General features: G+C 65.5%; 51 protein-coding genes and 1 tRNA gene (1 of these 52 only partly in view). 19 read left to right on the top strand and 33 right to left on the bottom strand.

The genetic code is table 11. The features are described 5' to 3' along the window. Positions 1-8 precede the first annotated feature (8 nt). The 4 genes from G394_RS0112240 to G394_RS0112225 all read right to left on the bottom strand — a co-directional run bounded on the left by G394_RS0112240 (position 9) and on the right by G394_RS0112225 (position 4,173). Positions 9-227, bottom strand: coding sequence for a CpXC domain-containing protein (locus tag G394_RS0112240; RefSeq protein ID WP_028577896.1), 219 nt, complete (start codon positions 225-227; stop codon positions 9-11). Between the two features lie 104 nt (positions 228-331). Further along, positions 332-1,795 carry a cardiolipin synthase gene (gene cls, locus G394_RS0112235; protein ID WP_245578329.1) on the bottom strand — a complete coding sequence of 488 codons (1,464 nt, stop codon included), beginning with the start codon at positions 1,793-1,795 and terminating at the stop codon, positions 332-334. A gap of 6 nt (positions 1,796-1,801) precedes the next feature. Then, the gene (locus tag G394_RS0112230) at positions 1,802-3,343 is read right to left on the bottom strand and encodes a PAS domain-containing protein (protein WP_028577894.1); all 1,542 of its coding nucleotides are present in this window, start codon (positions 3,341-3,343) and stop codon (positions 1,802-1,804) included. A 317-nt stretch (positions 3,344-3,660) separates the two neighbouring features. Then, positions 3,661-4,173, bottom strand: a complete 513-nt coding sequence (locus G394_RS0112225) for a lipocalin family protein (RefSeq protein ID WP_028577893.1) — start codon at positions 4,171-4,173, stop codon at positions 3,661-3,663. 260 nt (positions 4,174-4,433) lie between these two features. Between G394_RS0112225 and G394_RS0112220 the strand changes: the two genes are divergently transcribed. The 4 genes from G394_RS0112220 to G394_RS0112205 are packed head-to-tail and all read left to right on the top strand — an operon-like array spanning position 4,434 to position 10,327. Then, positions 4,434-5,558, top strand: coding sequence for an efflux RND transporter periplasmic adaptor subunit (locus tag G394_RS0112220; protein ID WP_028577892.1), 1,125 nt, complete (start codon positions 4,434-4,436; stop codon positions 5,556-5,558). A 43-nt stretch (positions 5,559-5,601) separates the two neighbouring features. Continuing rightward, the gene (locus G394_RS0112215; protein ID WP_028577891.1) at positions 5,602-8,718 is read left to right on the top strand and encodes an efflux RND transporter permease subunit; all 3,117 of its coding nucleotides are present in this window, start codon (positions 5,602-5,604) and stop codon (positions 8,716-8,718) included. Further along, on the top strand, positions 8,715-9,332 hold the full coding sequence (locus G394_RS19080; protein WP_051307162.1) for a methyltransferase family protein: 618 nt from the start codon (positions 8,715-8,717) through the stop codon (positions 9,330-9,332). Before G394_RS0112215 ends, G394_RS19080 begins: the two co-directional genes overlap by 4 nt. Continuing rightward, the gene (locus G394_RS0112205) at positions 9,329-10,327 is read left to right on the top strand and encodes a glycosyltransferase (RefSeq protein WP_028577890.1); all 999 of its coding nucleotides are present in this window, start codon (positions 9,329-9,331) and stop codon (positions 10,325-10,327) included. Before G394_RS19080 ends, G394_RS0112205 begins: the two co-directional genes overlap by 4 nt. On the opposite strand, the gene G394_RS0112200 is transcribed toward G394_RS0112205, so the two are convergent. From G394_RS0112200 to G394_RS0112175, 6 genes are all read right to left on the bottom strand, one after another. After that, positions 10,309-11,286: a 4Fe-4S binding protein gene (locus tag G394_RS0112200; RefSeq protein ID WP_028577889.1), complete on the bottom strand. Its 978-nt coding sequence runs from the start codon at positions 11,284-11,286 to the stop codon at positions 10,309-10,311. The genes G394_RS0112205 and G394_RS0112200 overlap by 19 nt on opposite strands. 46 nt (positions 11,287-11,332) lie before the next feature. Then, entirely contained in the window at positions 11,333-12,433 is a 1,101-nt protein-coding gene (locus G394_RS19075; protein ID WP_051307161.1) for a 4Fe-4S dicluster domain-containing protein, read from the bottom strand. Between the two features lie 3 nt (positions 12,434-12,436). Further along, entirely contained in the window at positions 12,437-13,030 is a 594-nt protein-coding gene (locus G394_RS0112190; protein WP_028577888.1) for a MarC family protein, read from the bottom strand. 121 nt (positions 13,031-13,151) lie between these two features. Then, the gene (locus tag G394_RS0112185) at positions 13,152-14,039 is read right to left on the bottom strand and encodes a DMT family transporter (protein ID WP_028577887.1); all 888 of its coding nucleotides are present in this window, start codon (positions 14,037-14,039) and stop codon (positions 13,152-13,154) included. 115 nt (positions 14,040-14,154) lie between these two features. Next, positions 14,155-14,676: a periplasmic heavy metal sensor gene (locus tag G394_RS19070; protein WP_051307160.1), complete on the bottom strand. Its 522-nt coding sequence runs from the start codon at positions 14,674-14,676 to the stop codon at positions 14,155-14,157. Between the two features lie 90 nt (positions 14,677-14,766). Beyond that, positions 14,767-15,000 (bottom strand): SHOCT domain-containing protein, encoded by a 234-nt coding sequence (locus G394_RS0112175; RefSeq protein ID WP_028577886.1) that lies wholly within the window; start codon positions 14,998-15,000, stop codon positions 14,767-14,769. Positions 15,001-15,278: 278 nt separating this feature from the next. On the opposite strand from G394_RS0112175, the gene G394_RS19065 reads away from it, so the two are divergent. The 3 genes from G394_RS19065 (at position 15,279) to hcp (ending at position 20,164) form a co-directional block, all read left to right on the top strand. Continuing rightward, positions 15,279-16,964: an ATP-binding protein gene (locus G394_RS19065; protein ID WP_169725560.1), complete on the top strand. Its 1,686-nt coding sequence runs from the start codon at positions 15,279-15,281 to the stop codon at positions 16,962-16,964. Continuing rightward, complete coding sequence (locus G394_RS0112165) at positions 16,961-18,316, top strand: sigma-54-dependent transcriptional regulator (protein ID WP_028577885.1); 1,356 nt, start codon at positions 16,961-16,963, stop codon at positions 18,314-18,316. Before G394_RS19065 ends, G394_RS0112165 begins: the two co-directional genes overlap by 4 nt. Before the next feature lie 150 nt (positions 18,317-18,466). Continuing rightward, positions 18,467-20,164, top strand: a complete 1,698-nt coding sequence (hcp, locus tag G394_RS0112160; protein ID WP_028577884.1) for a hydroxylamine reductase — start codon at positions 18,467-18,469, stop codon at positions 20,162-20,164. A 75-nt stretch (positions 20,165-20,239) separates the two neighbouring features. Here hcp and G394_RS0112155 read toward each other — a convergent pair whose 3' ends face one another. Further along, complete coding sequence (locus tag G394_RS0112155) at positions 20,240-21,376, bottom strand: MFS transporter (protein WP_084435606.1); 1,137 nt, start codon at positions 21,374-21,376, stop codon at positions 20,240-20,242. A gap of 234 nt (positions 21,377-21,610) precedes the next feature. Here G394_RS0112155 and G394_RS0112150 point away from each other — a divergent pair, with 234 nt between their 5' ends. Continuing rightward, on the top strand, positions 21,611-21,976 hold the full coding sequence (locus G394_RS0112150) for a GrlR family regulatory protein (RefSeq protein WP_169725559.1): 366 nt from the start codon (positions 21,611-21,613) through the stop codon (positions 21,974-21,976). On the opposite strand, the gene G394_RS0112145 is transcribed toward G394_RS0112150, so the two are convergent. The 5 genes from G394_RS0112145 to G394_RS0112125 all read right to left on the bottom strand — a co-directional run bounded on the left by G394_RS0112145 (position 21,969) and on the right by G394_RS0112125 (position 27,904). After that, positions 21,969-23,237, bottom strand: a complete 1,269-nt coding sequence (locus G394_RS0112145) for an amidohydrolase family protein (protein WP_028577881.1) — start codon at positions 23,235-23,237, stop codon at positions 21,969-21,971. The two genes, G394_RS0112150 and G394_RS0112145, sit on opposite strands and share 8 nt — an antisense overlap. Positions 23,238-23,362: 125 nt before the next feature. Continuing rightward, a complete protein-coding gene (locus G394_RS0112140; protein WP_028577880.1) occupies positions 23,363-24,304 on the bottom strand; it encodes an ABC transporter permease in 942 nt (313 codons plus the stop codon). Between the two features lies 1 nt (position 24,305). Further along, a complete protein-coding gene (locus tag G394_RS0112135) occupies positions 24,306-25,355 on the bottom strand; it encodes an ABC transporter permease (RefSeq protein WP_028577879.1) in 1,050 nt (349 codons plus the stop codon). Further along, a complete protein-coding gene (locus tag G394_RS0112130; protein WP_028577878.1) occupies positions 25,352-26,881 on the bottom strand; it encodes an ABC transporter ATP-binding protein in 1,530 nt (509 codons plus the stop codon). Before G394_RS0112130 ends, G394_RS0112135 begins: the two co-directional genes overlap by 4 nt. A 39-nt stretch (positions 26,882-26,920) precedes the next feature. Further along, complete coding sequence (locus G394_RS0112125; protein ID WP_156902602.1) at positions 26,921-27,904, bottom strand: BMP family protein; 984 nt, start codon at positions 27,902-27,904, stop codon at positions 26,921-26,923. A gap of 437 nt (positions 27,905-28,341) precedes the next feature. Here G394_RS0112125 and G394_RS19060 point away from each other — a divergent pair, with 437 nt between their 5' ends. From G394_RS19060 to eutC, 3 genes are read left to right on the top strand one after another with little or no spacing between them, the layout of a single operon-like run. Then, a complete protein-coding gene (locus G394_RS19060; RefSeq protein WP_084435603.1) occupies positions 28,342-29,484 on the top strand; it encodes a glycoside hydrolase family 3 protein in 1,143 nt (380 codons plus the stop codon). Beyond that, entirely contained in the window at positions 29,481-30,848 is a 1,368-nt protein-coding gene (locus G394_RS0112115) for an ethanolamine ammonia-lyase subunit EutB (protein ID WP_028577876.1), read from the top strand. The genes G394_RS19060 and G394_RS0112115 overlap by 4 nt, the downstream gene beginning before the upstream one ends. Next, positions 30,845-31,660 carry an ethanolamine ammonia-lyase subunit EutC gene (gene eutC / locus G394_RS0112110; protein WP_028577875.1) on the top strand — a complete coding sequence of 272 codons (816 nt, stop codon included), beginning with the start codon at positions 30,845-30,847 and terminating at the stop codon, positions 31,658-31,660. Before G394_RS0112115 ends, eutC begins: the two co-directional genes overlap by 4 nt. A 15-nt stretch (positions 31,661-31,675) precedes the next feature. Here the strand turns inward: eutC and G394_RS0112105 are convergent, their stop codons facing one another. Genes G394_RS0112105 through G394_RS0112070 form a run of 8 tightly spaced genes read right to left on the bottom strand, consistent with a single transcriptional unit; the run spans position 31,676 to position 38,576 of the window. Next, positions 31,676-31,975, bottom strand: a complete 300-nt coding sequence (locus tag G394_RS0112105) for a HigA family addiction module antitoxin (RefSeq protein ID WP_028577874.1) — start codon at positions 31,973-31,975, stop codon at positions 31,676-31,678. Between the two features lie 11 nt (positions 31,976-31,986). Next, positions 31,987-32,265 carry a type II toxin-antitoxin system RelE/ParE family toxin gene (locus G394_RS20810; RefSeq protein WP_084435601.1) on the bottom strand — a complete coding sequence of 93 codons (279 nt, stop codon included), beginning with the start codon at positions 32,263-32,265 and terminating at the stop codon, positions 31,987-31,989. A 58-nt stretch (positions 32,266-32,323) separates the two neighbouring features. Then, entirely contained in the window at positions 32,324-33,148 is an 825-nt protein-coding gene (locus G394_RS19055) for a M55 family metallopeptidase (RefSeq protein ID WP_051307157.1), read from the bottom strand. A 9-nt stretch (positions 33,149-33,157) separates the two neighbouring features. Continuing rightward, positions 33,158-34,132, bottom strand: coding sequence for an ABC transporter ATP-binding protein (locus tag G394_RS19050; RefSeq protein ID WP_043775742.1), 975 nt, complete (start codon positions 34,130-34,132; stop codon positions 33,158-33,160). After that, a complete protein-coding gene (locus tag G394_RS0112085; protein WP_028577873.1) occupies positions 34,129-35,112 on the bottom strand; it encodes an ABC transporter ATP-binding protein in 984 nt (327 codons plus the stop codon). Before G394_RS0112085 ends, G394_RS19050 begins: the two co-directional genes overlap by 4 nt. Further along, positions 35,109-35,966, bottom strand: coding sequence for an ABC transporter permease (locus G394_RS0112080; protein WP_028577872.1), 858 nt, complete (start codon positions 35,964-35,966; stop codon positions 35,109-35,111). The genes G394_RS0112085 and G394_RS0112080 overlap by 4 nt, the downstream gene beginning before the upstream one ends. A gap of 9 nt (positions 35,967-35,975) precedes the next feature. After that, a complete protein-coding gene (locus tag G394_RS0112075) occupies positions 35,976-36,986 on the bottom strand; it encodes an ABC transporter permease (RefSeq protein ID WP_028577871.1) in 1,011 nt (336 codons plus the stop codon). 48 nt (positions 36,987-37,034) lie between these two features. Further along, positions 37,035-38,576 (bottom strand): ABC transporter substrate-binding protein, encoded by a 1,542-nt coding sequence (locus G394_RS0112070; protein WP_028577870.1) that lies wholly within the window; start codon positions 38,574-38,576, stop codon positions 37,035-37,037. Positions 38,577-38,793: 217 nt separating this feature from the next. On the opposite strand from G394_RS0112070, the gene G394_RS0112065 reads away from it, so the two are divergent. Next, on the top strand, positions 38,794-39,216 hold the full coding sequence (locus tag G394_RS0112065) for an HIT family protein (protein WP_028577869.1): 423 nt from the start codon (positions 38,794-38,796) through the stop codon (positions 39,214-39,216). Between the two features lie 13 nt (positions 39,217-39,229). On the opposite strand, the gene G394_RS0112060 is transcribed toward G394_RS0112065, so the two are convergent. The 6 genes from G394_RS0112060 to G394_RS0112035 all read right to left on the bottom strand — a co-directional run bounded on the left by G394_RS0112060 (position 39,230) and on the right by G394_RS0112035 (position 45,583). After that, on the bottom strand, positions 39,230-40,183 hold the full coding sequence (locus G394_RS0112060) for a hypothetical protein (RefSeq protein WP_028577868.1): 954 nt from the start codon (positions 40,181-40,183) through the stop codon (positions 39,230-39,232). Positions 40,184-40,260: 77 nt separating this feature from the next. Then, positions 40,261-40,584 (bottom strand): MGMT family protein, encoded by a 324-nt coding sequence (locus G394_RS0112055; RefSeq protein WP_028577867.1) that lies wholly within the window; start codon positions 40,582-40,584, stop codon positions 40,261-40,263. A gap of 197 nt (positions 40,585-40,781) precedes the next feature. Further along, entirely contained in the window at positions 40,782-41,528 is a 747-nt protein-coding gene (locus tag G394_RS0112050; RefSeq protein WP_051307156.1) for a sulfite exporter TauE/SafE family protein, read from the bottom strand. 91 nt (positions 41,529-41,619) lie between these two features. After that, a complete protein-coding gene (locus G394_RS0112045) occupies positions 41,620-42,453 on the bottom strand; it encodes an amidohydrolase family protein (RefSeq protein WP_028577865.1) in 834 nt (277 codons plus the stop codon). Positions 42,454-42,542: 89 nt separating this feature from the next. Beyond that, on the bottom strand, positions 42,543-44,417 hold the full coding sequence (locus G394_RS0112040) for a TRAP transporter large permease (RefSeq protein WP_028577864.1): 1,875 nt from the start codon (positions 44,415-44,417) through the stop codon (positions 42,543-42,545). A gap of 155 nt (positions 44,418-44,572) precedes the next feature. Then, on the bottom strand, positions 44,573-45,583 hold the full coding sequence (locus tag G394_RS0112035; protein ID WP_028577863.1) for a TRAP transporter substrate-binding protein: 1,011 nt from the start codon (positions 45,581-45,583) through the stop codon (positions 44,573-44,575). 662 nt (positions 45,584-46,245) lie between these two features. Here G394_RS0112035 and hpsG point away from each other — a divergent pair. The 3 genes from hpsG (at position 46,246) to G394_RS0112020 (ending at position 51,275) form a co-directional block, all read left to right on the top strand. Then, positions 46,246-48,738 carry a (2S)-3-sulfopropanediol dehydratase gene (gene hpsG, locus G394_RS0112030; RefSeq protein WP_028577862.1) on the top strand — a complete coding sequence of 831 codons (2,493 nt, stop codon included), beginning with the start codon at positions 46,246-46,248 and terminating at the stop codon, positions 48,736-48,738. Positions 48,739-48,829: 91 nt separating this feature from the next. Continuing rightward, the gene (gene hpsH, locus G394_RS0112025) at positions 48,830-49,774 is read left to right on the top strand and encodes a (2S)-3-sulfopropanediol dehydratase activating enzyme (RefSeq protein ID WP_028577861.1); all 945 of its coding nucleotides are present in this window, start codon (positions 48,830-48,832) and stop codon (positions 49,772-49,774) included. Positions 49,775-49,886: 112 nt separating this feature from the next. Then, positions 49,887-51,275, top strand: coding sequence for a sigma-54 interaction domain-containing protein (locus G394_RS0112020; protein WP_028577860.1), 1,389 nt, complete (start codon positions 49,887-49,889; stop codon positions 51,273-51,275). Between the two features lie 22 nt (positions 51,276-51,297). Here the strand turns inward: G394_RS0112020 and G394_RS0112015 are convergent, their stop codons facing one another. After that, the gene (locus G394_RS0112015; RefSeq protein ID WP_028577859.1) at positions 51,298-52,449 is read right to left on the bottom strand and encodes an iron-containing alcohol dehydrogenase; all 1,152 of its coding nucleotides are present in this window, start codon (positions 52,447-52,449) and stop codon (positions 51,298-51,300) included. 109 nt (positions 52,450-52,558) lie between these two features. On the opposite strand from G394_RS0112015, the gene G394_RS0112010 reads away from it, so the two are divergent. Then, positions 52,559-53,392: a deoxyribonuclease IV gene (locus tag G394_RS0112010; RefSeq protein WP_028577858.1), complete on the top strand. Its 834-nt coding sequence runs from the start codon at positions 52,559-52,561 to the stop codon at positions 53,390-53,392. Between the two features lie 173 nt (positions 53,393-53,565). Then, positions 53,566-53,961, top strand: a complete 396-nt coding sequence (locus G394_RS0112005; RefSeq protein WP_028577857.1) for a response regulator — start codon at positions 53,566-53,568, stop codon at positions 53,959-53,961. Between the two features lie 9 nt (positions 53,962-53,970). On the opposite strand, the gene G394_RS0112000 is transcribed toward G394_RS0112005, so the two are convergent. Further along, positions 53,971-55,026 (bottom strand): ATP-binding response regulator, encoded by a 1,056-nt coding sequence (locus G394_RS0112000; RefSeq protein ID WP_028577856.1) that lies wholly within the window; start codon positions 55,024-55,026, stop codon positions 53,971-53,973. A 212-nt stretch (positions 55,027-55,238) separates the two neighbouring features. Then, positions 55,239-55,314 (bottom strand) — tRNA-Ala (locus G394_RS0111995). A 220-nt stretch (positions 55,315-55,534) separates the two neighbouring features. On the opposite strand from G394_RS0111995, the gene G394_RS0111990 reads away from it, so the two are divergent. After that, positions 55,535-56,146, top strand: a complete 612-nt coding sequence (locus G394_RS0111990) for a YceI family protein (protein ID WP_084435597.1) — start codon at positions 55,535-55,537, stop codon at positions 56,144-56,146. A 54-nt stretch (positions 56,147-56,200) separates the two neighbouring features. After that, a protein-coding gene (locus G394_RS0111985) for an ATP-binding cassette domain-containing protein (protein ID WP_028577854.1) crosses the window boundary here: on the top strand, positions 56,201-56,821 show its 5' end (the start). It continues 882 nt past the right edge of the window; the window shows 621 of its 1,503 coding nt (coding positions 1-621); the start codon lies at positions 56,201-56,203; the stop codon falls past the right edge of the window.

Here is a 56,821-nt window from a genome sequence, read left to right as displayed (position 1 = left end):
TTCAGGTTCTAGACGTCGGCGGGCAGGGGGATTTCGCTGCAGTAGTCGTCCCAGTCGGCGCAGGCCAGTCCCATGGGCATTTCAAAGCTCGCCTGGCAGTGGGGGCAGAGCACGCGGATGGTCGCGTCGTTGCCGAAGGCTTCGCGCATGGCGTCCTCGGTGTGAATCGCTTCGGTGCGGTGCCCGCAGCTGGGGCAGGTCGCGGAAACGGTGAATTCCTTGCTCACGGCGGTCCTCCTTGTGATCATGGGCTGATATGGGGTGTCTTTCTGCATACGGTGTCGGGGCTGGCCCGTCAAAGTCAAATCGATTGCGGGCGCGAGGTCTCCGGTCAGAGGTAGGGCGAGAAGAGCCAGAAAAAGGCGTCGCGCAGGCGCGCGGGCAGCGGCCGACCTTGGAGCTCCTGCCGAGTCACGGGGCGGCTTGCGGCCATGACCGCATCGAAGTGCCGGGTCAGGCGCTCGGTCAGATGCCGGTCCAGGACTTCGAGGGTCAGTTCGAAATTGAGGCGCAGACTGCGATTGTCCATGTTGGCCGAGCCGAGGTGCACGTAGCAGTCGTCCACGAGCATGAGCTTCGTGTGGCAGAAGGGGGCCGGCTGAAAGGACACCTTGATGCCCGAGCGCAGCAGTTCCTCCAGGATGTGGTTCGTGGCCCAGTGCACGAAGGGCAGGTTGTTGCGGGCCGGCAGGATGACCTCGACGTTCACGCCCCTGAGCCTGGCCGATTGCAGGGAGCTCAGGAACGTGCCGGGCGGCAGGAAGTAGGGGGTCATGATCTTGATCGAGAATTCGGCCGCCGAAACGATGCCCGTGATCAGGGTCTTGAGATTGTCCTCATGCAGGTTCGGCCCGTCGATCACGGTCCGGCAGAGGCAGTCGCCAGCGGGTTCCGTGGCCAGCACGGGCGGGTGGATGCGCTCCCGGGTGGTGAAAAGCCAGTCGTCGACGAACGTGTCCTGCAACTGCGAAACGACGGGGCCGCGGACGATGAAGTGCACGTCCGTCACCGGCCAGAGGGGCTTGGACCCCAGCACGTGTTTTTGGCTTATGTTCATGCCGCCCGTGAAGGCCAGAATGCCGTCGACCACCAGGATTTTGCGGTGGTTGCGCATGTTCATGTGCAGGTTCGGCGGGATGAGGGCCGGGGGGATGAACAGGGCCGTGGCGACCCCTTTCTGGCGCAGCAGGCGTGAAGCCAGGGGCCAGGAGTATTTTTCGCCCACACCGTCGATGAGGACGCGCACCTCGACCCCGCGGGCCGCGGCCCGCGCCAGGGCGTCGATGAAGGCGCGGCCGGTGGCGTCCGTGTCGAGGATATAGGTCGTGAGGTAGACGCTTTGTTCGGATGTTTCGATGGCCTGGAGCATGAGCGGATACGCCTCGTCGCCGTTGACGAGGGGCTCCACGCAGTTGCCGCCCGTCAGTTCCGTCTCCAGAACGTTGCGGCCCACACGCTCCAGACGCTGAAACGACCGGAACAGGACGGTCGGGTTGACCACGGCGCAGCTTAGGGCTGACGGGGAGTGCCTTTCGCCCGCAAGGGCGTCGATCTCGCGACGCATGCGCGAGGCGCTGCGGCGCACGCGGTTCACCCCGAAGAGGATGTACAGAATGGGCCCGGCCAAGGGGAAGGTCAGACAGACCCCGACCCAGCCCAGGGCCGAGCGGGAGTCGCTCTTGTTCAGCAGGGCGTGGCCGGCGGCGCCCAGGGCAAGGACGGCCAGCAGGGCGAGCCCGATCCAGTTCAGCACGGCCATGTGCTCACCACACTCGTCCAGGGTTCGGCCCGCCATCAGGCATCAGGAGCCCCCTCCTGCGTCCGGTTTGGTCTCCGGCGGCGTGGCGCATTCCAAGGGGTCTCCCAGGCAGGAGTTGAAGATGTCGAGGATGGCCCTGTCCAGGTATGCCTCCTCCCGGTAGGTCAGAAAGGCGGAGTTGAAGGCCTTGGTCACGGCCGTGATCTTGGTGTAGGCCTGCTCCAGCCCCTGGCAGTAGGCGCGCAGGGCCGCACAGGCGCCCTCCCACGTCTGGGCGGTGCCCTCGGACAGGGTGTCGCGCGCGACGGTCTCCAGGGACTCGATTTCCTCCAGGATGCCTTCCTTGGCGTTGACGATATGCATGAGGTGGGTGTTCAGATAGTGGCACATGCCCCCGGCGGCGTTGCGCAGCACCCGGTTGCGCTGGTCCTCCATGGCCTGGGTGATGTTGTGCACGATGCCCTCGTAGGACACCAGGTATCCGGAATCGTCGGTCTTGGCCCGGGCCGTGATGGCCACTTCGACGGCGCGGCCGTCCTTGAGGCGGAAGCGGACATGCCGGTCCGCGACGAAGCCCTGTTCGTTGATCTGGGCCAGGAGGCCGGCCCGCTCGGACAGGTCCTCGTAGAAGTCCTTGAGGTTCGCGGCCAGGGCCTCCTCACGGCAGGCGAAACCGAGCATCTGGACGCCGGCGTCGTTGATGTCGAGGAAATTCCCTTCGGGCGTCACGGAATAGGCCATGTCCTTGGTGCCTTGGAAGAAATCCCGGTATTTTTCCTCGCTGCGTTTCAGGGCGTCCAGGGCCTCTTTCTGGTCGGTGATGTCGCGGATGACGTGGTCGATGCGCCGCACCGAGCGGGCCGTGCAGTAGACCAGGTGGGCCTCGTCGTGGACCCACTTGATGCGGCCGTTGGTGCTGATGATGCGGTACTGCATCTCGCCGAACTCGTCGTCCTCCATGGAGTTGTAGAAGTTGCGGACCTGCGCCCTGTCTTCGGGGTGCACGAAGTGCATGAGTTGCGTGGCCCCGGCGTTGAAGGCGCGGCGGGGGATTCCGTAGAGCGCTTCGGCCGCGGGGTTGATGGCCAGGATGGAATGGTCCGTAGGCGAAAGGGAGACCACCACGTCGTTCATGGCGTGCAGGATGCTTTCCAGGCGGTCCTTGACGCGCTGCAGTTCGATGCGGGTCCTGCGGCGCTCGGTGATGTCGGTGATGGCTGCCAGGATGGCCGGTGCGCCGCCGCAGTCGATGACCGTCAGCTTCATTTCCACGGTGGCGTCCTCTCCAGGCCGGGAGATGGAGAACTCGATGCGGTTCGGGAGCTCCGGGGTGTAGAGCTTGTCCACGCAATGGCGGGCCACCCGGTCCCGGTCCTCGGGTATGACCAGGTCTGCCAGGGGCTTGCCCATGAGGCCCGTGAAGTCCGTGCCAATGATTTCGCAGAAGGCGCCGTTGGTGAAGACGATGTTGCCTTCACGCAGGATGAGCACGCCGTCGTTGATGTGCCGGACGATGCCCTGGTAGTCGATGCTTTCCCGGCAGACGTTCAGCAGGTTGGCGTCTTCGAAGCAAGATCCGTTCATGTTCCGCGCTCCTGATTCCCGGCAGGCCGGCCGTGCGGGCGGCCTGTCATTGCGGAAACGATATGCGTTTTGCCCCTTGGAGGGCCAGAGATTTTTGCAGTGCGCCGGAATTTCGCGGTCGTGGCGGCGTTGGGGCGCGTGGAACGCGTGCATGAATGGCGAGGATGGCGAACGAAAATCAAACGAAGAGATGCGGCCTGCGAAACGGTGCCGGCGCGTCTTTCGGAAAGGCGGCCGTTCCGTTGCGTCCTGCCCGGACATGCCGTCTGCGCGGGCGCGGTTTCACCTCCGGGAGCGGTCGCGGCCCTGCGCCGCGATCATTCGTGTTCGACGAAGATGAGCCCTTCCGTCTTGAAGCCGCGCTCAGCGGCCTTGGCCACGAGTTCCTTCCTCAGGGTCTCGTCCATGAACGGCTCGCGCGCCAGAATCCAGAGGTAGGATGTGTCCGGCCCGCTGACCACGGCATAGGCGTAGTTTGCGTAGTCGAGTTCGAAGACCACATAGGAGCCGTAAAATGGGCCGAAAAAGGAGACCTTGAGGAATCCCGTCTGCGGGTCGTCTACGAAATAGGCCCGGCCCTCGGCCTGTTTCCATTTTTCGTCCCTGGCGGAATAACCGCGGTTGACGACGCGCACGCCGCCGTCTTCGCGCAGGCTGTACTGCGCCGTGACATGGCTCAGGCCGCGTTCGAAGGGGTGGTCCAGCCTGGCGATTTCGTACCAGGTGCCGAGATAGCGCTCCAGGCGGAAGTCGCTGACGGGGCGCACGTTCTCGGGCAGGGTGACGCAGCCGCCGACCAGCAGGGCGAGCAAAGCGACGAGTTTTTTCATGCGTGCCTCCGGAAGATGGTTGCGGCCGACGCCGGGACCGTCGATCTTAGGTCGAGCGTTCCCTCACGTGCGGGAAATGTCAATGCCGGTTGCATTTCGGGTGCAGGTTCCGATGCACGTGCCGCCGCGGGCCTGCGTATTTGCAGGGAGTTTTTTCTGTTGCGACCTGCCAAGGGTTCTTTACGAGCGAACAGGTTTGCATGTAGGAGCGTGCATTGGCCGCCATGGGCGGATTGCATAAACCCAAGCATCGGATTGCCATGATCAGAAAAATTCTCCTCGCCCTTCTCCTTGTCGCAGCCGTGGCCGGCGGGCTTGCCGGCATCAAGGCCCTGCAGATCAAAAAAATGATCGACCAGGGCAAGTCCATGGTCATGCCTCCCGCAGTGGTCTCGGCCGTCAACGCCACGTCGGCTTCGTGGGAGACGGTGCTGACCGCCGTCGGGTCGGTCACGGCAGTGCAGGGTGTGACCCTGACCGCCGAGATTCCGGGCAAGGTCGTGCGCATTCTCTTCGACTCGGGCGACCGCGTGTCTGCCGGGGACGCCCTGGTGCAGCTGGACGTGTCGCAGGAGGCTGCGCAGCTGCGCGCCCTCGAGGCCAGCGAGAACCTGGCCCGCGTCAACCTGAAGCGCATGGAATCCCTGTTGGCCCAACGCACCACGGCCAAGGCCGAGTACGACACCGCCCTGGCTACGCACCGGCAGCTCCTGGCCGAGATGGACGCCCTGCGGGCCGTCATCGCCAAGAAGACCATTCGCGCCCCCTTTGCCGGGACCCTGGGCATCCGCCAGGTCAACCTCGGTCAGATCCTGGGCGACAGCGACGTCATCGCCAGCCTGCAGCACCTCGACACCGTGCACGTCGAGTTCGTGCTGCCTCAGCAGCAGGTCGCGCAGGTGCACCCCGGCGTCACGGTCCGCGTGACCTCCGACGCCGTGCCCGGCAAAACCCTGGAAGGGCGGCTCACGGCCATCGAGCCCCTGGCCGACAGCTCCACGCGCACGGTGCGCATGCAGGCGGTGCTGGGCAATCCCGGCCAGGCCTTGCGGCCGGGCATGTTCGTCAATGTCGGAGTGGCCCTGCCCGATGAGCGCGTCGTGACCACCGTTCCCGTCACCGCCGTGCTTTCTGCGGCCTACGGGGCCTCGGTCTTCCTGGTCGAGGCGGCCGAGGGCAACGGCAGCGAAGGCCTGAAACTGCGCCAGCAGTTCGTGACCCTCGGCGAGCGGCGCGGCGATTTCGTGGCCGTGACCAAGGGGATCGAGCCCGGCCAGACCGTGGTCAGCACGGGCGTCTTCAAGTACCGCAACGGGCAGCCCGTGGTCGTGGACAACACCCTGGCCCCGGAATTCAAGACCGCGCCGACCCCGGAAAACTCCTGATGCCGGCCGCTTCGAACGCACAACGCTTTCACGGGCTCAACCCATGAAATTCACCGACATATTCATCCGCCGCCCCGTCCTGGCCCTGGTCGTCAACCTGCTGATCGTCATCGCCGGGCTGCAGGCCGTATTTACCCTCACGGTCCGTCAGTATCCGCGCAGCGACAACGCCATGGTCACCGTGACCACGACCTACGTCGGCGCCAGCGCGGAGCTGGTGCGCGGGTTCATCACCACGCCCCTGGAACGGGCCATCGCCGCGGCCGACGGAATCGACTACATCCAGTCCCAGAGCACCCAGAACCTCTCGACCATCAACGTCCGGCTGAAGCTCAACTACGACCCCATCAAGGCCCTGTCCGAGATCAGCGCCAAGGTCGACCAGGTCCGCGGCGACCTGCCGCCCGACGCCGAAGTGCCCATCCTGAACGTGGAATCGGCCGACAGCCAGTTCGCCTCGGCCTACCTGAGCTTCTCCTCCACCGACCTGGAGCAGAACCAGATCACGGACTACCTCATGCGCGTGGTCCAGCCGCGCCTGTCGACCCTGAACGGCGTGCAGCGCGCCGACATTCTGGGCGCGCGGACCTTCGCCATGCGCATCTGGCTCAAGCCCGACCGCATGGCCGCCCTGAACGTCAGCCCCGCCGCCGTTCGCCAGGCCCTGGCAGCCAACAACTACCTCTCGGCCCTGGGTCAGACCAAGGGCGAGCTGGTGCAGATCAACCTCACGGCCGATACGGACCTGCGCTCGGCCGACGAGTTCAGGCAGCTGGCCATCCGCTCGGAGAACGGGGCCGTCATCCGGCTGGGCGACATCGCCGACGTGGCTCTGGGCGCCGAGGACTACGGCTCGGAGGTGCGCTTCACGGGCAAGACGGCGGTCTTCATCGGCGTCTGGCCCCTGCCCAACGCCAACTCCATCGACGTCATCCGGCTCGTGCGCGCCGAGATGGAGTCCATTCAGGAGTCCCTGCCCTCGGGCATGGAGGGGCGGGTGGCCTACGACGCCACGGAGTACATCAACAGCGCCATCCACGAGGTCCTGAAGACCCTGGGCGACACGCTCATCATCGTCGTCATCATCATCTTTCTCTTCATGGGTTCCTTCAGGGCCGTGGCCATCCCGGTCATCGCCATTCCCCTGTCGCTCATCGGCGCGGTTTTCCTGATGCAGGCCTTCGGGTTCACCGTGAATCTGCTGACGCTTTTGGCCGTGGTCCTGTCCGTGGGGCTCGTGGTCGACGACGCCATCGTCGTGGTCGAAAACGTGGAGCGGCACCTGTCCCAGGGCGAGTCGCCTCTGAACGCGGCCATCCTCGGCGCCCGCGAGCTGATCGGCCCGCTTATCGCCATGACCATCACCCTGGCCGCGGTCTACGCGCCCATCGGCCTGCAGGGCGGTCTGACGGGCTCCCTGTTCCGCGAGTTCGCCTTCACCCTGGCCGGGGCCGTGACCATCTCCGGCATCGTGGCCCTGACCCTGTCGCCTGTCATGTCCGCCAAGCTCCTCAGGCCGGGCATGGAGGAGCACGGGCTGGCCGGGCGCATTGCCCGCGATTTCGGCAAGCTGCGTCGCTTCTACGGGCGACTCCTGGATGGCACTCTCAACGCCCGGCCGGCGGTGTACGTGATCTGGATCGTCATCAGCGTCCTGTCCGTGCCCATGTTCACCATGTCCGCCACGGAGCTGTCCCCGACCGAGGACCAGGGCGTCATCTTCGGCATTCTCGATGCCTCGGCCGATTCCACCCTGGACCAGACGAGCGCCTACGCCGCGGCTGCAAACCGGGTCTTCCTGAGCACGCCCGAGGCGAAGTTCACCTTCCAAGTCACGTTCCCGTCCAGCGGCTTCAGTGGTCTGGTCGTCGCCCCCTGGGAACAGCGCGACCGCACCGCGGCTGAGATCCTGCCCGAGGTGCAGGCCGGCCTGGCCGCCATCCCGGGCATCCAGATGTTCCCGGTCACCCCGCCGGCCCTGCCCGGCGGCGGCGACTTCCCGGTGGAGTTTGTCCTGGCCTCGACGGCGCCGCAGGAGGAGATTCTCGACTTCGCCCGGCAGCTTCAGATGAAGGCCATGCAGAGCGGCATGTTCGCCTTCCCGCCGCTCATCGACGTCAAGATCGACCAGCCCCAAGCCGAACTGGTCGTGGACCGCGACAAGGTCGCGGCCATGGGCCTGAACCTGGCTTCCGTGGGCGGCGACATCGGTGCCATGCTGGGCGGCAACTTCGTCAACCGCTTCAACATCGACGGCCGCAGCTACAAGGTCATCCCCCAGGTGCAGCGCATCGACCGGCTGACCCCAGACCAGTTGGGCAACATCCATGTGACCGGCCCGAACGGCGAACTCGTGCCCCTGTCCGCCGTGGCGACCATCAAGGAATCCACCGTGGCCCGCTCCCTGAACCGCTTCCAGCAGCTCAACGCGGTCAAGATCAGCGGCGTGGCCGTGCGGCCCCTGGACGAGGCCCTGCGTTTTCTGGAGGACGAGGCCGCCGGCATCCTTCCCCAGGGCTACGTCATCGACTACACCGGCGACTCCCGCCAGCTGCGGACCGAGGGCAACAAGTTCCTGACGGCCTTCGGCCTGGCCGTGGTGCTGATCTTCCTGGTCCTGGCGGCGCAGTTCAACAGCTTCCGCGATCCCTTCGTCATTCTGGCCGGATCCGTGCCCCTGGCCGTGTTCGGGGCGCTGATCTTCACCTTCCTGAAGATGCCTGACCCGAACGTGGCCTTCTGGACCGCCGGCTGGACCACGACCATGAACATCTATTCGCAGGTCGGCCTGGTGACTCTGGTGGGGCTGGTTTCCAAGAACGGCATCCTCATCGTCGAGTTCGCCAACCAGTTGCAGAAGCTCGGGCGTTCCAAGCGCGAGGCAGTGCACGAGGCGGCCATGACCCGCCTGCGGCCCATTCTCATGACCACCGGCGCGACCATAGCCGGCCACTTCCCCCTGACCCTGGTCACGGGCGCGGGGGCCGCGGCGCGCAACTCCATCGGCCTGGTCTTGGTCGGCGGCATCGCCATAGGCACGCTGTTCACCCTGTTCATCATCCCGTCCATCTACATGCTCGTGGCCCGCGACCATTCCCACGACCGCGAGAATGACGAGATCGGCCGTGACGTCAAGGGCGGGGAATCCCTGGTGGGGTGAAGCTCGCGCTGCTGGCCCTGGGCTGGGCATGCTGGGGGGCGCTGCACAGCCTGCTCATAAGCCCGGGCTGGATGCGCCTCGTCTCGGCCCGTCTCCCCCGGCTGTGCCCCTGGTACCGGCTGGCCTACAACGGCCTGGCCGTGCTGACCCTCCTGCCTCTTCTCCTCTTCAAGAATTCCCTGGCCGGGGAGCCGCTTCTCGCCTGGAACGGCCCCCTGGCGGTGGTCCGCTTCGGCCTGCTCGGGGCGGCCCTGTGGCTGTTCTGGGCCGGGGCCCGGGTGTACGACCTGAAGGTCGTCGGCGGCCTGGCGCAGCTGCGCTCGGCCTGTTCCTTCGCGGGCAGCCCCTATGCCGAAGAGCTGCGCACCGCAGGCATCCTGGCGCGGGTCCGCCATCCCTGGTACGGCGGTGCGCTTCTGCTGCTCTGGACCCGCACGGGGGCCTTCGACGCGGCGGAACTGGTCACCAGCCTGGTGCTGACGGGCTACGTGCTGATCGGCGCGCGGCTTGAGGAGCGCAAGCTCGTGCACGTCCACGGCCAGGCCTACCTGGACTACCAGCGGTCGACGCCCATGTTCTTCCCGTGGCCGCGGAGCGGCAGGGCTGCGCGATGAAGGTCTGGTGGCGCCTTTCGGACTACATCAGCCACCGGCGCGCAGGCGAGGCGTACGTCCGCTGCCTGGAGACGGCGGGATTCGAGCCCGCGAGAGGGCCGGAAGATGCGGATCTGGCCGTGGTTCACGAGGACCCGTTGTTCTGGCCGCGCATATTCCGCGCATGTCCGATCCTGTCCGAAATGCCCGTGGCCGGGTATGCGGTATGGGAAGGGGGAACCCTGCCGGAGGTCTACCGGCAGGGGCTTTCGCTGGTGCGGGAGGTGTGGACGGCGTCGACGTTTTCGGCCGATGCCCTGGCCCAGGGGCATCCGTGCGTGAAGGTCCTGCCGCACGTGGTCGAAGTTGTCGAACCGGCCGCGCAGGATCTGCGCTGGGCAGCGGAACGCCTCGGGGCGGGGCGCTACTTCTTTTCCATCGTGGACGCGCTCAATCCGCGCAAGAATCTGGAAGCCCTGCTGCGGGTCTTCGCCCGAGTGCATGCCGTGGTTCCGGATGTCCGGCTGGTCCTCAAGCAATACCGCAAGGAGGTTCCTCTGCGGGGGCTCTCGGGTGTGGTCAGCCTGGGCGGGGACATGACGGACGGGCAGATTGCGGCCCTGCACCGGGGGGCCCTGGCCTATGTCGCCCCGCACCGGGGCGAGGCCTGGGGCTTGGGACTGAGCGAGGCCATGAGCCATGGCGTGCCTGTCCTGGCTACGGGCTGGTCGGGCAACATGGAGTACATGGACGAAGGCAACTCCGTGCCCCTGCACTACGAACTTGAAGCGGTGGGCGGCCGCATGGCCGGTTTGCTGCCGCACTTCACCCCGGACATGCTCTGGGCCCGGGTCGACGAGGGACACCTGGAGCGCGAGATGCTGCGCCTGGTGCGGCGCGGTCCCGACCCGGCCATGTGCGTCCGGGCCCGGGCCGTGGCCGAACGCTTTTCCCCGGCCCGTGTGGCCGCAGTCCTGGGCGTCCTGCTCCGGGGCTTCTACTCCAGAAACATCTGATAGAACCGCTGCAGCATGGGCAGGGGCACGGCCTGCTCCCAGCGTCCGGCGGCCAGGGCCAGCAGCCACGCGCCGAGCATGACGGCCACGCTGCCGACGCCGACGGCCCAGGCCGGGACGGTCCGGCCCGCGGCGCGCATGGTGATGCAGCCGGCCACGGGGCACGCTTCCTGGCAGCGCATGCAGCCCAGACACTCCGGGGAGAGCACCCGCTCCAGGTCCTGCACGCGGATGCAGCCGGGGCAGGCCCCGGTGCACCGGCCGCAGTTCACGCAGGACGCGCTGTCGCGGTGGATGCGCATGGGGCTGGCCCAGCTCAGCAGACCCAGCAGAGCGCCGTAGGGGCAGAGATACCGGCACCAGAAGCTGCGCAGCCCGACGCCGAGTACGAGCAGCGCGGCCAGGATCATGAGGGTCGTGCGGGACGGGCTCTGGAAGAAGCGCAGCATGCGGGCGTCGGCCACGAAGTTGTAGGGCGATGTCGCGAACTGTTCGAGGGCCTGCATGTCCATGCCGATGAAGACGGTGTAGATGAAGAAGCCCAGGGCCAGATACTTGGGCGCGGCCAGCAGCCTGGAGACCCACAGGCCCGGCACGCGCGACAGGGACAGCCGTCGGCCCAGGGCGTTGAGCATCCCCGAAATGAGGCCCACGGGGCAGACATAGCCGCAGAAGCCCTTGCGCAGGAGAACCGCCGTGGCCAAGGCGGCCAGGAAGATGACCAGGCCGGCCGGGTGGACCATGTCCCAGGTCCCGGTGGCCAGGAGGCGGCGCAGGCCCATCAGGGCCGCGATGGGCAGGAAGGCCTCCACCGAGGCCGGGCGGGGGGCGAAGGCGTCGCTTGCGGCCGTGGCCCAGAGCATGAAGCGGTGAAACTGCCAGCCCGTGTGCAGGCAGAGGACGAGAAATGCGGATTGGATGACCCGCTGACGGACGGATGATGTCGAGATGGTGATCATGGTTGTCTGGGGAGGGTCACGGCGCATCGCCGCGATCCGGTGAGCGTTAACGGATGTGCGCGAGGGCCCGCCACTTGAGGCGCAGGCGGTGCAGGTAGGTGGCCAGGCCCTTGGGACGCGGCAGGGTTCCCGACATGGTTCTGGCCGGATGGAAGACGAGGTCCAGGAGATGCACGGCGCGGGCGTGTCCGGAAAGGAAGGCCACGCACCCCGCGCAGGAGGTGACCACGACCCGCCCGTCAGCCCGCCGGACCGCTTTCGCGCCCCAGGCGGCGGCAAGCTCCGGCCGCAGCAGCCCGACGCTGCCCCCCTCGCCGCAGCAGGGGCTCAAGGGGCCGTCCTGCCTGGTCTTTTCCGGGTCGAGTCCGGTATCCTCGACCATCAGCCTGATGCGCTCCTGGATGTGCGCATCCCCACGGTACGGGCAGGGCGTGTGCACCACGGCCGAGCCACGCACATGGGCGTCCCGGGTCACGGGATGCTCGGCCAGCACGTCGAAGACGGTCCTGACTGTCAATTCCCGGCCGTATTCGGTGAAGACCGCGAAACAGTTGGGACATGCCGTCAGCACCGTGGTCACGCCCATGGCGTGCAGCCGGTCCAGAAGCGCTCCGAAGCGGACGTCGAAGCGATCCTGGCAGCCAAGGTCGTGGGTCGTCTTGAAGCAGCAGGACAGGACCAGCCCGAGGTCGGGAATGCAGTTGCGCAGATGGGCCAGAAGCGCCCTGGTCGTGTCCGGATGACGGCCGGGCAGGGTGCAGCCCGGGAAGAAGACCGTATCGCCTCCGGCTGGCAGGCGGAACAGGCTCATGAGCCGCGATGCGCCAAAGCGTTCGTAGTCGAGCCGCGCCCGGTACGGCACGAGGCTGATCCGGCCCGCATCCATTGCCGCCCTGCGCATGGCCAGGAAGAAGGCCTTCAGGGGCAGGCCCATGGGGCAGACCGTGGAGCACAGGCCGCAGAGGCTGCACTCGAAGGCCGCGGCCCGTCCCGTGCCGGTGGTCAGAAAACGGTCGGCCAGCGCCTTGGGCGTGCCGTGTTCGCTCAGGAACTCGCAACGGAACTGGCAGGCGCGGCATTCGGTACAGCCTTCGGAAATCCGGCGGGCCAGCTCGTGCAGGTCTTTTGTCGGTGCGGCGTGCGTCACGGCTCAGTGCAGGAAATTCCTGATACCGGTGAAGACGATCTGGGCGGCCATGGCCGAGAGGACCAGGCCCGTGATCTTGGTCATGACGGACAGGCCCACGGAACCGAGGAGCTTTTTCAGGGGTCTGGCCGAGCGCAGCAGGACGCCGACGGACAGGCAGGAGCAGATCAGCGCCCCCGCGCCCACGGCCCGTTCCGTGGCGCCGCCCAACTCCGCGCCCAGGATCAGGAGCGTGCCGATGGTGGCCGGGCCAACGGTGATGGGGATGGCCAGGGGCACCACGGCGAAGTCCACGTCCGGTGCCGCCTCCTGGCTTGAGCGCTTGCCCGAGACCAAGGACACGGCCGAGAGGAAGAGCAGGCTCCCCGCGCCGATGCGGAAGCCGTCCAGGGTGATGCCTAAGGTGGAGAAGATGGGGTTGCCCGCGAAATAGAGGATGAGGCTGATGACCATGACGGCCATGGTCGTGCGGATGGCCACCATGCGCTGCTCGGTCTTGGTCATGTGCTCGGTCATGGACAGGAAGACGCTCAGCACGAAGAAGGGCGTGAGCAGGAAGAAGAGCTTCATGCTCAGGCTGACGAAAAGGGTGATCATGGCTGTATCCGTGTGCGCCCGGCGGCGCGGTGTTGCGTGCATGTCCCGGCCGGATGCCGGGACGAGCCGTCCTTAGGCCCGCCGCCCGCCAAAGGCAAGGGGCAGAACTTGCATACCCGCATTATCCCCGCGTGGCCAGCACGATGCCGCCCAGGATGCACCCCGCGCTGGCCAGATGCACCGGGCCCATGGGTTCCCCCAGGAAAAGGAACGCGGTCGCCCCGCTGAAGAGCGGCAGGCTGTAGTAGATGAGCCCCGCCAGGGACGGGCCGATGGAGGCCACGGCGCTGTTCCACATGGCGTAGGCGGCCAGGGACGCGCCGAGCCCGACGTAGAGGATGGCGCAGGCCATGCCCGCGGTGATCGCCGGCGGTCCTGCGACGGCGTATTCCCAGCCGGCCCACGGCAGGAGGAAGACGAGGCCCGTGCCGATGAGGGTCAGCAGAAAGACCGACGGGCTCAGCTTCCCGGAGTACCTGCGCACCATGATGCTGTACGCGGCGAAGAGGACGGCGGCCAGGGTCATCCACAGGTCGCCGGTCGAGAATTGCAGTCCGAGCAGGCGCGTGGGTTCGCCGCCGGTGATCAGGAGCAACACGCCGCCCAGGGCTGCGGCCAGGCCCAGGGCTTTCCGCGCCGTCAGCTTTTCGTGCAGAAAGACGCGGGCGAGAAGGATGATGAAGACCGGCGTGGAGGTGGCGATGAGCGAGAGGTTCAGTGCCGAGGTGGTTCGGGCGCCCGTGTACAGGAGCGCGTTGAAGACCGTGACGCCCAGCAGCGCCATGGGGATCATGGTCGGCAGGCTTCGGCGAATGGTGGCCCGGTCGGTCCAGGCTGCCCGCCAGGCGAAAGGCAGCAGGCCCAGGAAGGCCACGCCCCATCGCAGCAGGGACAGTGTGGCCGGTTCGATGCTCTGGTTCAGGAGACGGGCGACGATGAAGTTGCCGGACCAGATGATGGTGGCGCCCAGTGCGAAGAGGATGCCGCGAAGGTGAGTGGTGTCGGTCATGGGGAACGGGGAAAAAAGGTTGCGCGGACGGGCCGAGAACGACGAATTCCCCCGAGTCTGTTCGAACTCGGGGGAATTGTCGAGAGGCTGGTTCGCCGCGAGCGGCGGGGCCGTGTTACTGCTGGGCCGGGGTGCCGTGTCCGGCATGACCGGCGGGCATTTGTCCGGTGGTTCCGTTACCCGTCATGTTATGCTGCATGCCGCCCATCATGCCGCCACCCATCATGCCGCCGCCCATCATGCCGCCGCCCATCTTGCCGCCCATCATCTGGCAGCCGCCCGCGCCGGGAACGATGCCTTCCTTGGCCATGGCCCTGTGCATCTTGACCCGTTCGGTGTAAATCTTGGCGTTGAGTTCGCCGATCTCCTTGGTCAGGGCGTCGATTTTCTTTTCGTCGGGCTTGTCTGCGTAGAGCGCGGCATTGAGCTCGGATTCCTTGGCAAAGAGCTGCTTGTGCAGGTCGGCAGTGGCCGTGTTGAAATCGGCGTGGAGCTTCTGCATCGTGGCCTGATGTTCAGGGGTCATGGCGCCCATTCCACCCATCATGCCGTGTCCCTGCGCGGATGCGAAGCCTGCGAAGGCGGTGATGAAGGCCAGGGTCAGGAAGGTGGCGATGACGTTACGGTTCGTTTTCATGATTATTCTCCTTAGATGGTTTGGTATGAAGTTTTCGCCCGCAAAGGGCATGGTGTTGCCTCTGGTTCGTCGCTCCGCCCCGCAGGGCTTTTAGAGCATCGACTTCAACGTGTTGTATTCCTCGATGCTGATCTCGCCCCGGGCCAGACGGAGTTTCAGAATCTCCAGGGAGTCGGCCCTGTCCGCCGAAGGGCCCGAGGGTCGTCGCGGCTTGCAGGCGGTCCAGAGCAGCGCCCCGACGCCCACGACGAGGAGCAGGCCCCACAGGGAGTGTCCGATCATCCAGCCGCCGGACCAGGGCAGTGTTCCGCAATTCCACATCATGCTATCCTCCGCATCTTTCGCTTCACGTTTCGATATGAGTAAGGCAAGGGGCGTGCCAGGAGGCTTCGCGAATATGTAACATTCAGATATAAAAGATGAATTTGTGATTTCGGGCGGAAGTTGCGGTTTCCGTGGTCAGGGTATGCGGGTAAACATGTGACACCTGTCTGGACAAAGTGGGTAAAACGGTTACAGGTTTTGGAGCGAGGTGGTCGATGGGCACTTTTTCAGGATTTTCGAAACAACAACGCACCGCGTCCTGGCTGATGGCCGGCTTCGTGGCTATTCTAGGGATCGCGGTCGCGGTATTCGCGGCCCGCAACCTTCAGCGCGCCAGGGCGCACATGATTGCAAACTATCTGGATCATGCCGACGCCCTGTTCTGGGCGCTTGAGGCTGGGACGCGCATCGGCATGGGCATGCACGGCGGACCCGGGTATTTCCAGTCCCTGGTGGAGGAGACGGCCAAGCAGCACGGTATCGTCTATCTGGCGGTGACCGACGAACGGGGCACGATCCTGGCCCACAGCGACCCGGCACGCATCGGTTCGGCGCTTCACCCCCAGGAGAAGGTCCCGTCCGTGATCTTGCCGGAGGAAGGGCGCAAGGGACGCTTCCTGGTCGCTGACGACGGGCGGGAAGTGTTTGAAGTCTACAAGAAGTTTTCTCCCCTTCCGGGGGTGCACCGTTCCATGTGGTGCGGGCCCATGGCCGGACCCGGCCATGACGGCGGCCAGGGCGCCGGGACGGCCGCGCCCGCGATCATTTTGGTTGGACAGGATGCGCGGCCCCTTGAAGAGGCCATGGCAGACGAATTCCGCACCAGCGTCATCATAGGCATCCTGACCGTACTCTTCGGTGCGGGAGGTTTCGCGGCGCTGTTCTGGGCCGAGCACTACCGGCGCTCGCGCCGTCTGCTGCTGGATACCCAGGCCTTCGCCACGGAGGTGGTGACCTGCCTGCCTCTGGGACTGCTGACCACCGATCCCGAGGGCCGGGTCGTCCTGGCAAACGCGGCCGCGGCCGTGCTCATCGGGAAGCCGGGCGGCCAGATCGAGGGGGAACCGCTGGCCAGCCTCGGGGGATTGGACTGGGCCGGGCTCATGGCAGAGCTCGAAGGCCGGGACAAGGTGCCGGAGCGGGAGACTGTCCTGGCCGTTGCCGGCGGACGCGGCGTGCCCGTGGGCATCGCCGCGTCCCGCATCGTCAACAACGACGGGCGGTTCCTGGGCCATCTCTTCCTGCTGCGGGACCTCGGGGAATTGCGCAGGCTGCAGGAGCAGGTCCGGCGCAACGAACGCCTCTCCGCCCTGGGCAACCTCGCGGCGGGCGTGGCCCACGAGATCAGAAACCCGTTGGGGACCATCAAGGGCTTCGCCACGTATCTCTCCGGCAAGGTCCAGGGCCAGGATCGGGAGGCCGCAAGGGCCATGGTTCAGGAGACGGACCGCCTCAATCGGGTGGTTTCGGAACTGCTCGAGTTCGCCCGGCCGGGCGAGCTCAAGCTGCGCGACGAGGATTTGGAATCGGTCGTGGAGAGGGCCCTGCGTCTGGCCCGGGCCGACATCGCGGCCAAGGGGATCGAGGTCGAGTTTTCCCGAGAAGGGGAACTGCCGCCCATCCCCCTGGACCCCGAACGCATGACCCAGGCCCTGCTCAACCTCTTCCTCAATGCCGTGCAGGCCATGGATCAGGGCAGCACGCTGCGTATCTCGACGGCCCAGGATCAGGCGGAAGGAATCGTCTCCCTGCGCATCGAAGACTCGGGGCACGGCATGCCGCCCGAAGTCCTGGGCGACATATTCAACCCGTACTTCACCACCAAGGCTTCAGGCACGGGCCTGGGGCTGGCCATCGTGCACCGTATCGTCGAGGGGCATGGCGCGGCCATAAAGGTCGAGAGCACCGTGGGCCGGGGCACCGTCTTCACCATCGAGCTTCCCGTTACAAGGAGACCGGCATGAAACCTTCCCGCATCACCATTCTCGTCGTCGACGACGACCCCGGCCACAGGGGCATGCTGACGACGCTCCTGGCAGACTGGGGCTACCGCATGGAGGAGGCGGCTGACGGCGAAACGGCCGTGGCGCGCTGCCGGGAGCAGGCCTTCGATCTCATCCTCATGGACGTGCGCATGACCGGCATCTCCGGCATCGAGGCCCTGAAGGAGATCAAGGCCTACAACCCGGCCATACCCATCCTGATCATGACGGCCTACTCCGACGTGGAGACGGCGGTGGAGGCCATCAAGACCGGCGCCTACGACTACCTGACCAAGCCCCTGGATTTCGAAGACCTGCGCCTGACCATGGAGCGGGCTCTGGACCACGCGGCTCTGCGCGACGAGAACCGGGCCCTGCGCCAGACCCTCTCCGCCTCCTTCGACGCCGGCGGGATCATCGGCCAGAGCCCGCCCATGCGCCGCCTCATGGAGATGCTGGCCACCATCGCGCCGTCCGAGGCCACGGTCATGATCACGGGCGAGTCAGGCACGGGCAAGGAACTCATCGCCCGGGCCATCCACGCCAACAGTTCGCGACGCAAGGGACCGTATGTCGCCGTGAACTGCGCCGCCCTGACCGAGACGCTGCTTGAATCCGAGCTTTTCGGCCATGAGAAGGGGGCCTTCACCGGGGCCGAAAAACGCAGGGAAGGACGCTTTTTGGCCGCGGACAAGGGCACGATCTTCCTCGACGAAATCGGGGAGATGCCCCTCTCCATGCAGGTCAAGCTGCTGCGGGCCATCCAGGAGCGGGAAATCCAGCGCGTGGGCGGGGACCAGACCCTCAGGGTCGATGTGCGCATCGTGGCCGCCACCAACCGTGACCTGCTGGCCGAGGTCGAGGCGGGGCGCTTTCGTCAGGACCTCTACTACCGCCTGAACGTGGTCGCCCTGGCCCTGCCGCCCCTGCGCGAGCGGGGAGAGGACATTCCTTTGCTGGCCATGCATTTCCTGCGCAGATTCGCCGAGAAGAACGGCAAGCACATCAAGGGGTTCACCCCAGAGGCCATGGACAGGATGCTCAAGCATTCCTGGCCCGGCAACGTGCGGGAACTGGAAAACGCCGTGGAGCGCGCCGTTGTCCTGGCGCTGGGCGAGTACATCGGCGAGCGCGAGCTTCCGCCCGCCCTCTCCGGCGGGCCGGACGAGCCACGGACAGGCGGCGGTTTCGCCAACCTGACCCTGGAGGAACTCGAGCGGGCGGCCATTCTCGACGCCCTGGATGCGGCCGGAGGAAACAAGAGCGAGGCCGCACGCCGCCTGGGCATCACCAGAAAGACCATGCACTCCAAGCTGGCCAAGTACGGGGAATGAGCGAGAGGCGTCCGCCCAAATCCCGGCCGAAATCGCGGTCCGAGCGGAACACATTGAGAAAACGGCGTTTTTGATTCAGGTCAAAGATGCCTTTGCGCAACCTGCATAGAGAGGTCTCAACGACACCAATACTCTCATGGAGGTTGAACCATGTTTTGCAATCAGTGTGAACAGACTGCCAAGGGCCAGGGATGCGACAAGATGGGCGTGTGCGGGAAGACTCCCGAAGTGGCCGCCCTGCAGGACCTGCTGACCCATTCCGTCAAGGGCCTGTCCCTTTACGCCCATGCCGGCCGCAAGATGGGCGTGGTCGATAACGAAGTGAACCGCTTCACCTGCGAAGCCATTTTTTCCACCCTGACCAACGTCGATTTCGATCCCGACCGCTTCGTGGCCATGATCGAGCGCTGCGACGCTCTCAAGAGCCGTCTCAAGGAGAAGGTCAAGGCCGCAGGCGGTCAGGTCGCCTTCGGCAACGAACCCGAAGCCGGCTTTCTGACCAAGATCGCCCGCATGTTCCTGGGCGGCGAGCAGCCCGATTTCACGGCGCACCCCGAGATTTCATTCACCGCCGCGGGCCGGAACCAACTGGTGCCCATGGGCGAGAAGGTCGGTTTCGCGCCCAAGCCCGACGCCAACGCGGACCTCGAATCCCTGCGCCAGATCCTGACCTACGGCCTGCGCGGCGTGGCCGCCTACGCCGACCATGCGGCCATCCTGGGCAAGGAGTCCGACGAGGTTTACGCCTTCATCCACGAAGCCATGGCCGCCACCCTGGACCAGAGCCTGGGCCTCAATGAACTCATTGGGCTGTGCCTGGGCTGCGGCAAGGCCAACCTCAAGGCCATGGAACTCCTGGACGCCGCCAACACCGGCTCCTACGGCCACCCGGTCCCGACGGAAGTGCCCCTGGGCGCCAAGAAGGGCAAGGCCATCCTCGTCTCCGGCCATGACTTGAAGGACCTTGGCCTGCTCCTGGAGCAGACCGCGGGCAGGGGCATCAACATCTACACCCACGGCGAGATGCTGCCCTGCCACGGCTACCCGGAACTGAAGAAGCACCCCCACTTCCACGGCCACTACGGCACGGCCTGGCAGAACCAGCAGAAGGAATTCGCCGAGTTCCCCGGCGCCATCCTCATGACCACCAACTGCATCCAGAAGCCGGTCGAGTCCTACAAGGGCAACATCTTCACCACCGGCCTGGTCGGCTGGCCCGGCGTGACCCACGTCGGCAAGGACTTCTCCCAGGTCATCAATAAGGCCCTCGAAATGCCCGGCTTCGCGGCCGACGAGGACAAGGGCAGCGTGCTGACCGGGTTCGCCCGCAACGCGGTCCTGGGCGTGGCCGACAAGGTCATCGCGGCGGTCAAGGGCGGCGACATCCGCCACTTCTTCCTGGTCGCGGGCTGTGACGGCGCCAAGCCCGGCCGCAACTATTACACCGAGTTCGTCGAGAAGGTTCCGAGCGACTGCGTGGTCCTGACCCTGGCCTGCGGCAAGTTCCGCTTCTTCGACAAGAAGCTCGGTGACATCGGCGGCATCCCGCGCCTGCTGGACATCGGCCAGTGCAACGACGCCTACTCGGCCATCCAGATCGCGGTGGCCCTGGCCGGAGCCTTCAACTGCGGCGTGAACGATCTGCCCCTGTCCATGGTCCTGTCCTGGTACGAGCAGAAGGCCGTGGCCATCCTGCTGACGCTCCTGCATCTGGGCATCAAGGGCATCCGTCTCGGCCCCAGCCTGCCGGCCTTCATCACCCCCAACGTGCTGAACGTGCTGGTCGAAAACTTCGACATCAAGCCCATCACCACCCCGGACGAAGACCTCAAAGCCATCCTCGGCTGAGTTTTCATCCTCCGGAAAGGACGAAGCCCCCGAATTCTCGGATTCGGGGGCTTCGTCTTTGAAAAGGCCTGACGGCTATTTTTCCGGGGGGCGTATGCATTGCACGAAGGCCAGGGAGACGCAGCTCAGCGCCGCTCCGCCCACAAAGGGGATGCGGTAGTCGACCATCCAGAGCATGCCGCCCACGATGGGAATGATCACGGCCACGATATGGTTGATGGTGAAGCCCACGGCCATGCTCGGGGCGATGTCGCGCGGGTCGGCGATCTTCTGGAAGTAGGAGCGGATGGCCATGGCGAAGTTGAAGAAGATGTGGTCCAGGATGTAGAGGGCCGCCACCAAGAGCTTGCTGTCGGTGAAGGCATAGCCGAGAAAGACGAAAATGAGCCCCGCGTACTCCAGCGAGAGCACCTTGCGCTCCCCGAAACGGATCACGGCCCGGCCGATCATGGGGCTCAGGAAGTAGTTCACGGCGTTGTTGAGCATGAAGAGCACGGTCACTTCCGACACGGAATACCCGAACTTCTTGACCATCAGGAATACGGCGAAGGCCACGAAAATCTGCCGCCGGGCACCGGCCAGGAAGGTCAGTACGTAGAAGAGCCAGTAGCGCGAGCGCAGGACCATGCTCTTGCGTTGCAGCGGCAGGTCCTTGCGGGCGGGGTTCATGAGCAGGAAGCAGGCCACGGCTCCCATGATGAAGATGCCGAGCGCCACATAGAGGGTTTGGTAGGAGACATGGTTCACGGCCAGCAGGAAGATGAGCCCGATGACGATGTTGGCGGCCGAACTCACGGCGCGCAGCCTGCCCATGACCACGGGGCTCTGGGCGGTGTCGAAATACTGCAGGGTCAGGGACTGGTTGAGGGTCTCGTAGTAGTGGAACCCGAAGGACATGACCAGGGTGGCGACCACCAGCCCGGCATAGGTGGGCATGAGTCCGGTCATGATCACGCCCAGGGCCATGACCATGAGGGAGAGCACGGCCAGCCGATGCTCGCGCACGAACATGAGCAGATAGATGACCAGGAGTGCCAGGAATCCCGGTACCTCGCGCAGACCCTGAATGACGCCCATCTGCTGTCCTGTGACCTGAGCCACCTCGACGGCGTAGTTGTTGAAAAGCGTGCGCCAGCCCTGAAAGCCCAGGGCGCTCAAGACGGCGAGGCCGATGAGGAAGAGGTACATGGGACGGTTCTGCGGCGTGTTCACGGGGCGTATCCTGATGCGCCTCCTGGCGCGGGTGCGTGCTGACGAGGGTGTCCGAGCCGGACGAGACGAGCGGGTTCGGCCGACGAACCGCGATGAGACGATTGGCGACGGGTGTCAAGTTCGGGATCGAATTGGCGGCGGTTTGCTTTTGTCCCATCCATGAGTCACAATGGTGGACCTCCTCGGCATCTACGCCGAGCGGCAAGACAAGGGGGATCTTCGATGCATGAAGGGATGTACTGGCTGCGCCTCGCGGCATACGACAAGGTGGAGGAAGGCGTGGCGGTCGTCAGCCAAGGCATCGTTGACGGAGGGGGACCGGGCTATCTTTGGCAGGGCCGGTTGTTCGTGGAGCAGGGCGCGGTGCGCGGAAGCCTGCTCGTGAGCAAATGGAATCCGCAAGCGCCGCCGGACCTCGGCATGTTCAAGGCGGCGAGCCTGGACATTGCAGGCCGATACGACGCTGCGGCGCGCTCGCTGGACCTCGTGGGCCATGCGCACGGGCACCATGTCGTGCGACTGCGCATCAGCGGGCAGTGGCTCGGGGAACTGGCGGACGGCGGCAGCGCCGGCCGTGAAGGACAGCCCTGCGTTACGTGAAATCGACCAGTTCCTCTCCGTTCCCCAGATCCACCCGCGCCTCGACCTTGGGCGTGCGGCTTATCACCTTGCCCCGGCGCACGACCCACAGCCGCGCCGGGCGCAGACGCAACGCCTCGATTTCGTCCGAGGCCTGCAGGATCACGAAATCCGCGTTGCAGCCGGGCGCAAGTCCGTAACCCTCGAGCCCCAGCGCCCGCGCCCCGTTTTCCGTCACGGCCCGGAACATCTTCCGCAGCCCGTCCATGCCGGTCATGTGCAGGGCGTGCGCCCCCATGTGGGCCACTTCGAGCATGTCGTGCGAGCCCATGGGATACCAGGGGTCCATGACGTCGTCGTGCCCGAAGGCCACGTTGATGCCCATGCCCATCAGCTCCGGCACGCGCATGAGCCCTCGCCGTTTGGGGTACGTGTCGTGCCGCCCCTGCAGGTTCATGTTCACCAGCGGGTTGCACACGCAGTGCATCCCCGCCTCGGCCATGAGCGGCAGGAGCTTCGACACGTAGTAATTGTCCATGGAATGCATGCTCGTCAGATGCGAACCCGTGACGCGGCCGTGCAGCCCCAGCCGCTGCGTCTCATACGCCAGGCTCTCCACGTGCCGTGAATGCGGATCGTCGGACTCGTCGCAGTGCATGTCGACCATGAGCCCGCGCTTGGCCGCGATCTCGCACAGCACCCGCACAGACTCCCGGCCCTGGTCCATGGTCCGCTCGAAGTGCGGAATCCCCCCGACCACGTCCACGCCCTTGTCCAGGGCCCGCTCCAGCAACTCCACCCCCTTCGGCGCGCGCAGCACCCCGTCTTGGGGAAAGGCCACGAGCTGGATGTCCACGTAAGCCTTCATCTCCTCGCGCACTTCCAGCAGCACGTCCACGGCCATGAGGCTCGGGTCCGTCGTGTCCACATGCGTCCTGATGGCCAGGTTGCCCTTGGCCACGCTCCAGCGCAGCAACTTCAGCGCCCGCTCCTTCAACCCCTGCGGCGTCAGATCCGGCTTGAGCTCGCCCCAGATTCTGATGCCCTCCAACAGCGTGCCGCTCTCGTTGCGCCGCGGCATCCCCGCCGACAGCGTCGCATCCATATGAAAATGGCTGTCCACGAACGGCGGCGTGACAAGAAATCCCTCGGCGTCAATCGTCTGCGCGGCCTCGACCTTTATACCCGGCTCGACCATCACGATGCGCCCATCCTTGCACCCGATCTCAGTCAGCGCCTCCTGCCCAGGCAGCGCCGCGTTGATGATCAGCAGATCCAGCATGTCGATAACCTCGTGTTTAAGAGTGCCTCCGGCGGGCAGGGGACGCGTCCCCTGCACCCCAATAATCGGGTCAAGGGGCGAGCCCCTTGCGGGGTGCGGGGCAGCGCCCCGCGTCTCTTCCCCCTCTACCGCTCCCCTTTGCGAAAGGGAACCAGCAAGGCCTTGGGGTAGGCGGCTTTGCGGGACATGGCGATGAGGGCCAGGATGGAGCAGAGGTAGGGGAGCATGAGGTAGAATTGGTACGGGATGGCGGAGATGGATTGCTGTTGGACGCGCATCTGGATGGCGTCGAAGGCGGCGAAGAGGAGCGTGCCGAGGAGCGCCTTGCCGGGTTTCCAGGACGAGAAGACGACAAGCGCGATGCAGATCCAACCGCGTCCGTTGACCATGCCGATGTAGAAGGCGTCGAAGGCGGCAAGCGTCAGGAACGCGCCGCCCACGGCCATGAGGGCGGAGCCGGCCATGACGGCTCCGGTGCGCAGGCCAAGGACGGAGAGGCCCTGGGCTTCGGCGGCCAGCGGGTTTTCGCCGACCATGCGCAGGGCCAGGCCGAGGGGGGTGCGCAGCAGGACGTAGGCGGTGACGGCGACGAGAATGAAGGCCGTGAGCGTGAGGGCGGTCTGGCTGAAGAGGACCGGGCCGATGAAGGGCAGGGTGGAGAGCACGGGGATGTCCAGCGGCGCGAAGGGGACGATCTTGGGCGGGGTGGTGACCTGAGGCAGGATCATGCGGAAGGCGAAGGAGCTTAAGCTTGCGCCGAGCATGGTGATGCCCAGGCCCGTGACGTGCTGGGACAGGCCCAGGTGCACGGTGAAGACGGCGTGCAGGAGCCCTAGGCCTGCGCCGACGCAGGCGGCGAAGAGCACGCCGCCCCAGAGGGTGCCGCCGAGGTAGACCCAGGTCCAGCCGGACATGCAGCCGGCGGCCATGATGCCCTCGATGCCGAGGTTCAGGACCCCGGCCCGTTCGCAGATCAGTTCGCCCATGGTGCCGAAGATGAGCGGGGTGGCCATGCGCACGGTGGCCAGCCAGAATCCGGTTTCGAAGACGAGGGAGAGGATGTCCATGTTATTTCCAGCGGATGCGGTAGCGGGTCAGGAACATGGCCAAAAGGACCATGAGCAGGCTCACAGCCGTGGTCACGTCGGCGATGTAATTGGAAATGGTGATGGCGCGGCTCATGGAGTCGGCACCGATGTAGATGATCGCGATGAACATGGCCGAGAGGACCACGCCCAGGGGGTGCAGGGCGGCGAGCATGGCCACGACGATGCCGGAGTAGCCGAAGCCTGGGGACAGATCGAGGGTCAGGTAGCCTTTGACGCCGCAGAGTTCGCTCACGCCGGCCATGGCCGCCAGGCCGCCGCTCAGGAGCGCGGTGCGGACGATGGTGGCGCCCACCGGCATTCCGGCGAAGGTGCTGGCCTTGAGGCTTGCGCCGACGGCGCGGATCTCGAAGCCCCAGACCGTGAAGCGCATCATCCACCACACGAGGCCCGCGCAGGCCAGGGCCAGGACGAAGCCCAGGTGCAGGCTCGACTTGGGCACGAGCACGGGCAGCATGGCACTGTCGACGACGGGCGCGGCCTGGGGCCAGCCCATGGCCATGGGGTCCTTCCAGGGGCCGAAGACCAGCCAGTTGACGACCAGCAGGACCACGAAGTTGAGCAGCAGGGTGGTGACAACCTCGTCGGCCTTGAGCCGCGTCTTGAGCCAGGTCGGGATCAGCAGGAAGAGCCCTCCGGCCAGGGCGCCGGTCAGGAAGAGGAAGGGGATCATGAGCCAGGCGGGCAGGTCGATCATGCCCGTGCCGAGCCAGGTGGCCATGCAGGCCCCGACGTAGAACTGGCCTTCGCCGCCGATGTTCCAGAGCTTGGCCCGGAAGGCCACGGCCGCGGCCAGGCCGGTGAAGATGAGCGGGGTGGCGCGGGTAAGGGTTTCGGTCAGGGCGAAGGTCGAGCCCAGGGCGCCCTTGAGGAGCAGGCCCCAGGCCGAGAGGGGCGAGGCACCGGCCCAGAGGATGAGCCCGGAGCAGATCGCCATGGCGGCGACGACGGCCAGGAGCGGCGCGCCGACCTGCCAGCCGAAGGCCATGGATTCGCGGGGTTCGAGTCTCATGCGGCACCCCGCTGGTCGAAAGTCTGACCGCTCATCATCAGGCCGAGCCTGGCCCGGTCTACGGTGGCCGTGTCCTCGGGGCTGGACAGGCGGCCCTGGTACATGACCTGGATGCGGTCCGAGAGTTGGAAGAGCTCGTCCAGGTCCTCGGAGATGAGAACCACCCCGGCCCCGCGCCGGGCCGCATCGAGGAGGTGCTGGTGCACGGCGGCCGTGGCCCCGACGTCGAGGCCCCAGGTCGGCTGGTTGGCGAGGATCAGGTGCGGGCCCTGGGACAGGACGCGGGCCAGAATGAGCTTCTGCATGTTCCCGCCCGAAAGCTTGCGCACCGGCGCGTCCGCCCCGGCGCAGCGGATGTCGAAGACGTCCATGAGCTGCGCGGCGCGGGAGGCCAGGGCCTTGAAGTTGAGCATGCCGCGTTTGGAAAAGCCGGGCAGGCGGTAGATCTCCGTGGACAGGTTCTCCATGACCGTCATGTCCGCCACGAGCCCCGTGCCGGTGCGGTCGTCGGGCACGCGGCCGACGCCTGCGCGGATCATGGCCGCCGGGGTGAGGCTGCTCACGGTCTGGCCGCGCAGAACGACATGGCCGCCGGTCGGAGCGACGAGGCCGGACAGCAGGTCCGCCAGCAGGGCCTGGCCGTTGCCGGACACGCCGGCTATGCCGAGAATTTCGTGAGCGCGCACCGAAAGGGTCAGTTCGTCGAGATCAACTCCGCGATCCGGGCAGCCGGTGCGGACGCGGTCCAGCACGAGGACCTCCTCGCCGGGCGGGTGCGGGATGCGCGTGGCCTGGGGGATGTTGGCGCCGACCATGGCCTTGGCCAGGTCTTCGGCGGAGGTGGCTTTGGTCGACGTCTCCAGCACCACGCGGCCGTGGCGCAGGACCACGCAGCGGTCGCTGGCGGCCATGACCTCGCGCAGCTTGTGGGTGATGAAGATGACGGACAGTCCCTGGCTGACCAGTTCGCGCAGGGTGGCGAAGAGGTGGTCGCTCTCCTGGGGGGTGAGCACGGCCGTGGGCTCGTCCAAAATGAGGATGCGGGCGTCGCGGTACAGGACCTTGAGGATTTCCACTCGCTGCCGTTCGCCCACGGACAGGCCGCGCACCATCGCGTGCGGGTTCACGTGCAGCCGGAAGCGTTCCATGAGCGAGCCCAGTTTGGCCAGGGCGCGGGCGGAGTTGCGGCGGAAGCCCCACAGGGGTTCGGTGCCGAGCATGATGTTCTCGAGCACGGTCATGTTCCCGGCCAGGGTGAAATGCTGGTGGACCATGCCTACTCCGGCCGCGAGCGCTGCCCTGGGCGAACCCGACGGCAGGGGGCTGCCCTGCACTTCCACCGTTCCCGCGTCTGCGACGTAGTGGCCGAAGAGGATGGACATGAGCGTGGTTTTGCCCGCCCCGTTTTCGCCCAGCAGGGCCAGCATCTCGCCGGCGTCCAGGGTCAGGGAGATGTCGTCGTTGGCCGCGAGGGGGCCGAAATGCTTGGTGATGCCGCGAAGCCGCAGCACGGGTGTGTTGGACATGGTGAAAAAAAGGGGCCGGAGTGTGCCGGCCCCTTGGGATCAGAAGGTGGATTTGGGTTCGTTGTCGTTGATCTCGACGACCAGCTTGCCGGCCTTGATGGCGGCTTCGGCCTCGGCGACCTTGGCCTTGACGTCGGCCGGGATCTTGCCTTCGAACTCGTAGAAGGGGGCCAGGGACGCGCCGCCCTTGGCCATCATGGTCCACTCGCGGTAGTCCTCGGCGGCGAAGGTGCCGGCCTTGACCCGCTCGATGGCGTGGTTCAGGGCCGCTTCCATGTGCCACAGGGCCGAGGTCACGACGACGTCCTGGCCGTTTTCCTGCTTGTTCATGTCGTTGACGTTGCCGAAGGCGACGATGCCCTTTTCGCGCGCCGCATCGACCACGCCGGAGCGCTCGGCATAGAGCACGTCCACGCCGGCCTCGACCTGGGCGTAGGCGAATTCCTTGGCCTTGGGCGGATCGTACCAGGAGCCGATGAAGGACACCTTGAACTGCACGGCCGGGTTGATCGCCTTGGCGCCGGCCATGAAGGCGTTGAAGAGGCGGTTCACTTCTCCGATGGGGTAGCCGCCGACCATGCCGATTTTGTTCGTCTTGGTCATGGCCCCGGCGACCATGCCCATGAGGTAGCAGGGCTCGTGGATGTAGTTGTCGAACACGGAGAGGTTCTTGCCGTCGGGCCCGAAGGTGTCGCCCATGAGGTAGGCCACGTTCGGGTAGTCCTTGGCCACCTTGCGCACGTCGCGGGAGATGCCGAAGGCCTCGCCGACGGCGAGCTGCACGCCGGCCTCGGAGTATTCGCGCAGGACGCGGATGTAGTCGGTGTTGGAGACCTTTTCGCTCCAGACGTATTCGATCTCGCCGGCTTCCTGGGCTTTCAGGAGCGCCTTGTGCAGGGTCGCGTCCCATTTCTGCTGGATGGGCTGGGTGTAGATGCCGGCGACCTTGATCTTGGCGGCCATGGCCGTGGAGCCGAGGAGAAGGGTCACGCCGAGCATGACCAGAAGCAGGGTGCGTTTCATGGAGTCCTCTCGTTTCATGGTTGATACAATGGGCCGGGCCTGAATCAGCAGCAAGCGTGCCAGGAGATGCCGGCAGTCGCGGCGGGTGGAGTTCGCAGCCCTTCCGGAAGACGGACCGGGCTTTGCGTCATAAGGCTGATGCCCAATTGGACCAATTTTGTCCATAAAAAAAGGATATTGGCATTGCGTTGATTGGCGGTCGGAGCCCCCCCCCCGGCGGTGAAGCAGAAGCGCTTGACGAAGCGGGGCAGGGGGAAGATGGCCTGATGCTTGACTCAATTTGTGAAAAAGCTGTGCCGGGAGATGACCTAAATGAAAAATCCGGCCGTTCCAGATGATTCCGGAGTCACCCCTTGCATGGTACGGGTTCGGGCACGTAACGGATGGAAACGGCGGGGCTTTCCCGCCCATTCCGAATAGCCCAACCCGGGAGGCTCATGATCAGGATAGTCCTTTGCGCAGTCGTCGTCTTTGTTCTGCAGACCCCCGCCTTTGCCGGCGAGGGGCGCCCGGAGTTCCGCGCAATGCTCGGCCAGATGCTGCTGGTAGGTTTCCGGGGCGCGGAGCTGTCCGACGAGGACTCCATCCTGCGGGACATCCGCGAGCATAATCTGGGCGGAGTCATTCTTTTCGACCGCGACGTGCAGCTGAAGACGGTCGGCCGCAACATTCAGAGCCCTGCACAGGTCCGCGCCCTGACCGCACGGCTGCAGGCCGCGGCCCGGACCCCGCTCTTCATCGCCGTGGATCAGGAAGGCGGCAGGGTGCGCCGCCTGCGCGAGGCGGCGGGCTTCCCGTTCAGCCCGTCGGCCAAGGCCATGGGGCAGGGGACGCCGGATGAGACGCGGCAGGAGGGCGAGCGCACCGGGCGGCTGCTGGCGGATCTGGGCATCAACCTCGATTTCGCGCCCGTGGCCGACGTGGACGTGAACCCGGCCAGCCCGGCCATCGGGGCCCTGGAGCGCAGCTTTTCCGCGGACCCGGAAACCGTCGCGGCCCATGCCGGGGCTTTCAGCCGGGGCCTCCTGTCCCATGGCGTACTTCCCTGTCTCAAGCATTTCCCGGGGCACGGCAGCGCCATGGCCGACTCCCACCTTGGCCTGACGGACATTTCCCGGACCTGGAGCCCCGCGGAACTGATCCCCTACGAGCGGCTGATCCCGCTTGGGGCCAGCCCCCTCATCATGTGCGGACATCTTTTCCTGGAGCGTTTCGACGCGGACCACCCGGCCACGCTGTCGCCCGCCGTGCTGACGGGGCTCCTGCGCGAGCGGCTGGGTTTCAAGGACGTCATCGTCTCCGACGACATGCAGATGCGGGCAATCACGGCGCATTACGGGCTGGAGGAAGCCGTGCTGCGGGCTGTGGAGGCCGGGGTGGACATCCTGGTTTTCGGCAACAACCTGGACTACGACCCGGACATCGTGCCCAAGGCCGTCGACATTCTGGTCCGGGGCGTGGACAGCGGACGGCTGTCGCGTCAGCGCATCGAGGCCTCCTTCGACAGAATCAGCAAGGCCAAGGCGCTTCTTGCGACACCGCAAGGGGCGACAAACGGATTCGCGGGAGAGCGGTCATGAGTGGCGCGCATCGGACCCTGAAGGAGGTGTTGGCCAAGGCGTCGCCGCTGCGCTCGGGCGACGTCCTGGCCGGGGTGGCGGCGGCCACGGAGGAGGAGCGCGTGCTGGCCCAGATGGAGTTGGCCGGGGTTCCGCTTGAGCGGTTTCTGGAGGAGCATGTCATCCCGTACGAGGAGGACGAGGTCACCAGGCTCATCAGCGACACGCATGACAGGGACGCCTTCGCCCCGATCCGCGGCCTGACCGTGGGCGAGTTCCGCGACTGGCTGCTGACCGACGCGGTCGATGGCGAAGTCCTGACCCGCCTGGCGCCCGGCGTCACCCCGGAGATGGCCGCGGCCGTGTCCAAGCTCATGCGCCTGCAGGACCTGATCCTGGTGGCCTCCAAGTGCCGGGTCACGACCCGTTTCCGCAACACCATCGGTCTGCCCGGCACTTTCTCGGTCCGGCTGCAGCCCAACCACCCGACCGACGACCTGCGGGGCATCGCGGCCTCGACTCTGGACGGGCTCTGCTACGGCTGCGGCGACGCGGTCATCGGCGTCAACCCGGCCACGGACAGCCTGGACAACATCCGTCGCATCCTGGACATGCTGGACGGGCTTATTTCCAAATACGCCATCCCGACCCAGAGTTGCGTGCTGACCCATGTGACCACGACCATGGAGGCCGTCGAGTCCGGTGCGCCCGTGGATCTTTGCTTCCAGTCTATCGCGGGGACGCAGGCGGCCAACGCGAGCTTCGGCGTATCCCTGTCCCTGCTGCAGGAGGCTCTCGAAGCGACCCGGTCCCTGTCGCGCGGCACGGTGGGCGACAACGTCATGTATTTCGAGACCGGCCAGGGCAGCGCCCTCTCGGCCGGCGCCCACCACGGCGTGGATCAGCAGACCCTGGAGGCCAGGGCCTACGCCGTGGCCCGCAGGTTCGAGCCGCTGCTGGTCAACACTGTGGTCGGTTTCATCGGGCCCGAGTACCTGCTGAACGGCAAGCAGATCACCCGCGCTGGCCTGGAGGACCATTTCTGCGGCAAGCTCCTGGGCCTGCCCATGGGCGTGGACGTCTGCTACACCAACCACGCCGAAGCCGACCAGGACGACATGGACGCACTGCTGACGCTCCTGGGCGCGGCGGGGTGCACCTTCGTCATGGGTGTGCCCGGGGCCGACGACATCATGCTCAACTACCAGTCCACATCCTTCCACGACGCGGCCTACCTGCGAAAGCTCCTCGGCCGCAGACCCGCGCCGGAGTTCGCGGCCTGGCTGGAATCGTCGGGCGTGATGGACGGGAGCGGGCGGCTTCTGCCCATCGAAACGACGAACCGGCTGCTGGGGTTGCCCGGCGCCGTCCGGGGGGAGTCATGAGCGGCCGGAACGCGGATCCCGTGACCGTCAGCCAGGACCCGTGGGCCGAACTGCGGCGCTTCACCGCGGCCCGCATCGCCGTTGGGCGCAGCGGGTCGAGCCTGCCCCTGGCGGAAAGCCTGGCCTTCAGGTTGGATCATGCGCGGGCGCGGGATGCCGTGCACGCGCCGTTCCGCCGGGCGGAGCTGGCCGGACGCCTGCGCGCGGGCGGCCTCGCCTGCGTCGAGCTGGAGTCCCGCGTGGCCGGCCGGGAGGAATACCTGACCCGCCCGGACAAGGGGCGGCGGCTGAGCGAACGGTCGCTCACGGTGCTCAAGGACATGGCGAATGGTTTCGACATCTGTCTGGTCGTGGGCGACGGCCTCTCGGCCCGGGCCATCCACGAGAACGCCGCAGCCTTTATCCTGGCTTGCGCGTCCATGTTCGGGCAGGCCGGGCTGACGGTTTCGCCGGTCTGCCTGGTGGAGAACGCGCGGGTGGCCGTGGCCGACGAGATCGGGGAGATCCTGCGGGCCCGGCTGTCGGTCATCCTCATCGGCGAACGGCCGGGCCTGTCCTCGCCCAACTCCATGGGCGTCTACCTGACCATGAACCCGCGTGTGGGCGTCACGGACGAGGCGCGCAATTGCATCTCCAACGTGCGCGAGGGTGGACTGAGCATCACGGAGGGCGTGCGCAAGCTCGGCTATCTCGTGGAAGAGGCCTTCAGGCTGGGGCTGAGCGGTGTGGGGCTCAAGGACAGGATGGCGGAGGGGTATCTGCCGTTCGGACTGCCGGAATCGGCGATTACGGGCGCTGTGCGGAAAAACTGATGCAGCGCGCTGGAATCAGGCCGCCGCGCCTGACCAGGGCTTGATTTTCTGCAGTTCGGCTTTGAGGGCGCGTTCCGCGACTTCGGTGTCATGCGCGGCCTGGGCGCGGAGCCAATAGCCCTTGGAGAGGCCGAAGAAACGGCACATGCGCAGGTCGGTGTCCGCCGTGATGGCGCGCCGCCCCGCCACGATCTCGCTGATGCGTTGCGCGGGCACGTTGATCTCCTTGGCCAGACGGTACTGGCTCACGCCCATGGGCTTCAGGAATTCTTCCAGGAGGATTTCGCCGGGAGTGATGGGTGCTAACTGGGTCATTTTTCGCTCCGTTAGTGGTAATCCACTATTTCCACGTCTTCAGCTCCCGCATCGGTCCAACGGAAGCAGATCCTCCACTGGCCGTTGATGCGGATGCTGTGCTGTCCTGCTCGATCGCCTTTGAGGGCCTCCAGGCGATTACCGGGCGGTATCCGCAGATCCTCCAGGCGGCCCGCGATTTCAAGCTGGCGAATCTTGCGCCGTGCGACCGCAGCGATATTCGAGAATCGACGACAATTGAGGCCGTGTGACAGCCTTTCGGTGAGGTCGCATTTGAAGGATATGATCACGGCGCAATAATGACGTGTCGCATGATTAACGTCAAGCGTGATTATCGCGCCGCGTTTTTCAGATGAACGGCACCAGTTCCACCAGGCAGCTCATGGTGTTGAAGGCCTGGAAGGCCTCGACCACGTCGGCGCCGATGTAGCTGACCGTGAGGTCGTCCAGGCGCCTGGTGCGTGGGATCATGCCGGCGCGGTCGGCGCCCGAGGCCGTGGTGCAGCGCACGGTCAGCTCCACTTCCCCTTTCAGAACGAACGGTTCGACCTTGGGCGGGTTCTCCAGGGCCTCCCTGGCCGCGGCCTCGATGGCCCGGCAGGTCCGAGCCGGGTGCTCGCAGACCGCGGCGTAGGCGCCGATGGCCTCCTTGACGGCCAGGGTGCGCACGCCGGGCAGCAGCGCTTCGGCCTCGCGGCAGGCGGCCAGGTCGCCGGCCACGAAGGTCACGGGCACGCCGAAGTGTCCGGCCAGGGCGGCGTTCAGCCCGATCTCCCCGACCTTGAGCCCGTTCAGGCGCACCTCCTGCAGCCTTCCGGTGAAGGTGTGCACGATGCTCGCGTTCATGGTCCCGCCCATGGCGTGGTAACCGACGAACATGGCCGCGGCGAAGGTCTCGTCGATGCCGTGCATCATGGACAGGGGCCGCGGCGAGCCCATGACCAGGCGGGCACGCTCGTCGAGTTCCTCGGGCAGGAGATTGAGGCCCACGTTGTGCGAGTCGGCCACGGTCACGCCGGTGGCCCCGGCCGCGAAGACGCCGCGGATGGCCGCGTTGACCTCGTTCGTCATCAGGCGGCGCGCCAGGGGGTATTCGCGGCCGTCCACGCGGGAGTGCTCGTGGCGGGCCACTCCGCCCACGCCTTCAATATCTGCACTGATGTAGATTTTCATGGTTCGTTCCTATTTTCGGTTGTGAAGATGACAGACGACCTCGTGCCCAGGCCCGAGGACGACCCGCGGCGGCATCATGCTCGCGCAGTGCGGTAGCGCCTCGGGGCAGCGGGGATGGAAGCGGCAGCCCGGAGGCAGGTCCACGGGGCTCGGCACGTCGCCGGTCAGGCGGGCCAGGTTTCGGCGCTGCGCCGGGTCGGGCACGGGGACCGAGGCCAGCAGGGCCCGCGTGTACGGGTGGGCCGGGGTCTCGAAAAGTCTTTCCGTGGGCGCGGTCTCGACGATGGCGCCCAGGTACATGACCGCGATGCGCCGGCTGACGTGCCGGACCACGGTCAGGTCGTGGGAGATGAACAGATAGGCGTGGCCGCGCCGGGCCTGCAGATCGCCCATGAGATTGAGGATCTGGGCCTGGACCGAGACGTCCAGGGCGCTGGTCGGCTCGTCCATGACCACGAAGGCCGGGTCGGCCACCAGGGCGCGGGCCAGGCCGATGCGCTGGCGCTGGCCGCCCGAGAATTCGTGGGGGTAGCGTTCCAGGCACTCGGGGCCCAGGCCAACCTCGGCCAGGCTGGCCGCTGCACGTTCGCGCAGTTCGCCGCCCCTGGCCAGCCCGAGGATTTTGAGCGGCAGGGAGACGATATTGCCCACGGTCATGCGCGGGTCCAGGGAACTCTGTGGGTCCTGGAAGACGACCTGCATGCGCGCCCTGGCTCGGGTCAGCGCCGAGCCCGTGAGACGCGTCACGTCGACGCCCTCGAAATGGATGGCGCCGCTGTCAGGGTCCAGCAGGCGCAGGATGAGGTTGCCCACGGTGCTCTTGCCGCTGCCAGACTCGCCCACCAGTCCGAGGGTCTCACCCCGGTGCAGATGCAGCGAGACCCTGTCTACGGCCTTGAGCCAGCGTTTCCTGCCTTCCAGAAACCCACCGCCGATGGGGAAGGCCTTGCACAGGTCCTGCACGCGGAGCAGTTCGTCGCTCATGGCAGCCCCCCCGACGTGAAAAGATGGCAGGCCACGCTGTGGTCCGGGGCCACGCGGACCATCTCCGGGGCCACGTCGCTGCACCCGCCGCTCTTGGCGTGCGGACAGCGGGGGCGGAAGCGGCAGCCGGGCGGCGGGTCGATGGGGCTCGGCACGCTGCCCGGAATGGCGTAGAGTTCGCCGCCCGAGGACCTGCCCGGGATGGAGGCGATGAGCCCCTGGGTGTACGGGTGGGCCGGACGGGCGAAGATGCTGCCCACATCGGCGATCTCGACCACCTGTCCGGCGTACATCACGGCCACGCGGTGGCAGAGCTGGGCGACCACGCCCATGTCGTGGGTGACGAAAAGGATGGACAGCCCCTGGCGGGCCGACAGTTCGGCCAGGATGGCCAGAATCTGGCCCTGCACCGTCACGTCCAGGGCCGTGGTCGGCTCGTCGGCCAGGAGCAGGGCGGGGTTGCAGATCAGCGCCATGGCGATCATGACGCGCTGTCGCATGCCGCCCGAGAGTTCGTGGGGGAAGGCCCGCAGCACGGACCGGGGTTCGGGCAGGCGCACGGCGTCGAGCATCTCCAGGCATGCGTCCGTGGCCTCGGCCCGGCCGGCCTTGCGGTGGGCTCGGACCACCTCGCGCATCTGGTTGCCCACGGTGAAGACGGGGTTGAGGCTGTTCATGGGCTCCTGAAAGATCATGGAGATGCGCTCGCCGCGCAGCCTGCGCATCTCGCCGGAACTCAGCCGCAACAGGTCGCGGTCCTCGAAGAGGATTGTCCCGCCGTCGATGCTTCCAGGCGGCGTGGGGATGATGCGCAGGACCGAGCGCGAGAGCACGGATTTGCCGCAGCCCGTTTCGCCCACCAGACCCATGATCTCGCCCGGACGTACGCTCAGGGACGCCCTGTCGAGCACGCGTGCCCGGCCCTGGTAGGTCCCGAAGCTGACCGAGAGGTCACGGATGTCGAGGAGCGGGGCGCTCATCGCCTGATCCTCGGGTCCAGGACGTCGCGCAAGGCGTCGCCGAAGATGTTGAAGCCGATGACGGTGAAAAGGATGAACAGGCCCGGGAAGGTCGCGTACCACCACTGGTCCATGAGGAACTTGCGGCCCGAGGCGATCATGGCTCCCCACTCCGGGGTCGGCGGCTGGGCGCCCAGGCCGATGAAGGACAGGGACGCGGCGATGAGGATGGCGTCGCCCAGGGTCAGGGTGGCCAGGACGATGGCCGAGTTCAGGCAGTTGGGCAGGATGTGGCGGCGGATGATGAAGCCGTGCCCGGCCCCGGCCACGCGGCTGGCGGCCACGAACGGCAGCTCGCGCACGACCAGGGCCTCGCCACGCACCAGGCGCGCGAACTTGGGGATCATGACGAAGGCCGTGGCCAGGATGGCGTTGATCAGGCTCGGCCCCATGGCCGCGGCCAGAGCCAGGGCCAGGATCAGCGACGGGAAGGACAGGATGACGTCCATGAGCCGCATGATGACGTTGTCGATCTTCCCCCCGAAATAGCCCGACGTCGCGCCGATGAGCGCCCCCGTGACCCCGGCCACGGTGATGACCAGCAGGCCGATGGACAGGGAGATGCGCGCCCCGAAGAGCACGCGCGAGAAGATGTCGCGGCCGAGTTCGTCGGTTCCGAAAAGGTGGGCCGCGCCGGGTGCCATGAGGCGTTCGCCCAGGGACAGCTTGACCGGGTCGTGCGGGGCCAGGAGCGGCGCGCCCACGGCCAGCAGGACCATGGCCGCGATGACGACGCCGCCCATGACGGCCGAGGGGTTGCGCGACAGGATTTTCAGGGTCAGCTGCAGTTCGCGCAAAAACGGGTGTGCGGCCACGGTCCTCCCCTAGTAGCGGATGCGCGGGTTGAGGAATGCGTAGAGCACGTCCACCCCGAGGTTGATGACCACGTAGGCCGTGCTGGCCAGCAGGGTGAAGCCCATGATGGCCGGGAAATCGAGGGAGTTGATGGAGTCCACCACGTACTTGCCCATGCCGGGCCAGGCGAAGATGGTCTCCGTCAGGATGGCCCCGCCCAGCAGTTCGCCCAGGGACAGGCCGGCGATGGTCACCGTGGGGATGAGCGAGTTCTTGAAGGCGTGCTTGAACACGACCCTGGCCGCGGACAGACCGTTGGCCCTTGCCGTGGTGATGTAGTCCTGGCCCAGGACGGCGATCATGGACGAGCGCACGATGCGCGTGATGACCGCCAGATACACGTACGACAGGCAGAAGGCCGGCAGGATCAGGTGGCTCAGCACTTCCTTGAGCAGTGCCCAGTCCCGCGCCAGAATGGCGTCGATGACATAGAGCCCGGTCACGGCGGCAGGCGGTGAGCTGGTGATGTCCAGGCGTCCCGAACCCGGCAGCCAGCCCAGGTTGCGGTAGAAGAGCAGCAGGAGCATAAGTCCCAGCCAGAAGACCGGGGTGGACACGCCGATGACCGAAAAGACGCGTGCGACATGGTCGGCCAAGCGGTTGCGCCGCACGGCGGCCAGGATCCCCAGCGGGATGCCCACGGCCAGACAGAGGACGAGGCTGGCCAGGGTCAGTTCCAGGGTGGCCGGGAAGAAGTCGGCCAGGTCCTTGGTCACGGGCCGGTGGTTGCGGATGGACTGGCCCAGGTCGCCCTGGGCGAGCCCCTTCATGTAGCGCACGTACTGCACGGGCAGGGGCCTATCCAGGCCGTGCTCCTTGCGGATGGCCTCCACGGCCTCCTTGCTGGCCTTGGGCCCGACGATGATGCGGGCCGGGTCTCCGGGGATGGCGTGGGAGATCAGAAACGTCAGGATGCTCACCCCGATGAGTACCGGGATGGCGGCCAGGGCGCGCTTGATGATGTAGGCGAGTATGCGCATTCGGTCCAAGGGTCCCGGCCGGGCGCAGGGCCCGGCCGGGAAGGGATGCTATTTCTTCGAGATGGCCTCGAAGTTGTACATGGATTCGAGCATGGGGTTGAACACGTAGCCCTGCACATTGGCCCGCAGGGGCACGATGGTCTGGATCTGGTACAGGAAGATGTAGGGCGCGTCCTGCATGATGATGTCCTGGGCCTCGCCGTAGAGCTTCTTGCGTTCCTCGACCACGGAAGACACTTCGGCCTTGCGGACCAGTTCGTCAACCTTCTCGTTCTTGTAGAAGCTGCGGTTGCCGGGAAGGCCGGCCTTGGCCGAATCGAACCAGAAGTTCATGAACATGTAGGGGTCGGCGAAGTCCGGGCTCCAGGCGCCCAGGCACAGCTCGAAGTCGCCCTTGTCGATCTTGTCGCGCAGGGTCGGGTTGGCCATGAGCTCCAGGTTCAGCTTCACGCCGATCTCGGCCAGGTTGGCCTGCATGACCAGGGCGATCTGTTCCCAGGTGGCGCGGCGCTCGGAGTAGATCAGCGTCAGTTCCAGGTTCTCGGCGCCGGCGGCCTTGAGCAGTTCCTTGGCCTTGGCCGTGTCCTTGGTGTACTGGAAGACGTCCTTGCGATGTCCCCACATGCCGTCGGGGATGGGGCCGCGCATCTGTACGCCGTTGCCCTGCAGGACATGGTCGATGATGCCCTGGTAGTCCACGGCGTAGGACAGGGCCTGGCGCACGGCCGGATCCTTCAGCTTTTCGTTCTGGCAGTTGACGTAGACGTATTCGACCATTTGCGAGGGGAAGCGTTTGACGGCCACGTCCTTGTTCTTCTCCAGGGCCGGGATCTGGTCGATGAGGATGTTCTCGGCGATGTCCACGTCGCCCTGTTCCAGGGCCATGCGGCGGTCGGCGGACTCGGTCATGAAGCGGATGATGACCTTCTTCAGCTTGGGCGCGCCGCCCCAGTAGTTCGGCTTGGCTTCGAGCACGCAGCGCTGGCCGCGCGTCCACTCCACGATCTTGAAGGGGCCGCTGCCGTCGACGTTCTCGGCCAGGAAGGCCTGGGCCTTGTCGTCGTTCACGGCCCTATCCGCGACCTTGGGGTTGAGGATGGACGCGCCGTCGGTGGCCAGGGTCTGCAGGAAGGGGCCGTAGGGGTTCTTCAGCGTGATTTCGAGGGTGTAGTCGTCGACCACGGCCATGGAGGCGATGGCCGTCAGGTTGTCGGCCGGACCCTTGCCGATGGCGATGGTGCGGTCGAAGGAGTAGCGCACGGCCTCGGCGTTCAGCGGGGAGCCGTCGTCGAAGGTGATGCCCTTGCGGATCCTGAAGGTCCACTTCAGCCCGTCGGCGGACACGGTCCAGGACTCGGCGGCCATGGGCTCAACCTCGGTCAGGCCGACCCCGTCCTTGACCTTGTACTTCACCAGGCGGTCGTAGCAGGGGTATATCTGCCGCCAGTCGTAGTTGTCGCTCGAAACGCCGGGATCCAGGGTGTGGATGTCCGAGGATACGCCCACGACGAGCGTGTCCTTGTCCGCGGCCATGGCTGCGGGGGCCAAGGCTGTGATCAGCAGCAGAAGGCAAAGTGTCCAGATGCGCATGCTTCGATACCTCCATACATGAGTGGGTGGAATGACGAGGCCACGGACTGCGAGTAGCACCGGACGGTAAGCACTGTAAAGCGTCCGTCTTTTTATACTTATTGGGAATTGTTGTGTGCAAACGAAATTGTACGATGTCGTTCGGATACGAGCAGTATGTCTTGCAGGATGCCGCGGCGTGCTTGCGGCCCGGCGCAGCCTGCCGTAGCGTGCCCGCATGAACTCCTTCACCCTTCACCCCACCCTGGCCGCGGACTGCCACCTCCTTGGGAGTTGGCGGGATATCCGCCTCCTGCTGCACCGCGACGCCCACGTGTGCTGGATCATCCTGGTGCTCGAAACCGAGGCCACGGAGTGGCACGAACTGCCGGCGGACCTGCGCGAGCGCCTCTCGGAGGCGTCCTTGGCCATCTCGTCCATGCTCAAGGCGGAACTGGCCTGCGACAAGGTCAACATCGCCGCCATCGGCAACCTGGTGCCGCAGTTCCATTTTCACGTCATCGGCCGCAGGAGGAGCGATCCCTACTGGCCCGGCGTGGTCTGGGGGCGGGTCGTACCGGGGGCAGTCTATGGGGACGGGGAGATCGAGGCGATGAGTGCGCGCGTTCTTGCGGCGCTGTCCGCCATCGCCGGCCGATGATGCGTCCAGTCGCCTAGTTCTTTTTTCCCAGGGCGAGATCCAGGCTTTCGCGGACGCCTATGTGCTGGATGCGGCCGAAGAGGTCGCGGCACTGCTCCATGCTCAGGCCGTCGACGATCTGCAGGACCACGGCCTCGGCGTCCATGTGCGGGTAGGGCGAATCGGACTCGAAGCTCTCGTCCTTTTCCATGAGCCGGTTGTAGACCACCGCCCTGGCGGCCAGCAGACTTTCCACGGCGCGGTCGCGCGGCGCACCGAGCAGGTGGCGGAAGGTCAGCAGGTCGCCGGGCGGGATGAGGCGGCGCCGGCCGTGGCGGGCCAGGCAGGCCTCCTCCATGAGGTGGACCGTCCGGACCCGGCCATGCCCCAGGACCCGGATCATGAGCCCAACCATGTCATGATGGATGGCGCCGCACTCGACATAGGCCCTGCCTTGGGCCGGCAGGATGTCGGCCAGGGCTGCAGCGCGGTCTCTGTCCATGTCGGAGATCTTCGCGGCGTCGGCCATGGCGAAGTCGTTCACGGCTTCAAGTATCCCGTCGAAATCCTTCTTCCCGGCCGCCGCATAGAAGGCCAGGAGCTTTGCGCTCCACTCCCGCTCCCGGATATACACGGCCCACGGCCTGCCTCCCGTGGGGATGTCGCCGGGCCCGTTGCCCGCGGCGAAGAACTCGTGGATGCCCGCGAGCTCGTCCATCCACGGGTGCACCTGCAGGACGGCCGCGCCCCGGGCATGCAGCGCCTGCAGGGTTCGGCACTGGGCCGTGGCGTACTCCGGGAATTCGAAGTCCGTGAGCATCAGATACTCGTCGACGGGGAGTTCGCCGGCGAGCATTTCCTCGAAGCCGGGCGTGTGCGGTTCTTCAAGAACGATCAGGTCATGGTTTTCCATGGCCCGGGCGGCGAAGGGCGCCGTCTCGGGGCGGAAGACGGTGAAGCCGAGGGTGATTGCGGGTGGAGCGGGCATGTGCGCAGCGTACACGCAAGGTGGCACGGCTGGCGAGGGGCGATGTGGCGACGGACAGGGTCCGCGCAGGTCGGGATTCACCGCAACATGTCCGGGCGCCACAGGAAAACGTCCAGATCGATCACCCCTGAGGGGTCGAATTGGACCCCTTCGTTTTCCAGCAGGCGTTGCTGCTCTGCACCGCCCGCGTATGTTTTCAGGGCGATGCGCCCTTCACGGTTGACGACGCGGTGCCAGGGCAGATCCTCTCTCTGCGAACATGCGTGGAGGATGCGCGCGACCTGCCGGGCCGCCCTGGGGTTGCCGGCCATGGCCGCGATCTGGCCGTAGGTGGCGACCCTGCCGGATGGGATGTCGCGGATGAATCCGATGATGCGGTCGGTGAAGGCGTGTCGTGTCATGGCTGGTAAATGGACGATTGAATCCCTGTAGCCGGCGGAAAGGACGCCGCCGGGGGAAATCGATGTTCGGAACGCGGTATAGGCCGGGGACGCCACGACATCAACATCGCATACGCTGTCGCGCATTCGGGGTCCGTCGGTAAGGTTGATCAACCCGACGTTCGGCTGTTGCTGATTGCTGGCGGCCGGGGGATGGGTCAGTTCACGGAGCTGAGGGCGCCCCGGATCATGCTCAATCCCATGACCATGATCATGGCGAAGAGAATGCGCCTGAAATGGCCTTCGCCGAACCGTCCGGAGACGCGAATTCCTGCCCACCCCCCGAGGATAACGGCGGGGAGGGCGACGGCGAAGAGGGTCAGCGCGCGGACGGAGTAGAGCCCTGCGAGTCCGTGGGCCGTGACGATGAACATGCCGCTGACGATGAAGAACGCGCCCAGGGCGGCCTTGATCTCGCGTTGGGAACCGCCGCGAAGACTCAGGTACACGGCCAACGGCGGGCCATTGAAGCCGAAGGCGGTGCCCAGGCTCGTGGAAAGGAATCCAGCCAACGCGCCCCAGCCGGCCGCCAGGCGCCTGGCGTGGGGCTGTGCGCTGCAGAGCCCCCACAGGGCGTAGGCTGCGAGCAGCAGTCCCAGTCCCGTCTTGAGCCATGCCTCCGGAAAGTGCCGCAGGAGCAGCACGCCGGTCGCGGCTCCGGGCAGCGCGCCCAGGAAGAGCGCCCGGATGCCCGACGTGTCCAGGTGTGCGCGGTAGCTCCAAGTCATCTGGATGTTGAGGGCGAGCACGACGAGCCCGCAGGTCGGCACGGCCGTGCGCATGTCAAGGCCCAGGGCCACGATAGGCATGGCCACCAAGGCCGCTCCGAAGCCGACGATGCCGTTGATGAAGCCGCCCAGCAGCCAGCCGGCGAGGGCGGTGAGGATGGCGTGCGTCATGTCCATGGATCGTTCCGGACTGATGGTGAGAGACTCGGCTCCTTTGCGGGCATGAGCCCCGCGGTGGGCGTCGGGGCGGCGCCCACCGCGGGGATGGTCAGTTGATGTTCAGGATGCGGCATGCGTTTTCGTACATGACCTTGCGGCGCACGTCATCGCTCAGGGGGAACTCTTCGTACGCCAGCAGGGCGTCGGCCAGTTCGATGAAGGGGTGGGCGCTGGCGAAGACGACCTTGTCCTGGATGATGGTGCTCATGGCCTGCACGAAGACGTCGGCCATGGGTGCACGTTCGTACTCCGAGAAGTCCATGTACACGTTGGCGTTGCGCAGGCAGGCGTAGACGCACTCGTTGACGTACGGGTAGCCGCCGTGGCTCATGATGATGGTCAGTTCCGGGAAGTCCCTGGCCACCTGGTCCACGTGCCGCGGGTCGGCGTAGTCCATGATGGCGCCGGCGACCTGCGGCGGGGGGGCCATGGTCACGAACACGGGCAGGTTCAGCTCGGCGCACTTGGCGTAGACGGGATAGTAGCGGGCCTCGCAGGCGGGGATGTGGGCCAGGTAGGGGTCTATGGCCACGCCCTTCATGCCGTGCTCCTCCACGGCGCGCACGATGTCGTACACGGCGGCCATCTTCTTGTGGGGGTCGACGCCCCAGAATCCGACGAATTTTTTGGGATACGCCCGGCAGAATTCGAGGACGCTGCCGTTGTTGGCCGGTGAGCCGTAGGTGGTCTCGCAGTCGCGCCCGGTGATGACGGCAAGTTCGACGCCGCGTCTGTCCAGATCGGCGACGATCTCGTCCAGGGGCTGCGGCTTGCGGGCGTCGAAGCCGATGGCCTTGCAGGCGGCCTTGAACATGGCGCTGTTCTTGATGCCGTCGATGATTTCCGGTGTGTTGGGCCGGAAGCGGAAATCTATGATTTTCATGGCAAAACTCTCCTGTTCCGGTCCGGTTTTCAGCCGGCCGGGTTGAAGAGCCGCCGGACGTGTGTCCGGCGGCTCGCATCGTTTGAGACTTATTTGTTGCCGACGAAGAAGAGGGGCACTTCGGGGAAGTAGGTCACTACCAGAAGCACCAGGATCATGAGGCCGAGCATGGGCAGGGCCGTGCGGGACAGGTGCTCGATCTTGGTCTTGGAGATGCTGCTGGCCACGAAGAGGTTCACGCCCACGGGCGGGGTGATGAAGCCGATGGCCAGGTTGACGACGATGATGATGCCGAAGTGCAGGGGCGAGACGCCCACGCCCGTGACAACGGGGAGCAGGATCGGCGTGAGGATGACGATGGCCGCCAGGGCCTCCATGAAGGTTCCGACGATGAGCAGCAGGACGTTGATGAGCAGCAGGACCACGATCTTGCTTTCGGTGAAGCCGAGGATGGCCCTGGCGATGGTGCCGGGCACGTCCTCGATGGTCATGATGTTGCCGAAGAGGGTGGCCATGGCCATGAGCACGATGATGGTCGCCGAGGTCTCACAGGCTTCGACGCAGCAGTCCATGAACTTGCGGGCGTCGATCTCCCTGTACACGAACACGCCGACGATGAGTCCGTAGAAGGCGGCTACGGCCGCGGCTTCCGTCGGGGTCATGATGCCGCCGTAGATGCCGCCCAGGACGATGACCGGGACCATCAGCGCCCACTTGGCCTCCCAGACGGCGGCCATGAGCGAGCCGATGGTTCTGGGCCGGGCCTCGCCGCGCCAGTTCCGGGATTTGGCGTAGAAGTAGGAGTAGCCCATCAGGACCAAGCCCGTAAGGATGCCCGGTACGATGCCGCCGATGAACAGGTCGCCGATGGAGACCTGGGCCGAGATCCCGTAGACCACGAAGGGGTTGCTCGGCGGGATGAGCACGCCGATGGCGCCGGATGCGGCGACGATGGCCGCCGCGAAGTACTTGTCGTAGCCGCGCTCGACCATGGCCGGGATGGTCAGGGCGCCGATGGCCGCCACCGTGGCCGGGCCCGAGCCGCTGATGGCGCCGAAGAACATGCAGGTGGCCACGGTGACCAGCGCCATGCCGCCGTACAGGCCGCCCAGCATCTCATCGGCCAGCGCCAGCAGACGCTGGGACAGGCCGCCCGCTCCCATGAACACGCCGGCCGCGATGAAGAAGGGGATGGCCATGATCGGGAAGGAGTCGATGGACGTGAAGGCCGTCTGGGCCAGGTACTCGATGGGCAGGGTTTCGGCGCAGATGACCGTGGCCAGGGTGGACAGGCCAAGCGAGATGGCGATGGGCACGCCCAGGGCGCAGAGCACTGCGAAATATCCGAACAGGGCCGGCAGGGGCTCGATGTATTCGGCGAGCACGGCCGGGGCGATTACCGCGCCGGCGGCGACGACAGCCAGGGCTGTGTCCAGGGGGCCGCAGAGCTTCACCTGGGCGGTCAGGCTCTGCAGCAGCCGCAGGCTCATGAGTCCGAAGCCAAGAGGCAGGATCAGGTACGGAATAATGTACGGGATCCGCAGCGCGGTCGTGAACTGGGGGAATTCCTGCAATCGCTCGATCTGGGTCCAGCCGTACCAGCAGATGGTCAGGGTGAGGATCAGGAAAAAGATTTCGACGATGACCCAGCTCGCGTTCTGCATGCGTGCCGGCAACCGGTCGTAGATGATGTCGATGCGGATGGAGCTGCGCTTCCTGACCGCGACGGACAGGGCGAGGTAGCTGATCCAGATGAAGATGTAACGGGCCAACTCCTCGGTCCAGACTGCCGCGCCGGCGGAGCTGGCGAAGTGTACGATGATGTATCTGTATGTAGTCTGGAACGTGATGAACAGGATGATGGCCAGCAGGCCGGAGACGAGAAACACTTTTTCGAAGTTTTCGTCGATCCAGTTCCATATGCCACGTGGTGCGACAGGCTCATCCACGAGTTCGAGGGGCATCACGCCGCAGTTGATATTCTGTTCCATGTCGTCTCCCTATGTCCCGCCGGTCTGCGGCCTGGCCGTGGCCGGGCGGTGCTCAGGCATGCGGTTTCTGTTCCCGGTTGGCTGTAGGCCCCATCCGTCCGGTTGTCCGGTGGATGGGGCCGGCCAAATTATTTCTGGGTGTCCTTGAGGAGCTGCAGCAGGTTCGCCGGAATCTGCTTGGCGAATTCCTCGCGCACGGGGGCGGTGAGTTCCACAAGCTTGGCGCGATCTTCATCGCTCAGGATGGTCACTTCGATGCCCTTTTCCTTGAAAGCGTCCCAGGCCTTCTTCTCGAGCTCGTCGGTGATGCCACGCTGCCAGGCGAGGGCCTCACGGGCCGCTTCGCGGATGATGGCCTGGTGCTCGGGGGTCAGGCTGTCGAACTTCTTCTTGTTCATCAGCAGGATGTGCATGCTGTAGTTATGGTTGGAGTCCATGGCGTACTTCAGCACTTCCGTGTGCTTGGCGTCGTTCAGCAGGGAGAAGGTGTTGCCTTCGGCGTCGACGGTGCCCTGCTGCAGGGCGGTGTAGACCTCGCCCCAGGCCACGGGGGCGGGGTTCATTCCCAGGGCCTTGGCCACTTCCACCTCGACGGGGGAGTCGGTAGTGCGGACCTTGAGGCCGGCCAGGTCGGCAACGGTCTTCAGGGGCTTCTTGGTGCTGACGAAGTTGCGGTAGCCGTACTGGCTGAACATGATGGTGGTCAGGCCGATCTCGTTGGAGACCTTCTCCAGTTCCTTACCGAGTTCGCCTTCATCGAGGGCCTTGTACAGGTTTTCCTGGTGCTTGGGCGAGGTGATGTAGGGCAGGTCCAGGGCCATGTAAGCCTTGCTGAAGCTGGCCATGTTCGGGGACGAGCAGGAGGACATGTCCAGGGTGCCGGCCTGGGCCGCTTCCGTGGTCACGCGGTCGCTGCCGAGCTGGGCGCTGCCGAAGACCTGGATCTTGATCTGCTTGTCGCTCTTGGCTTCCACCAGTTCCTTGAACTTTTCGATGCCCAAGGTGACGTTGTTGCCCGGCGCCATGGGATGGCCGATGCGCAGGGTGACGGGTTTGCCGGCTTCCGCGGTTCCGAAGCCCACCAGCAGGCCGACCAGGGCCAGCACGTTCAACGCGGCAAAAACGAGACTCTTTTTCATTGTTCCTCCAAATATGTGTTTTCGACCAGCACTGCTAGGCAATGTTCTTGACTGTCGCCCTCTGGTCACGGGGTGTTGTCGGAGCATGAGCAGGATGTATGCCAGACAAAAATGAACTTTGCCAAGGCTGTTGAAATCGAAAAATCTTTTATTTCAATATATTGAGAATTGATTCCACAGGGGGTGGGCAGTTTTTGGCTGGCCCTGTCGCGAAAATGCAACTGCCAAGAATTGTTCTTATCAGCGCCTTCCTTATGGGAATAAAATCACAAAGCGTCCCGTGGCCAAAGGCCTAATGTTCTAAATTTCACATTTCACGAGTGGGTTTTCCGATGCGTTCAGTCAAGTTTGTCGCAAAAATGCGGCGCTTTTCGGGTTGGTAAAAATGAAATTCACAGGGAGTGATGCAAAAATGCGACCTCCGTTTGCCTCTCTTTTTCTCGTGAATGTCCATATTGGTGCTGTCTGTGGATAAATATTGTCTTTTCATTTGGTTATGGAGTTTGGCACAGAGAATGCTCATGCTCGTTTGGATACGGAAGCACGATGTTCGACGGAGAAAAGGAAAGATTTTCTGGTGTAACCGATGTTTGTGCATGGTTTAAAAGAATGTGCTGATTTTACCATACGCATGAATAAAATTAGATACGAGGAGCAGAGTCATGACAAGGTTTACATGTGAATGCATGTCCCCTCAGGAGCAGAGGCTTTACGAAAAAATCGAGGGCAAAGAGGATAGATTCCGCGAGACACACAGTCGCGTTTTCAAGATGCTGGAACGGTTCGACGGTCAGAAGCCGCGCATTGACATAGAACGAGCCCTCTATTTCACCCAGTCCATGCAGGAGACCGAAGGTCAGCCCCTCGTCCTGCGTTGGGCCAAGGCCATGAAGCACATCGCCGAGAACATGACCGTCTATGTCCAGGACGACCAGCTCCTGCTCGGCCGCGCCGGCTGCGACGGCCGCTACGGCATCCTCTACCCCGAACTGGACGGCGACTTCCTGGACATCGCGGTCAAGGAACTGCCCAACCGCCCGACCTCTCCCGCGACCATCACCCCCGAGGACGCCAAGGTCGTCGTCGAGCAGATCGCCCCCTTCTGGAAGGGCAAGACCTTCCATGAAAAGCTCAACGCCGCACTGCCCGCTGATGTGCATAAGCTGACCTACGACGATCCCGAAGGACTCATGTCCCGCTTCATCGTCAACGAGACCGCCTCCTTCCGCTCCTCCATCCAGTGGGTTCACGACTACGAGAAAATTCTGAGGCGCGGCTTCAACGACATCAAGCGCGAGGCACAGGAGAAGCTGGACGCCCTCGATCCGCTGAGTCCCAAGGACAACTGCGAGACGAAGCCCTTCCTCGAAGCCGTGGTCATCGTCTGCGAGGCCATCGTGCACTGGGCAGGGCGCCACGCCGTGCTGGCCCGCGAAGCGGCGGCGAAGGAATCCGACCCGGTCCGTAAGGCCGAGCTCACCCGCATGGCCGAGAACGCCGAGCGCGTGCCCGGCGAGCCGGCCCGCGATTTCTGGGAGGCCTGCCAGAGCCAGTGGTTCACCCAGATGTTCTCCCGTATCGAACAGAAGACCGGCACGACCATCTCCAACGGCCGCATGGACCAGTACTTCTTCCCTTATTACGAGCAGGACATGGAAGCCGGCATCCTGACGGAAGAGAAGGCCATGGAGCTTCTGGAGTGCATGTGGGTCGGCATGGCCGAGTTCATCGACATGTACATCTCCCCCACGGGCGGCGCCTTCAACGAAGGCTACGCGCACTGGGAGGCCGTGACCGTCGGCGGCCAGACCCCGGACGGACGCGATGCCACCAACGACCTGACGCATCTGATCCTCAAGTCCAAGCGCGAATTCCCGCTGCACTATCCGGACCTCGCGGCCCGCATCCACAGCCGCTCCCCCGAGAGCTACCTGTGGGACGTGGCCGAAACCATCAAGGACGGCTCGGGCTTCCCCAAGCTGATCAACGACGAGGAGATCGTGCCCCTGTACGTCTCCAAGGGCGCAACCTTCGCCGAAGCCTATGACTACGCCGTGTCCGGCTGCACCGAGGCACGCATGCCCAACCGCGACACCTACACCTCGGGCGGCGCGTACATCAACTTCGCCGCCGCGGTGGAGATGGTCCTGCGCAACGGCCGCATGAAGAAGTACGGCGATCAGCCGCTGGGCGTGGAAACGGGCGACCCGACCGCCTTCCAGACCTGGGACGAGTTCTGGGACGCCTACGTGCAGCAGCACCTGCTGTTCCTGAAGACGGCCTTCCACCAGCAGTACCTGATCAACAAGATTCGGGCGACCACCTTCGCCCAGCCCATGGGCTCGGCCATGCACGACCTGTGCATGAAGCACTGCATCGACCTGCATCAGGAGCAGATCCCCGAGGGCATCAATCTCGGCTATTTCGAATACATGGGCCTGGGCACCGTGGTCGACTCCCTCTCGGCCATCAAGAAGCTGGTCTTTGAGGACAAGAAGCTGACCATGCAGCAGATCATCGACGCCGTGGACGCCAACTTCGAAGGCCACGAGGACGTCGCCGCCCTGCTGCGCAGCGCCCCCTGCTACGGCAACAACGACCCGTACGCCGACGCCATCGGCCGCGAGATCGACAGGATCTCCGTGGAGTTCGGCGGCAAGTACAGCAAGGATCTGGGGATGCACAACGACGTGCGCTACGTGCCCTTCACCTCCCACGTGCCCTTCGGCAAGGTCGTCTCGGCCCTGCCCAACGGCCGCAAGGAGTTCACGCCCCTGTCCGACGGATCCTCGGCCTCCCACGGCGCGGACGTGAACGGCCCCACGGCCATCCTGCTGTCCAACTACAACACCAAGAACTACGGCATGCGCGACCGCGCGGCCCGCATGCTGAACATCAAGTTCACGCCCAAATGCATCGAGGGCGAGCAGGGCACCGAGAAGCTCGTGTCCTTCATCCGCACCATGTGCGACCTGAAGATCTGGCACGTGCAGTTCAACGTCATCAACCGCGAGACCCTCATCGCGGCCAAGAAGGACCCGCAGAAGTACCGCAACCTCATCGTGCGCATCGCGGGCTACAGCGCCTACTTCGTGGACCTCTCGCCCGACCTTCAGGACGACCTCATCGCCCGTACGGAGCACGGCGCCTTCTAGGTACGCCCCGGCCATCCTTCGGCCTCAACGGACACACGCGGGCAGGCCTCGGCCTGCCCGCGATTTTTCATGACATCAGCGGGGGAGTCCCATGAGCGCTCTTGAAGACAGAAAGAAGAAAGGCCTCGTATTCAACATCCAGAAATACTCCGTTCATGACGGCCCGGGCATCAGGACCATTGTCTTCCTCAAGGGGTGCCCGCTTTCCTGCAACTGGTGCAGCAACCCCGAATCCCAGCGCCGCGAGCCGGAACTGGCCTTCAATCCGGGCCGCTGCCTGACCTTTTCCAAGTGCACGCGCTGTCTGCAGGCCTGCCTGCGCGGCGCCATCATCCGCGAGGCCGACGACAGCCTGCGCATCGACCGCGCCCTGTGCGACGGGTGCCCCAAGAATTGCGCCCAGGCCTGCCCGTCCCAGGGGCTCATCGTCTACGGCGAGGAGCGCAGCGTGGACGACGTGCTGCGTGTGGTCGAACAGGATGCGGCCTTCTATACCCGCTCCAGCGGCGGCATGACCCTCTCGGGCGGCGAACCGCTCCTGCAGGCCGACTACGCCCTGGCCCTGCTCAGGGAGGCCCGCCGGCGCAGGATCAAGACCGCCGTCGAGACCTGCGGCATGGTGCCCTGGAAGACCCTGGAGGCGGCCGCTCCGTACCTGAACTACGTGCTCTACGACATCAAGCACATGGACGGCGCCGTCCACGAAGCCCATACCGGGCGGTCCAACGAGGTCATCCTGGAGAATTTCCGGAGGCTTGCGGAACTGCACCCGGACAAGCCCATCCTGGTCCGGACACCCGTCATCCCGGGGTTCAACGATTCCGAGGACGCCGTGTCGGCCATCGCCGGGTTCATCCGGCCCTATCCGAACGTGCGCTACGAGATGCTGCCCTACCACAGGCTGGGCACGCAGAAGTACCATTTTCTGGACAGGGTGCCTCCCATGGACGACGTGACGCTGGACAAGTCGGTCATGCCGAGGCTCATCGAGACAGCGGTGCGGATTCTCGGGGACAGGGTTGACTTCCCGAAATGATGAGGTTCACGGCCGAACCGGCCCGCACGGGCCTGGCCGCGCAAACCGTGACGAATCGTGGAAAGGCAGCCCTCGGGTTGCCTTTTTTTACAGCCCGTGAGAGTTTTTTCGTATGACGAGCCGCCACGCCGATTTTGTCGCCAAGCATTTCGAATACATCCTCGATGCCCTCCCCGACGGGGTCTTCATCTCCGACGTCTCGGGCATCACCCTGCGCGTCAACCGCATGTACGAGCAGCTGACGGGCCTGAAGCAGGAGGACATCCAGGGCAGGCAGGTGCGCTCCCTGGTGGAGAACGGCATTTTCGACAAGATCCTGAACCCCGAGATCGTGCGCACGGGCAAGCCCGCGACCCACGTGCAGCAGTTGCAGAACGGCAAGAAGCTGGTCCTCTCGGGCTTCCCGGTCTTCGACGAGGGCGGGACCCTGCGGCTCGTGGTGACCTTTGTCCGCGACATCACCATGATCACGCGCCTCAATGAGCAGATGGAGGAGCAGCGCCAGCTCATCGACCACTTCCACAAGCAGATGGCCTACATCTCCAACGAGCAGAGCAAGGGCCTCACGCCGGTGTACGCGAGCCCGGCCATGCAGGAAGTGGTCAACATGCTGCTGACCGTGGCCCCCACGGACGCCTCGGTCCTCATCCTGGGCGAGACGGGCGTGGGCAAGGACGTTTTCGCCCGTCTGACCCACGCCCGCAGCGCCCGGCACGACAAGATTTTCCTCAAGGTGGACTGCGGCGGCATCTCCGAGACCCTGACCGAGTCCGAGATGTTCGGCTACATGCCCGGCGCCTTCACGGGCGCGTCGAGCAAGGGCAAGGCGGGCTATTTCGAGCTGGCCGACGGCGGCACCGTCTTTCTCGACGAGATCGGCGAGCTGCCCCTGTCCATGCAGACGCGGCTCTTGCGAGTGCTTCAGGACGGCGAGATCATGCGCGTCGGCGGCACGCGCTCCAGCAAGGTCGACGTGCGGGTCATCGCCGCCACCAACAAGAACCTGGGCGAATGCGTCGAGCAGGGCACCTTCCGGCGCGACCTGTACTACAGGCTGAACGTGGCCACGGTGACGATCCCTCCCCTGCGCGAGCGGCCCGAGGACGTACGGCCGCTGGTGGAGCACTTCCTGCAACACTACTCGGCCAAGTACGGCAAGCGCATGGCGATCATGGAGATCGCCCTGACCATCCTGTCCCGCTACCAGTGGCCGGGCAACGTGCGCGAGCTGCAGAACATGATCCACGGCCTGGTCATCACCCACAAGGGTTCGCACATCTCCCCCCGCGACCTGCCTGCCCACATCCGCGAGGACAGTCCCCAGGACCGCGCCTGCAGCGACGCCCTCCTGACCGGCGGCCGTCCGCTGAAGCAGATCATGGCCGAGATGGAGCGGGACTTTCTGGAACAGGCCATCGCCCTGCACGGGTCGGTGCAGAAGGTCTCGGAGCTCTTCCAGGTCGACCGCAGCACCATCTTCCGCAAGATCCAGAAGAAATGACGCTCCGGGGCAGGGGCGGTTGCTAGAAGTGTTCTTCCAGCAGCGCCTGGAGGTCTTCGGCCGTTCCCTGTCGCGGGTTGTTGTCCATGAGCCGTTTGGCGGCGGCCGCCCGTTCGGCGATGCCGCATATCTCCGCGCGTGCGATGCCGTGGGCACCGAGGCCCGGCTCGATGTCCAGGTCGGCCAGGAGCCGCTTCATGCCTTGGGCGGCCAGGGAAGCGAGTTCGCGCGGAGTCTTGCCCGCCGGATCGCAGCCCAGGATTTTCGCGATGCGGGCGTATTTTTCCGGGGCGGCCTGGCAGTTGAACGCCATGCCCATGGGCGCCGCCGCGGCCACGAGCAGCCCGTGGGGCAGATGGAGCGAGGCGGGCGCGGCCATGGCGATGGCGTGGATCACGCCGTTCTGGGTGTTGGAAAAGCCCATGCCGGCCAAGGCCGAGGCGTAGAGCATGTCGGCGCGGGCGCCGAGATCGTTCCCGTCGGCGCAGGCCGCGCGGATGCCCCCCGCGATGAGGCGCATGGCCTGCAGGTTGACGGCGTCCGTGAAGGCGGTGGCCGTGCGGTTCACGAACGATTCCATGGCGTGCACGAAGGCGTCCATGCCCGTGGTCGCGGTGATGCGCGGGGGCGTGGAGACGGTCAGTTCCGGGTCGAGCACGGCCGCTCTGGCGTAGAGGTGGTCGCTGACGACGGCCTTCTTCGAGTTGGTTCGCGGGTCTTCCAGCACGCTGATGGACGTGACCTCGCTGCCCGTCCCGGCCGTTGTCGGGATGAGGATCGTGGGCGTGCAGGGGCCCGGGACGAGGCCGACGCCGAAGTAGTTTTCGATGGGCCTGTCATGTCTGGCCAGGACCGCGGCCGCCTTGGCGCAGTCCAGGGCGCTGCCGCCCCCGAGGCCGATGATGACTTCCGCTCCGCACTCGCGCGCGGCCGCGGCGCATTCGTGGGCGTCGGAGGGCGTGGGCTCGGAGGACCCTCGCGCAAAGAGCGTCCAGGCGACGCCGTGGGCTTCCAGGGATGCGGCGATGGGGGCGTGCGTCCCGCGCCGGACGATGCCCTCGCTGGTCACGATGAGGACGCGCGAGGCGCCGATGGCGCGGACCTCGTTGCCGACGTCCCGTGACGCGCCGTTGCCGTGGATGATTCTTCCGATGGTCTGGAATGCGTGGATCATGACGTCGTGTTCCCGTGTTGTGAAGTGATGGGGCGAATCGAACTCAGTGATTGTTCCGGGGCCGCCTGCCGGCCGTAACCATGCGCGGTCACGCGCACGTGGAGATGCCATGCTCAATATCGGTTGTCACCTGTCCTCCTCCAAGGGCTTCCTGGCCATGGGTAGGACCGCCCTCTCGATCGGGGCGAGCACGTTCCAGTTCTTCACCCGCAACCCCCGCGGCGGGGCGGCCAAGGGCGTGGACCCGCAGGACGTGGCGGCTTTTCTCGCCCTGGCCGGGGAGAACGGCCTCGGCCCGTTCCTGGCCCACGCCGCCTACACGCTGAACCCCTGTTCCGCCGACGTGAAGACCAGGACGTTCGCCCTGGAGTCCATGCGCGACGACCTGGCCCGCGTGGAACTGCTGCCGGGCAACATGTACAATTTTCATCCCGGCAGCCACGTGGGGCAGGGGATGGAGGCGGGCATCGGCCTCATCGTCGCCCAACTCGACGCCGTCATGCGGCCGGAGATGAAGACGACAGTTCTTCTCGAAACCATGGCCGGCAAGGGCAGCGAAGTGGGGAGCGCCTTCGGCGAGCTGCGGGAGATCTTCGACCGGGTCGCGCTGCCGGACAGGCTCGGGGTCTGCCTCGACACCTGTCACGTCCACGACGCCGGCTATGACATCGTGCACGATCTGGACGGCGTGCTGCGGGAGTTCGACGAGATCGTCGGCCTCGACCGGCTGCGGGCCGTGCACCTGAACGACAGCCTGAATCCCCGGGGTGCCCGCAAGGACCGTCACGCCTGCATCGGGGAAGGCCATATCGGACTGAAGGCCTTCGGGCGCATCGTCAACCATCCACGTCTTCGTGGGCTGCCGTTCTATCTGGAAACGCCCAACGAACTGCCGGGGTACGCACGCGAGATCGCGCTGTTGCGGGGTTTGTGGTCGGAGTGAGGAACGTGTCGGCAGGAGGCGAAGGCGGGGAACACATGGGTGGCCGGGCGTTGCATTTTGCGAGAACTCATGGAAATAATGACAGATGGCGCCCATTGCATGAGCATGTCCCCGACCATCCAGCGGCGCGGGGATCCGGAATCCGACGTGGCGCAACCCGCGGAGTGCAGAGCATGAACACCGATATCCCGGTTCTCATCGTTGACGACTATTCCACCATGCGCAGGACCATCGGCGACGTCATGCGCAGGTTCGGATTCACCAACCTCGCCTATGCCGAGGACGGGCAGATGGCCTGGGAGATGATGCAGGAGAACAGCTACGAACTCCTGCTCCTCGACTGGAGCATGCCCCGGATGACGGGGCTCGAACTGCTCAAGCTCATCCGCTGCCCCGGCGGCCGGTTCACTGACGTCGCCGTGCTGGCCATCACCGGCGAGGCGGAGCAGGAGAGCGTCGTCGAGGCGGTCAAGAGCGGCGTGGACAACTACATCGTCAAACCCTTCACCCCCGAGATCCTCGAACGCAAGCTGCGCGAGGTCTTCGCCCGCCGCAGGGCGCGTTCCTGAAGCCTCCCGTCACGCCGGCAGGAAAACGCTGACCTCGACCGTGCCGGCCCCGCACTTCATCTCGATATCCCCGCCGTGGGCCCTGGCTATGAGCCGGGCGGAGTATGTGCCCAGGCCCGTCCCGCGGGCCTTGCCGGCGGTGGCGTACTTCTCGAAGAATCTTCCCTGCAGTTCCGGCGCGACGTCGCCCCTGTTGACGATGTCGATGCGCACCCCGCCCTCCGGCCGAGCCCCGAGGGATACCAGAACGTCCTCCCGCCGGGGGGATGCGTCCAGGGCGTTGCCCACGAGGTTGGCGAGCATGGAGTGGCAGAGCAGTTCCTCGCCCATCCAGGGGATGGACGGGCCGTCATCCCGGCCGTCGACGAGGAGCCGCAGCCCGATGCCCCGCATCTCGGCCGTTTCCGCGAAGCCTGTCAGAACCTTGCGCGCCACGGCGGCCAGGTCCATTTTTTCTGGCCGCAGTTCATAGACGTCCCGTTCCATCCTGAAGAGGGTGGTGGACAGGTTGGTCATGGCCAGAAGCGTGTAGCCCGCGTCTTCGATGCGTTGCAGCATGTCCCGCTGGGGCGGGGTCAGGTTGCCGTCCATGAGCATGAGCTGCGGCAGGCTCAGAACCGTGGTCAGGGGTGATTTGAGGTCGTGGCGCATGATGCGCTCCACGTCCTCCCGAAGGCGGGCGGCCTCGCGCAGGGCGATGTGGTTGGCGACCCGCGCCCGGACCACGGCGGGGTTGAATGGCTTGGTGATGAAGTCGATGGCGCCGAGTTCAAGGCCTCTGGCCTCGGCCGCGACGTCGTCGAGGGCGGTGATGAAGATGACCGGGATGTCGGCGGTGCGCTCGTCGGCCTTGAGCCTGCGGCAGACCTCGAAGCCGTCCATGCCGGGCATGACGATGTCGAGGATGACCAGATCGGGCGGGGATGTGCCGACGATATCCAGGGCCTTTTCACCGCATGTGGCCGTGTCCACGTTGTAGGCCTGGCAGAGGAAACCTTCCAGCAGTTCGATGTTGAAGGGAGTGTCGTCGACGATCAGGATTCCTGCGCGGCCTTGTGCGCTCATCTGCGGCTCCTTGTTTCCTTTGACGGGGGCGGGGAAGCGTGGGCGGCTAAAACCCGGCGGTTTCTTCACATGTCCCGATTCGCGGAGACGCGCAAGCTGCAGCGGGAGGATGAGTCTCGGATTGAGGCGGATGGCGCCGAAAAACAAGAAAGCCGCCCTTTCGGACGGCTTTCCAGCGGCATTCAAGTGGAATTTGATGTGCGTTTTGTAAGTGGTGGAGCTGATCAGGATCGAACTGACGACCTCTTGAATGCCATTCAAGCGCTCTCCCAGCTGAGCTACAGCCCCACGACGCGAAGCCGCCTTTTGATATAAACCACCCGGGCTGTCAACAGGAAAAATCGTCATACGCGCAAGTATGGCGAAACAGCCGGGTCCCTGATAAGGGGGCTTGTCTGACGCGCTCCTCCCGGCAAGCCTGCCGGGGGGCAGGTGGCCGTGAATCCTTGCGGGACGGCCCTTGCAGCCCGTTCATCGGGTGCGGAGCGAGAAAACAGCGGAGGAAACAATGAGATCATTTCTGAGCATAGGCGTTCTTTTCCTGACCTGCGTTTTGGGCGCGGGTTCGGCCCTGGGCGGGGTGCCGGATGCCGATTCGTGGGAGATCGACGGCGAGCATTCGACCGTGGGCTTTCGCATCCGGCATATCGTCGGGTTTGTGCCCGGCGTATTCGCCAGGTTTTCGGGCGAGGTGGAATACGCTCCGGCCGCGCCGGAAAAGTCCCAGTTCTATATCCTGATCGACAGCGCCAGCGTGCACACCGGCGTCCCGGCCCGCGACGAGCATCTGCGCGGCCCCGATTTTCTGGACGTGGAGAAGTCGCCGCGCATCATTTTCGCTTCCAAGAGCGTCTCCAAGGGCGAGGGGAATGTCCTGTACGTGACCGGCGACCTGACCATCAAGGACGTGACGGCGGAAATACGCGTACCCGTGAAGGTGCTCGGCGTCGCCGCACACCCGTTCAAGGACAATTTTCCGGACACCAAGGTGCTTGGGTTGCACGCCCAGTTCTCCATCAACCGGCTGGACTTCCATGTCGGCGAAGCCAAGTGGACGCAGATGGGCGTCATGGGCGAGACCATAGACCTGACTATCGACATGGAGTTGCTGCAACGGTAGGACTGTCCAGCCGGACGATTCCGTTCGGCCGCCTTTTCCGCACTCCGAGGGAGCATGGACAGTCTTGAGATACATCTCGACCGGGTCGACGTGGACCTGGGCACCGCCCGCATCCTGCACGAACTGACCCTGCATGTCGCCGGACGGGAACACTTTGCCGTGGTCGGCGACAACGGAGCAGGCAAGACCACGCTCCTGCGTCTGCTGACCGGCGAACTCTGGCCGTCGCAGCGCAGCGGCGGCCGACGCGTCTACCGTCTCTTCGGCGAGGACTCGGACTCGCCCATCGCCGTCCGCCCTCATGTGCGCCTGGTCACGCCGGACATGGCCGACTGGTACCAGCGCCACGACCTGCGCGTGCCCATCTGGGAAGTCATCTGCGCCGGGTTGCGCAATACCCCCTTTCTCTACCACGAGGCCTCGGAGGCCGAGCAGGCCCAGGCCAGGTCCCTGGGCTTCGAGATGGGCCTTGGGCCTGTCCTCGACAGGCCCATGCGGGCCGTGTCCACCGGACAGGCCAAGCGCGCCCTGCTGGCGCGGGCCCTCATCGCCGAACCGCTGCTCCTGGCCGTGGACGAGCTGACCCAGGGCCTGGACCGCCAAGGCCAGCTGCGCCTGCTTGACGCCCTGAACCGCATCGCGGACACGGGGCGCACGCGCCTGCTGGTCAGCGGG

Source organism: Desulfomicrobium escambiense DSM 10707 (assembly GCF_000428825.1).
In the GTDB taxonomy this organism is placed as follows: domain Bacteria; phylum Desulfobacterota; class Desulfovibrionia; order Desulfovibrionales; family Desulfomicrobiaceae; genus Desulfomicrobium; species Desulfomicrobium escambiense.
Note: the sequence above shows the minus strand (reverse complement) of the source record. Positions and strands in the feature narration are given on the sequence as shown.

Bases quoted from the DNA above. Each gene is read 5' to 3' on its own strand.
- G394_RS0112070 (WP_028577870.1), bottom strand. From the start codon at position 38,576: ATGCGCATCTGGACACTTTGCCTTCTGCTGCTGATCACAGCCTTGGCC.
- G394_RS19050 (WP_043775742.1), bottom strand. From the start codon at position 34,132: ATGAGCGACGAACTGCTCCGCGTGCAGGACCTGTGCAAGGCCTTCCCC.
- G394_RS0112020 (WP_028577860.1), top strand. From the start codon at position 49,887: ATGACGAGCCGCCACGCCGATTTTGTCGCCAAGCATTTCGAATACATC.
- G394_RS0112145 (WP_028577881.1), bottom strand. From the start codon at position 23,237: ATGCTGGATCTGCTGATCATCAACGCGGCGCTGCCTGGGCAGGAGGCG.
- eutC (WP_028577875.1), top strand. From the start codon at position 30,845: ATGAGCGGCCGGAACGCGGATCCCGTGACCGTCAGCCAGGACCCGTGG.
- G394_RS0112105 (WP_028577874.1), bottom strand. From the start codon at position 31,975: ATGACCCAGTTAGCACCCATCACTCCCGGCGAAATCCTCCTGGAAGAA.
- G394_RS0112125 (WP_156902602.1), bottom strand. From the start codon at position 27,904: ATGAAACGCACCCTGCTTCTGGTCATGCTCGGCGTGACCCTTCTCCTC.
- hpsH (WP_028577861.1), top strand. From the start codon at position 48,830: ATGAGCGCTCTTGAAGACAGAAAGAAGAAAGGCCTCGTATTCAACATC.
- G394_RS0112215 (WP_028577891.1), top strand. From the start codon at position 5,602: ATGAAATTCACCGACATATTCATCCGCCGCCCCGTCCTGGCCCTGGTC.
- G394_RS0112000 (WP_028577856.1), bottom strand. From the start codon at position 55,026: ATGAGCGCACAAGGCCGCGCAGGAATCCTGATCGTCGACGACACTCCC.
- G394_RS0112065 (WP_028577869.1), top strand. From the start codon at position 38,794: ATGAACTCCTTCACCCTTCACCCCACCCTGGCCGCGGACTGCCACCTC.
- G394_RS19055 (WP_051307157.1), bottom strand. From the start codon at position 33,148: ATGAAAATCTACATCAGTGCAGATATTGAAGGCGTGGGCGGAGTGGCC.
- G394_RS0112165 (WP_028577885.1), top strand. From the start codon at position 16,961: ATGAAACCTTCCCGCATCACCATTCTCGTCGTCGACGACGACCCCGGC.
- G394_RS0112045 (WP_028577865.1), bottom strand. From the start codon at position 42,453: ATGAAAATCATAGATTTCCGCTTCCGGCCCAACACACCGGAAATCATC.
- G394_RS19060 (WP_084435603.1), top strand. From the start codon at position 28,342: ATGATCAGGATAGTCCTTTGCGCAGTCGTCGTCTTTGTTCTGCAGACC.
- G394_RS0112225 (WP_028577893.1), bottom strand. From the start codon at position 4,173: ATGAAAAAACTCGTCGCTTTGCTCGCCCTGCTGGTCGGCGGCTGCGTC.
- G394_RS0112205 (WP_028577890.1), top strand. From the start codon at position 9,329: ATGAAGGTCTGGTGGCGCCTTTCGGACTACATCAGCCACCGGCGCGCA.
- hcp (WP_028577884.1), top strand. From the start codon at position 18,467: ATGTTTTGCAATCAGTGTGAACAGACTGCCAAGGGCCAGGGATGCGAC.
- G394_RS0112135 (WP_028577879.1), bottom strand. From the start codon at position 25,355: ATGAGACTCGAACCCCGCGAATCCATGGCCTTCGGCTGGCAGGTCGGC.
- G394_RS0112050 (WP_051307156.1), bottom strand. From the start codon at position 41,528: ATGGACATGACGCACGCCATCCTCACCGCCCTCGCCGGCTGGCTGCTG.
- G394_RS19070 (WP_051307160.1), bottom strand. From the start codon at position 14,676: ATGAAAACGAACCGTAACGTCATCGCCACCTTCCTGACCCTGGCCTTC.
- G394_RS0112010 (WP_028577858.1), top strand. From the start codon at position 52,559: ATGCTCAATATCGGTTGTCACCTGTCCTCCTCCAAGGGCTTCCTGGCC.
- G394_RS0112200 (WP_028577889.1), bottom strand. From the start codon at position 11,286: ATGATCACCATCTCGACATCATCCGTCCGTCAGCGGGTCATCCAATCC.
- G394_RS0112115 (WP_028577876.1), top strand. From the start codon at position 29,481: ATGAGTGGCGCGCATCGGACCCTGAAGGAGGTGTTGGCCAAGGCGTCG.
- G394_RS0112055 (WP_028577867.1), bottom strand. From the start codon at position 40,584: ATGACACGACACGCCTTCACCGACCGCATCATCGGATTCATCCGCGAC.
- G394_RS0112015 (WP_028577859.1), bottom strand. From the start codon at position 52,449: ATGATCCACGCATTCCAGACCATCGGAAGAATCATCCACGGCAACGGC.
- G394_RS0112005 (WP_028577857.1), top strand. From the start codon at position 53,566: ATGAACACCGATATCCCGGTTCTCATCGTTGACGACTATTCCACCATG.
- G394_RS0112150 (WP_169725559.1), top strand. From the start codon at position 21,611: ATGTACTGGCTGCGCCTCGCGGCATACGACAAGGTGGAGGAAGGCGTG.
- cls (WP_245578329.1), bottom strand. From the start codon at position 1,795: ATGGCGGGCCGAACCCTGGACGAGTGTGGTGAGCACATGGCCGTGCTG.
- hpsG (WP_028577862.1), top strand. From the start codon at position 46,246: ATGACAAGGTTTACATGTGAATGCATGTCCCCTCAGGAGCAGAGGCTT.
- G394_RS0112085 (WP_028577873.1), bottom strand. From the start codon at position 35,112: ATGAGCGCCCCGCTCCTCGACATCCGTGACCTCTCGGTCAGCTTCGGG.
- G394_RS0112185 (WP_028577887.1), bottom strand. From the start codon at position 14,039: ATGACCGACACCACTCACCTTCGCGGCATCCTCTTCGCACTGGGCGCC.
- G394_RS0112035 (WP_028577863.1), bottom strand. From the start codon at position 45,583: ATGAAAAAGAGTCTCGTTTTTGCCGCGTTGAACGTGCTGGCCCTGGTC.
- G394_RS0112220 (WP_028577892.1), top strand. From the start codon at position 4,434: ATGATCAGAAAAATTCTCCTCGCCCTTCTCCTTGTCGCAGCCGTGGCC.
- G394_RS0112190 (WP_028577888.1), bottom strand. From the start codon at position 13,030: ATGATCACCCTTTTCGTCAGCCTGAGCATGAAGCTCTTCTTCCTGCTC.
- G394_RS0112140 (WP_028577880.1), bottom strand. From the start codon at position 24,304: ATGGACATCCTCTCCCTCGTCTTCGAAACCGGATTCTGGCTGGCCACC.
- G394_RS0112230 (WP_028577894.1), bottom strand. From the start codon at position 3,343: ATGAACGGATCTTGCTTCGAAGACGCCAACCTGCTGAACGTCTGCCGG.
- G394_RS0112040 (WP_028577864.1), bottom strand. From the start codon at position 44,417: ATGCCCCTCGAACTCGTGGATGAGCCTGTCGCACCACGTGGCATATGG.
- G394_RS0111990 (WP_084435597.1), top strand. From the start codon at position 55,535: ATGAGATCATTTCTGAGCATAGGCGTTCTTTTCCTGACCTGCGTTTTG.
- G394_RS0112060 (WP_028577868.1), bottom strand. From the start codon at position 40,183: ATGCCCGCTCCACCCGCAATCACCCTCGGCTTCACCGTCTTCCGCCCC.
- G394_RS0112175 (WP_028577886.1), bottom strand. From the start codon at position 15,000: ATGATGTGGAATTGCGGAACACTGCCCTGGTCCGGCGGCTGGATGATC.
- G394_RS0112075 (WP_028577871.1), bottom strand. From the start codon at position 36,986: ATGCGCATACTCGCCTACATCATCAAGCGCGCCCTGGCCGCCATCCCG.
- G394_RS0112130 (WP_028577878.1), bottom strand. From the start codon at position 26,881: ATGTCCAACACACCCGTGCTGCGGCTTCGCGGCATCACCAAGCATTTC.